We start from the raw sequence: 56,523 nt of genomic DNA, 5'->3' as shown, positions 1-56,523 counted from the left end.
CGACCGGCGCGGGCAAGTCATTTCTGGCAAGACGAATCCACGAACTCAAGCGCAGTCGGCATCAGGTTCAGGGGCGGTTTGTGGAAGTGAACTGCGCCACCCTGCGAGGCGACGGTGCCATGTCGGCGCTGTTCGGTCACGTCAAGGGAGCATTCACAGGCGCCCAGAACGCACGCGACGGCCTGCTCCGCTCCGCCGATGGCGGCATGCTGTTTCTGGATGAAATTGGTGAACTGGGGGCCGACGAGCAAGCCATGCTGCTCAAGGCCATCGAAGAAAAACGGTTTTTCCCCATGGGCTCGGACAAGGAAGTGGACAGCGACTTCGTGATCATCGCAGGCACCCACCGAGACTTGCGCGAACGCGTGCTGCAAGGTCTGTTTCGAGAAGACCTGTATGCGCGGATCAACCTCTGGACCTTCGAGCTTCCAGGCCTGGCGGGACGCCGCGAGGACATCGAGCCCAACATCGATTTCGAGCTGGAGCGTCATGCGCGGGAACTGGGCAGCATGGTCGGTTTCAATCAGCAGGCGCGCAGGCGCTATGTCACGTTCGCCTGCTCCGGCGAAGCGGTCTGGCTGGGCAACTTCCGTGAGCTGTCGGCCTCCATCACACGCATGGCCACACTGGCAGACAGCGGCCGCATCGATGAGGATCAGGTTGCAGAAGAAATCGACCGACTGCGCTATGCCTGGGGCCTGAACCAGCCGCACGAAACGACGACAGCATTGCTGGACGACAGCCTCGAACTGGACCTTTTCGACCGGCTGCAGCTCAATGCAGTGATTGAGGTCTGCAAAGGAGCGGACAGCCTGTCGAGCGCCGGACGCCAGTTGTTCGGGGTTTCGCGCCTGAGCAAGGCGAACCCCAATGATGCGGACCGGCTGCGCAAATACCTTGGCCGCTTCGGGATCGAATGGAAGCAGATACGCGAATCAGCGATGCGCCGCGAGCACTGAATACGCAGGCGCTGAACCCCAGGCTTCACGCTGGCCCAAACACCGCATGCCCGATCCCCAGCGCCTTCGTCAACGCGACCGCCGGATCCTCTGTATATAGCGCTTTCTGGCGGACCCAGCGTAAATCCGGATAAATTCTGCTCCACAGCGCCGACGACTTTGGCTAGACTCGGCTGACTGCTGAAACGTTTAATCCAGTCCAGCACGCCCATAATTCCAATAATTCACAAGGACAAATCGATCATGAAAACCCTTCCCCTGCTGGTGGGCCTCAGCGCCCTCGCCGCCGCTTCAAGCACTTTCGCCTGGGACTACGTTCTGCTTGACGCCGACAAGGCGGCGCAGAACCAGCAAATCACCAGCGCGCAACTGGGCGTCAAGACCGACAAACCGTTCACCATCACGATGCGCACGCTGCACGGTGGTCGCCAGGAAGGCGTGAGCATCATCGATATCGACAACGGCACCATGAAACTCTCGGTCGTACCGACACGCGGCATGAACGTGCTGCAGGCCTCGGTCGGCGATGTACGCATGGGCTGGGATTCACCGGTCAAGGATGTGGTCAACCCGGCGTTCATCGAGCTTAACGGCCGAGGGGGTCTGGGCTGGCTGGAAGGGTTCAATGAGCTGGTCACCCGCTGCGGGTATGAGTGGGTCGGGCATCCAGGCATGGACAATGGCGAACTGCTCACCCTGCACGGTCGCGCCGCCAACATCCCGGCCAGCAAGGTGACGCTGCATATCGATGAGAAGCCGCCTTACGCGATTCGCCTCAAAGGCGAGCTCAAGGAACAGGCGTTCAAGAAAGTCGACTTCTCGGTGCAGACCGAACTGGTCACCGAGCCAGGTAGCACAAGCTTCTCGCTGAACGACACACTGACCAATAACGGCGACTATCCGAAGGAATACCAGGCGCTGTATCACAGTAACTTCAGCACCCCGTTCCTCGAACAGGGCGCGCGCTTCGAAGCACCGGTCAAGCAAGTGTCGCCGTTCAACGAGAAGGCCAAGGGTGATCTGGGCGACTGGCAGACCTACCGCGGGCCGACCCCTGACTATGACGAAACGGTCTACAACGTCGTGCCGTACGGCGACGCCAAGGGCGACACCGTCACCGTGCTGCACAACAAAGCGGGCAGTCTGGGCGTGGCGGTGGGCTTCAACACCCAACAATTGCCGGTGTTCTCGCTGTGGAAAAATACCGACACCAAGGGCCAGGGCTATGTGACTGGTCTTGAGCCTGGCACCAGCTTCTCCTACAACCGCCGCTTCCAGCGTCCGTTGAAACTGGTACCGACCATCGCGCCGAAAGAACAGCGTCAGTTCCAGATCAGCTACAGCCTGTTGGCGGACAAAGGTGCCGTCGACAAGGTGTTGGGCCAGATCAAGACCATTCAGGCAGGCCGCGACACCGAAGTGCGCAAAGAACCGCTGGTGGACCTGACCAAAGAGTAATCGCACGCCTCTGACGAGGTTAGATCGCTGTTACACACCCGGGCCGGATTGGACGTACTGTCGTCGAATCCGGCCTTGTTTCATTCAACGCGCACAACACTTGACGCTTTCGCCTGTCTACACCCTCTCAATCCCTCAATGACGAGCGCGACGATGAAAATCCTGATGGTTCTGACTTCACACGACCAACTGGGCGATACCGGCAAGAAAACCGGTTTCTGGCTCGAAGAATTTGCAGCGCCCTACTACGTATTCAAAGACGCCGGTGCCGATGTCACGCTGGTCTCACCCGCAGGCGGACAACCACCACTGGATCCCAAGAGCGACGAGCCGGATGCACAGACCGCTGAAACCCAACGTTTTCGCGAAGACACCGCAGCACAGAAAGCGCTGGCTACCACTGGCCGTCTGGCTGACGTCAAGGCTGACGACTTCGACGCGGTGTTCTACCCAGGCGGCCATGGCCCGCTGTGGGACCTGGCCGAAGATCCGCAATCCATTGCCCTGATCGAAGCCTTCGCCAAGGCCGACAAGCCGCACGGACTGGTGTGCCACGCACCCGGCGTGCTGCGCAAAGTGCGTGGAAAAGATGGCGCGCCGCTGGTCAAGGGTCGCCGCGTCACCGGTTTCACCAACACCGAAGAGGAAGCGGTCGGCCTGACCAAGGTCGTGCCGTTTCTGGTCGAAGACATGCTCAAGGAACTGGGCGGCGATTACTCCAAAACCGATGACTGGGGCGTTCACGTGCTGACCGACGGCAAGCTGGTCACGGGGCAGAACCCTGCCAGCTCCGCCCAGGCGGCCAAGGACCTGATCACCTTACTGAGCTGACCACACCGACCCGGCGATGCACAGTGCAGCCGCCGGGTCGTCATGACGATAAATCGAATCTTGTTCGTCCCACGCTGACCAATACTCAGAGAGTTCATTAATCTGGAGACTGGTCATGCCCAAAGAATCAGAACGCGAAGACCTCGATCACAAGCCGGAAAACGCTGGCAAGGTGGGCGAGAAGCACAAGCGACTCAACGAAGAAGGCGAACAGCCAAGGGCTCCCGCCGAACCTGATCCGCAGAAAAACCCCTGATCAGAGCAGCCCCTGCTCGGCGCAGACCTTGACCACTTGCTCGCGGAACCAGCCGTTGGCTTCATCCTGATCGACCTGGGCGCTCCACACCATGTCCAGGGTAAAGCCAGGCAAATCCGGTGGCAGTTCAAACACCGCCACCCAGGGCTCGCTGCCCAGCAGGGTCTGAATGCGCCGTGGCAGCACCAGAATGAAATCCGTGCCTTCCAGCAACTGCAAGGCTGCGCGATAGCTATTGGCCCGTGCGACGATCTGGCGTTCAAGCCCCTGACGCTGCAGCCAGCCGTCGACCATATTGGTATCGGACGTCCACGGCGTCGGGTACACGTGGGGCCGCGTGGTAAAAGTCTCAAGGTCAATCAGCGCTGTGAGTGGCGCGCGCTGGCTGTCCATCACGCAGACCAGATCATCCTCAAGCAGTACATGGGAGATCAGACTGTCCGGCACGCCATGAAACCCGGGGCCGAAACACAGCGCCAGATCGATACGGCTATCGTTGAGCGGCTCGACCGGCAAATGTTTGTCGAGCTTTTGCACGTTGACCGCCACCGAAAAGCCTGACGCGATGAACCCGCGCAGCAGATGCGGCAGTACCAGCAATTCGAAGTATTCGGGGGCGCATACGCTGAAGGTGGTTTGTCCGTTGCTCGGGTCGAACAGGTTCAGCCCGTTATGACAGAGATTGACCTTGTGCAGGATCTGCTGCACATGACTGTGCATAGCGATGGCCTTGCGCGTGGGACGCATGCCGTTGCGGGTGCTGATGAACAGGTCATCCTCGAAATTGGCCCGCAGCTTCTTGAGGCAGTAGCTGACCGTGGACTGGCTGACGTGCAGCGCTTCCGACACCAGGGTCAGGTTGCGCTGCTCGAAGACCGATACAAAGACCATCAGGTCCTGCATGTCCAGCTTTCTAAGGGCATTACTGTTGAGCATCGAGCGATCTCGTAGGCACTGCGATCGGACCAGCGCGCACAAGATAACATCAAAACGCAATCAGGCCGTCTTCTCGTCAGCGATACAGGTGGGCGTCGCTGACCCGCGCAGATGCCCGGCGTAATGTCGCGGATTGAAGCGCACCACCATCAGCAGCATCACGGCAATCAGTCCGATCAACGACCACCAGGCACCCGAAAAGCTGCCCGTCACGTCACGGATCGCGCCTGCCAATAGAGGTGACAGGCCCGCGATCAGATAGCCCACGCCTTGCACGAACGCCGTCAGGCTGCCCGCCTGCTGAGGATCATCGTGGTGGTCCATGGAAACGATCAGGCTCATGGGGAAAAGACCCCCGATGCCCAGGCCCAGCAGTCCGATCCACAACAGGCTGAAATGGTGTGGCATCAGAATCAGGCCCATGAATCCGACCGCCATCAGGCTTAACAGCAGCGTCAATACCAGACGCTTGTCGCGGCTACGATTGGCCAGCGCTGGTGTCAGCAGGCCGGACACAACCTCCATCATCGTCAGGTAGCCCAGCAGCAAACCGGCGTCCTGCTCACTCCAGCCATTTTCCAGGCAGTACGGTGCCAGCCAGGCCAGCACGCACGTGTAGCACGCGGTGCCCAGGCCGAAAAAGACACCCAGAGTCCAGGCCCGTGGCAGGCGAGAAAATGAGGGTTTGCGCGATGGCCCGGAAGGCATGAGGTCTTTGAACGCAGTGCGTTGCGCCATCCAGAAACACAGCGCCAGCAACGCCAGCACAGCCCAGATCGCCAACCCGAAACGCCAGCTGCCACTGTGCGCAAGCATCATCGGGCTGAAGGACGCGGCAATGGCCGCGCCGCCCATGATTGCGGTGACGTACAGCCCCATGCACAGCGAGACATTGGCCGTGAAGCGCGACTTGATCAAACCGGGCATCAGCGCCTGAATCATCGCGATACCCAGCCCTGCAAGCACGGCACTGGCGATCAGTTCAGTGGCCGAATCGAGAAACAGCCGGGCCAGGGTGGCGACGCCGATCAGAGCCAGCGACAGCATCACAGTGCGATGCGAGCCCATACGCCGAGCGATCCCCATACCGACGAACATCGCCAGGCCCATGGTCATGACCGGCAGCATGGTCAGCAGCGAGGCGGCTGCAAAGCCCATTGCAACGTCCAGGCGGATGGCCGACAGCAGAGGACCAATCGCTGCCATTGAAGGGCGCAGGTTCAACGCCACCAGCACCACGCCGACCATCAACCAGACACCCTGAAACGTGGCACGTGGAACGGTGGAGTCGCGTACACCTTGCATATCACCTCCTGACTGAATCGAGGCGATGATTAGGCAGGCGCTGCGTGTGGGCGGCAACTCAAAATCTGGGCGCTGCTATCGAGAAATCAGGTCACGCTGTTGCAAAAACCCGCTTATGCATTCTGTCGACGACAAGTACAGGTGGGGCTATGGCGTTCATGCTCGATGTCCGGTGCGGTCATCTCATCCACACCCATCCACCAGGTCATCCCGCGGCAGGGATAATCCATGTAGAACGGCTGGCCCATCATGGGCGTGGTAATGGTCACGTTCTGCTCCCAGGCCAGCGCCAGAATCCGGTCGAAGGGCTCGTGCCAGGCGTGCATCGACAGGTCGAACGTGCCGTTGTGGATCGGCAGCAGCCAGCGCCCGCGCAGGTCGAGATGCGCCTGCAGCGTCTCTTCAGGCTGCATGTGCACCTGCGGCCACTCGACGTTGTAGGCACCGGTTTCCATCAGGGTCAGGTCGAAGGGACCGTACTGCTCACCAATGGTCTTGAAACCATCGAAATAGCCGCTGTCGCCGCTGAAGAAAATCCGTTGCTGATCATTGATCATCACCCAGGACGCCCACAGCGTCTGGTTGCTGTCGCGCAACGTGCGGCCAGAGAAATGCTGCGACGGTGTGGCGACGAACGTTATGCCTGCGACCTCAGTGGACTGCCACCAGTCCAGTTGACGCACTTTATGCGCGGGCACGCCCCACTCGATCAGCGTGTCACCTACCCCGAGCGGCGCGATGAAATGCTCGGTCCTGGCCATCAATGCCTTGATCGCCATGCGGTCCAGGTGGTCGTAATGGTTGTGCGAGAGGATCACCGCAGTAATGGGCGGCAGGTCGTCCAGGCTGATGGGCGGCTGATGAAAGCGTTGCGGCCCGGCCCACTGCACCGGCGACGCGCGCTCGGCAAACACTGGATCGGTCAGCCAGAAGCGGTTACGCAACTTCAGCAAAACCGTCGAGTGCCCAAGGCGATACACCGTGTTGTCAGGCGCGGCCAGCAGTTGCTGGCGCGACAGCGGCTGCACAGGCACCTCGCCAGCCGGACGCGTATCCTTGGGTTTGTTGAACGCCTGGTCCCAGAAGATACCCAGTGTTCGCACCAGACTGAACGGCTTCATGGGCGCATGATTACGATAACGCCCCTCGTGACGAGACAGGACGGGCAGTGAAGAAACATCCGTTTTCTGGTGTGTCGTGGCCATGGTTTGCTGACTCCCTGGGACAGGTTGAGGCTCAGCCGTGCACAATTCTTACGCGATCCCGTTGCGGGATGTTCGATGTCAACAACGTAGCATCAAATGTATCGCATCAAATGTGCAACAGTGTTTTACACTACACGGTGTAGTTTTAAGCTTGCATGATCGGCCGCGACAAGTAAACTGCCGAGTGTAATTTTTCTCTAAACGCACGTTTGAAGCGAACCTATGACAGCCCCCATGCGCCTCACCGATCAGAAACGCGAAGCCATCGTCCTGGCAGCCATTGCCGAGTTCGGTGACCGTGGATTCGAGGTCACCAGCATGGATCGCATCGCCGCACGCGCCGAAGTGTCCAAGCGCACGGTCTACAACCATTTCCCCAGCAAGGAAGAGCTCTTTGCCGAGATCCTCCAGCGCCTGTGGAACTGTTCTCCCCCTCAGTCAAACGTGGTGTATCACGCCGATATCAGCCTGCGTGAACAGTTACGGGATCTGCTGTGGGGCAAGATGCGCACGCTCAATGACAGCAGTTTTCTGGACCTTGCACGGGTTGTGGTCGGGGCAACCATCCACTCCCCCGAACGGGCCCAGGTCTGGCTGGCACGCATCAACGAGCGTGAAGAAACCTTCAGCGCCTGGATACGCGCCGCACAGAAGGACGGGCGCCTCAAGCCCGTCGATCCGGGCTTTGCCGCCACGCAGATGCACGCGCTGCTCAAGTCCTTCGCCTTCTGGCCGCAGGTGACGTTCAACGCCGAACTGCTCAGCGCCGAAAAACAGGACGAGGTCGTGGAGTCTGCACTGAACCTGTTCCTGGGCTGGTACGAAAAACCGACCGAGCCCTGATCGGCTCCGAACGCCCCGCTGGAGACCGACATGCTGTACGACCTGCTGATTCGCGACGCCTGGGTGATCGATGGCAGCGACACGCCGGGCTATCGCGCCGACGTGTTGATTCATGAGGGTCGCATCCAGCGAATAGGCGCACTGCATGACGTCGCTGCCAGGGAACGGGTCAACGCCAATGGACGGGTTCTGGCGCCAGGTTTCATTGACGTTCACACCCACGACGACACCGTGGTGATTCGCAAACCCGCCATGCTGCCCAAGATCAGTCAGGGCGTAACCACCGTCATCGTCGGCAATTGCGGGATCAGCGCCTCGCCCGTCAGCCTTGCCGGCGAGCCGCCCGACCCGATGAATCTGCTGGGTTCAGCCAGTGATTTTATCTATCCGCGTTTTGCCGATTATCGCGCCGCCGTCGAAACGGCAAGGCCTGCGGTCAATGTCGCAGCGCTGATCGGCCACACCGCCCTGCGCAGCAACCACATGGACAACCTGCTGCGTACCGCCAGCGCGAGCGAAATCCAGGCCATGCGTGAGCAACTGCAGGACAGTCTGGCGGACGGTGCGCTGGGGCTGTCCACCGGACTGGCGTATGCCTCGGCGTTCAATGCCGAGACGGACGAAGTCCTGCAACTGGCCGAAGAGCTGACAAGCGTCGGCGCGGTGTATGCCACGCATCTGCGCAGCGAGTTCGAGCCGGTGCTGGAAGCCATGGACGAAGCGTTTCGCATTGGTCTCCACGCCGGGGTGCCGGTGGTCATTTCACACCTCAAATGTGCAGGTGCAGGCAACTGGGGCCGCAGTCCGCAGTTGCTGGCGGCGCTGGAAAACGCTGCCGCGACCCACCCGGTGGGCTGTGACTGCTATCCCTACGCGGCCAGTTCTTCGACGCTGGATCTCAAACAGGTCACCGATGCGTTTCGCATCACCATCACCTGGTCCACGTCGCACCCTGATCAGAGTGGGCGCGACCTTGCAGACATCGCTGCTGACTGGAGCCTGTCCCTGCTGGAAACCGCACGTCGTCTGCAGCCTGCGGGCGCGGTGTATTACGGGATGGATGAAGCGGACGTGGAACGCATTCTCAGCCATCCGCTGACCATGATTGGCTCTGACGGGCTGCCGGAAGACCCCTTCCCCCATCCACGTCTATGGGGCGCGTTTCCACGGGTACTTGGGCATTTCAGTCGCGACCGGAAGCTGTTCGAGCTGCACACGGCCGTGCACAAGATGACCGGTCTTTCGGCTGCGCGTTTCGGGTTGTATCAGCGCGGTTTGATCCGTGAAGGCTATTGGGCGGATCTGGTGCTGTTCGACCCGCTGCGAATCAAGGACATTGCCGACTTCGACGACCCGCAGCGCGCCGCCGAGGGCATTGATTGCGTGTGGGTCAATGGCAGAGCGAGCTATGCAGACGGTCAGGCGAGCGCCGAGCGATGGGGGCAGTTTCTGCCCCGCTCGGGCTCTCTGGTTGACGGTTTTGCGCAGCGCTGAACAAGGGTGTCGCGCCGTCAGCCGATCACTGTGCCCCGGCACTCGCCAAAGCCGATGGACACCTGCCCGTCACGACGACAGCGCGCACGCAGAATCACCTCGTCGCCAGGCTCCAGGAAGCGTCGCTCCTGCCCATTGGGCAAGATTACCGCCTGCTTGCCGCCTTCGGTCATCTCCAGCAGGCTGCCGAGCTGACCGGCTTGCGGACCGGACAAGGTGCCAGTGCCCAACAGGTCGCCCGGCTGCAACTTGCAGCCGTTGACGCTGTGGTGCGCGACCATCTGCGCCACGGTCCAGTACATGTTCAGAGAATTGCTCAGGGCCAGCCTGTGCGGGCTGACCCCATCGGCCTTCATCTTTTCGGTCAGCAGCAGGACTTCCAGTTCGATGTCCAGCGCCCCGCTCTGCTGATCTGCAGGATCGAGCAGATACGGCAACGGCTGCGGATCACCTTCCGGACGTGCTGGCTGAGCACTGCGGAAAGGCTCCAGCGCTTCTGCGGTGACCACCCAGGCCGAAATCGTGGTCGCGAAACTCTTGGACAGGAATGGCCCCAACGGCTGGTATTCCCACGCCTGAATGTCGCGTGCCGACCAGTCATTGAGCAGGCAGAACCCGGCGATGTGCTGGCTGGCGTGTGCGATATCGATGGCGTCACCCTGGGCGTTGCCCGGCCCGATCCAGACACCCATTTCCAGCTCGTAGTCCAGCCGCTTGCAGGGGCCGAAGGTCGGAACGTCCTGGCCCGGCGCGAGGGTCTGACCCTTCGGACGCTTGATCGCGGTGCCGGAAACGCAGAGCGTAGAGGCGCGGCCGTGATAGGCGATGGGCACGTATTTGTAATTGGGTAACAACGGATTGTCGGGACGAAACAGCTTGCCGACGTTCAGCGCGTGATGAATCCCGACGTAGAAATCGGTGTAGTCGCCCACCCTGGCAGGCACGTGCATGCGGCAGTCCTTCATGGGCAGCAACACCTTATCGGCAGAGCCTTGCGCGAGCGGGTTAGCCTCATCCAGCAACTGCAGCAGTGCGGCACGCAGGGTTCGCCGCGCCGACGCGCCGAGGGCGAAGAAGTCATTGAGCTGATTGCGACTGGCAATATCGGCGACCTCCGCAGCCGTGCCGTCGAACAGACCGGCCTGCACGACGGCCTGCAGGTCCAGAATGCTATCGCCAATGGCCACGCCGCCACGCGGCCCGGAGTCTGCGTGGCTGAACACCCCCAGCGGCAGGTTCTGCAGAGGGAAATCAGCGTGACCGTTGGCAGACGTCACCCAGCTGCGGCGGTTCGAAGCGGTAGTCATCAGGGCAGTTCCTTGGTGAAAGTCTTGGCCATGCCGTTCCAGCAGGCGTCGTAATCGGTTTGCAATTGCGCACACTCCAGCGCGTAGCAACCGGGACGCAGCACCTTGCCGGTCTCGAACATGAACGCCATGGTGTTTTCGATCTTGTGCGGTTTGAGCTCGGCAGCCGTGGCTTTTTCGGCCGTGATGTTGTCGGGGCCGTGTGCGCTCATGCAGTTATGCAAAGAAGAGCCGCCGGGCATGAAGCCCTCGGCTTTGGCGTCGTAGGCACCGTCGATCAACCCCATGAATTCGTTCATCAGGTTGCGATGGAACCAGGGCGGCCGAAAGGTGTTTTCCGCCACCATCCAGCGCGGAGGAAAGATCACGAAGTCGACATTGGCCTGACCATGAACAGCGCCGGGCGAGGTCAGAACGGTGAAGATCGAAGGGTCGGGATGATCGAAACTGACGGTGCCCATGGTGTTGAAACGGCGCAGGTCGTATTTGTACGGCACATTGTTGCCATGCCAGCCGACCACGTCGAACGGCGAGTGATCCAGTGACGTGGCCCACAGTTCACCGAGGAATTTCTGCACCAGTTCTACAGGCTCGTCACGCTCCTCGAACCAGGCCACCGGCGTCATGAAATCTCGCGGGTTGGCCAGTCCATTACTGCCAATCGGCCCCAAATCAGGCAGGCGCAGGGCACAGCCGTGGTTCTCGCATACGTAACCACGCGCGTTGGCGTCGAGCAATTGCACGCTGAACTTCATGCCACGCGGTAGCACGGCAATTTCCTGCGGCTCGACGTCCAGCAAGCCCAGCTCGGTGATCAATCGCAGACGCCCTTGTTGCGGCACGATTAGCCATTCCCCGTCAGCATTGAAGAATGCCCGCTGCATCGACGTGTTGGCCGCGTACACATAGACGCTGACGCCCTCGGCCTGATCAGCCGCCGAGGTGCTTGCCAGCGAGATCAGGCCCTCAAGGAAGTCAGCGGGTTCTGCCGGAATATCGAAAGCATTCCAACGCAAGCGGTTGGGCGTGATCGGTCCCTGCCCGGTTCCAGTGATCTGCCGTGTCATGCGCTGATAGGCGGGATGCGCCGCCGAGGGCTTGATCCGGTAGAGCCAGCTGCGGCGCGCTTCGCTGCGCGCAACGGTAAACGCCGTGCCTGACAACTGTTCGGCGTACAGGCCCAAAGGATGTTGCTGCGGCGAGTTCTGACCGACCGGCAATGCACCGGGCAGCGCTTCACTGCTGAACTGATTGCCGAACCCCGTCTGATAGACCAGCGGCTCGTGAGGGAAGTGTGCAGGCATCTGGACCTCTTGTTCTTATCGGGTCACTCAACTGTGGATGTTTTGCTTTAATCGTAAATCAATTACGCATAACGTAATTTGAGTTTGCAGGCCGGTCAAGCTATAAAGCTGCCTTTCCAGACCGGCGCGCGATCCCATGACCCAAGAGACAGAACGTCCGGCTAACGGACGCCAACAGAAGGTCCAGGCCGCTGAAGTGGGCCTGAGCGTACTCAAGGCGCTCGCAGAACTGTCGCCTGCCACTTCGCTGTCGAAACTGGCCGAGCATCTGGGCATGCCTGCCGCCAAGGTTCATCGCTATTTGCAAGCGCTGGTCGCCAGTGGCTTCGCCGAACAGGACGCCGTGACCAGTCACTACGGTCTGGGCCGCGAGGCCTTGCAGGTCGGTCTGGCTTCGCTGGGCAAGCTGGACGTGCTGAAGGTCTCTGCACCTTGGCTGGCGAACCTGCGCGACGAGCTGAATCAGACCTGCTTTCTGGCGGTGTGGGGCAATAAGGGTCCGACCGTGGTGTACGTCGAGCCGTCGATGGGTGCGGTGACACTGGTCACGCAGATCGGCTCGGTGCTGCCGCTGCTCAGTTCATCCACGGGCATGGTGTTCGAGAGTTTCCTGAAAACGCCGGAAACCGCACCGCTGCGCGCGCAGGAAGCACCGCACCTGAATGCCGCTCAGTTGAAGGAAATCGACCTTCATCTAAAGCAAATCCGCACGATGGGTGTGCATCAGATTCAGGGGCTGCTGATGCCAGGCATCAACGCCGCATCGTGCCCGCTGTTTGCCATGGGCAACAAGCTGGTCGGCGTGATCACGGTTGTCGGTCCGGGCTCGATCCTGACTGATCAGGTGCAGAGCATCGCGGCCACACGCCTGCTGGAAACGGCGACCGCCATCAGCGAACGCATGGGCGGTGCGATGCCTGCCTGAAAATCGTACCCGGCGCCTGAAGCACCGGGCATTGATAATCCTCAGTCAGCGGTCAGTACACCGCGCTTGATCTGATCCCGCTCAATGGATTCGAACAGCGCCTTGAAGTTACCTTCACCGAAGCCATCATCACCTTTGCGCTGAATGAACTCGAAGAACACCGGGCCCATCAGGGTTTCGGAGAATATCTGCAACAGCAGACGTCGCTCGCCACCGTCGGAAGAACCGTCGAGCAGAATGCCTCGGGTTTTCAGCTCGTCTTCAGGCTCGCCATGATCGGGCAGACGGCCCTGGAGCATCTCGTAATAGGTCTCTGGTGGCGCGGTCATGAAGCGCATACCGATGGCTTTGAGCGCATCCCAGGTTTTGATCAGGTCGTCGGTGAAGAACGCCACGTGCTGGATGCCCTCGCCGTTGAACTGCATCAGAAACTCTTCGATCTGCCCTGCGCCCTTGGAGGACTCCTCGTTCAGCGGGATACGAATCATCCCGTCGGGCGCGGTCATGGCCTTGGAGGTCAGACCGGTGTATTCGCCCTTGATGTCGAAGTAGCGAATTTCGCGGAAGTTGAACAGCTTCTCGTAGAAGTTCGCCCAGTACGCCATACGACCGCGATAGACGTTGTGGGTCAGGTGATCGATGAACTTGAGGCCAGCGCCGACCGGATGCCGGTCCACGCCCTCAATGAAATTGAAGTCGATGTCGTAGATAGACGTGCCTTCGCCAAAACGGTCGATGAGGTACAGCGGCGCACCGCCAATACCCTTGATGGCCGGCAGACGCAGTTCCATAGGCCCGGTCGCGATTTCCAGTGGTTGTGCGCCCAGTTCAAGCACGCGGTTGTAGGCTTTTTGCGCGTCTTTGACGCGGAACGCCATACCGCATACCGACGGCCCGTGCTCTGCCGCAAAGTAAGACGCCAGGCTGTGCGGTTCGTTGTTGAGGATGATGTTGATCGCGCCCTGGCGATACAGGGTCACGTCCTTGGAGCGGTGGGTCGCCACCTTGGTGAAACCCATGATTTCGAACACAGGCTCAAGGGTATTGGGGGTTGGCGATGCGAATTCGATGAATTCAAAGCCCATCAGGCCCATCGGGTTTTCGTAGAGATCAGCCATGTCTGGCTCCTTGCAGGAAAGTGGGATAACGCAAAAAGTCGTCACAGTCCTGCGGGCGGCGCACACGGAATCCCTCGCACACTGCGGGCGAGGAAATCACCGAAAATCAGTTGCAGTCCAAGAATTCTCATAAAGGCAGCCTACTCCGGCTTGTCCGATTGTGCATCCGGGTGCGCCTGCAAAAAGGCTGGATGCTGCAAGGCTCGCTGTTCCACCCGCTCAATACGTGGCAGTGAGCCCAGATCAACATTGAAGCGGCGGGCCGCATACAGCTGGGGCAGCAGATAAACATCCGCGACACTGGGTGTGTCGCCGAAACAGAAACAGTCGCCGACGATCAGTTGCTCGACAGCATTGAGGCCCTCACTGATCCAGTAGCCAATCCAGCCTGAAACGGCCATTTCGTCATGCCCCATACTTCGCAACCGGTTGAGCACCGACACGTTGTGCAACGGATGAGTGTCACACGCCAGGGTCGCAGCGACCGCACGCTGGCGGGCACGCAGGACCAGTTCCGACGCCAGCAAGGGCGGATCGGGATAGCGCTCTTCAAGGTATTCAATAATGGCAGGCGACTGGGTGATGATCGTACCGTCGTCGAGCCTGAGCGCAGGCACTCTGCCCTGTGGGTTGACGCCGCGGTAGTCGGGCTTGTGCTGCTCGCCGCCGTCGCGAATCAGATTGACCGGGATCGCAGTGGGCTGCAGCCCTTTGAGCGCCAGCGCAATGCGTACGCGGTAACTGGACGTCGAGCGGTAGTAGGTGAATAGGTCCACGGAAGCTGCCTGCTGGAACGCGCATCGCGTTGCCTGTTGTTATTGTTTTAGTGTCGCTATCGGCGATTATCGTAATTGATTTACGTAATGCGTAAATTGCGGGATCGCTGCACGCCTGTCAACACACGTCTGCGCCCAGGAGTCAGGTCCAGCCCTCCAGCCGCAAAGTGGCGCGCACCAGGCGCTGCTCTTCGTTTTCGATCTCGCGCAGGTTCTCGCTGACGCTCTGAATGTGCGCCAGCGCAGCCTTGCGCGCCTGTTCCGGCAGACGACCGGTGACCGCGTTGTACAGACGGGCGTGCTGGCGGTCGATCTGACGTTTTTGCGGTTCACGGTGATACAGGTTATTGACCGAGGCAAAGACCGTGTTGAGCAACAGGTCGGTCAGTGAGCGCAGGGTCTGCACCAGTACCGGGTTGTGCGAGGCCTCGCAAATGGCCAGATGAAAGGCATGATCCAGGCGTGCATGCTCACTGGCCGACAATTCGCTGCCTTGTGCCGCAACCAGCGCATCGTAGCTGCGGGTGATCAGTACAAAATCGGCGGCGGTACCACGCAGCGCCGCCAGTCGCGCTGACTCGCCCTCCAGCAGGCTGCGCACTTCGAACAGATCGAAGAGCGTGCGCGGCTGCGAACCGAACAGGTGCATGAGCGGCGAGGTGTGCTGATCGGCATTCATCTGTGCAACAAACGAACCCTTGCCCTGCCGCGTCTCGATAATGCCCCGCGCCCGCAGCAGCTTCAGGCCCTCGCGCAATGCGGTACGCGACACACCGAGCTTTTCGGTCAGGCGTCGCTCGGACGGCAGCAACTGGCCGACCTTCAGCACACCGTCGACAATCAGCCGCTCGATCCGCTCGCAGACCACGTCTGCGACTTGCGGGGGTCTTGGGGTGGATTCGTTGTTCATGAGATCTCCGCTGGAGCGCTACTTTTTTCTTTGCAGGACAGGGCCGAAACAACATGGCCCCTCGACGAACACCGGGCCTACACTCATTTGTATTCAGTCAGTAAATTGCGTGTTGCCTGATGAAACGCGGACAACCGCACTGGTATGACCAGTAAAAGCTGGCTGTAAACAACCAGATCAAATGCATACCAACCTTTTGATTTTAAAAGATTAAAAAAACAGACTCTGAAAACAAACGCTCAAGAACTGGTTCGACCAGTCCTTTTCCTCATAGACACTACGACTCATACCCCCAATGATGCAAGGCAACCGCTAGCCCGATAAAAATAATCCTGGGTTGCCTGATGAATATTCTTTACGACGAACGCCTCGACGGCGTGCTGCCTGTTGTCGACAAGCAACAATTGCTGCACGACCTGGAACAGCAATTACCCGACCTGGACATCCTGCACCGCGCCGAAGAGCTGCGGCCTTACGAGTGTGACGGACTGTCCGCCTACCGCACCACGCCGTTGCTGGTGGTGCTGCCGCGCCATATCGAAGAGGTGCAGACGATCCTCAAGCTGTGCCATGAGCGGCGCGTGCCGGTAGTCGCGCGCGGCGCTGGCACCGGGTTATCGGGCGGCGCGCTGCCGCTGGAGCAAGGCGTGCTGCTGGTGATGGCGCGCTTCAACCGGATCCTGGAGATCAACCCCGCCGCCCGGCTGGCGCGTGTTCAGCCTGGCGTGCGTAACCTGGCCATTTCCCAGGCTGCGGCACCTCATGGGTTGTACTATGCGCCAGACCCTTCCTCGCAGATTGCCTGCTCCATTGGTGGCAACGTCGCTGAAAACGCGGGCGGCGTGCATTGCCTCAAGTACGGCCTGACCGTGCATAACCTGCTCAAGGTCGAGATCCTGACCGTCGAAGGCGAGTACATGACGCTGGGCAGCGATGCACTGGATTCGCCCGGTTTTGATCTGCTGGCGCTGTTTACCGGCTCCGAAGGCATGCTCGGCATCATTACCGAAGTGACGGTCAAGCTGCTGCCCAAACCGCAGGTCGCCAAAGTGCTGCTGGCGGCGTTCGATTCAGTGGAGAAAGCCGGGCGTGCGGTCGGCGATATCATCGCGGCGGGCATTATTCCCGGCGGTCTGGAAATGATGGACAACCTGGCGATCCGCGCCGCTGAAGACTTCATCCATGCGGGCTATCCGGTGGAGGCACAAGCGATTCTGTTGTGCGAACTGGATGGCGTCGAAGCCGACGTTCACGATGATTGCGAGCGCGTGCGCCAGGTGTTGACGCAGGCGGGCGCCACCGAAGTGCGTCAGGCAAAAGACGAAGCCGAACGCGTGCGCTTCTGGGCCGGTCGCAAGAATGCCTTTCCGGCGGTCGGCCGCCTGTCGCCGGACTATTACTGCATGGACGGCACTATTCCGCGCCGTGAGCTGCCCGGCGTGTTGCGGGGCATTACCGAGCTGTCCGAGCACTACGGCCTGCGCGTCGCCAATGTGTTTCACGCCGGTGACGGCAACATGCACCCATTGATTCTGTTCGATGCCAATCAGCCGGGCGAGCTGGAGCGCGCCGAGGAACTGGGCGGCAAGATTCTCGAATTGTGCGTCAAGGTTGGCGGCAGTATCACCGGGGAGCACGGCGTGGGCCGGGAAAAAATCAACCAGATGTGTGCGCAGTTCAACAGCGACGAACTGACCCTTTTTCATGCCATCAAGGCGGCATTCGACGCCAGCGGCCTGCTCAACCCTGGCAAGAACATCCCGACGCTGCACCGCTGTGCGGAGTTCGGCGGCATGCACGTGCATGCCGGGCAACTGCCCTTCCCCGACCTGGAGCGTTTCTGATGATTGCACAAGACACAGACGCCAGCGCCGCGCTCCTTGATCAGGTCAACCAGGCCTTGCACGACGCCACTGCGCTGCGCATTCAGGGCGGCAACAGCAAAGCCTTTCTCGGCCGTGAAGTGTCAGGTCAGGTGCTGGACACCCGCGGTCATTGCGGCATCGTCAGTTACGACCCGACCGAACTGGTCATCACCGCCCGCGCCGGCACCTCGCTGAGCGAGCTGATGCAGACCCTTGATGATGCGGGTCAGATGCTGCCTTGCGAGCCGCCAACCTTTGGCGATGCCACGCTGGGCGGCATGGTCGCGGCGGGTCTATCGGGACCACGACGTCCGTGGAGCGGGTCGGTGCGTGATTTTGTGCTGGGCACCCGGGTGATCACCGGTCACGGCAAGCACCTGAGGTTCGGTGGCGAAGTGATGAAGAACGTCGCCGGTTACGACGTCTCGCGTTTGATGGCGGGCAGCATGGGTTGCCTGGGTGTACTGACCGAAGTCTCGCTCAAAGTCCTGCCCAGACCACGCCTGTGCAGCAGTATTGCGCTGGAAATGGACAGCGCCCGTGCGCTGGCGTGCCTGACGCAATGGGGCCAGCAGCCCATTCCAATCAGCGCCGCCAGTCATGATGGACGGGTATTGCGTCTGCGCCTTGAAGGTGGCGAAGGTTCGGTGGCCGCTGCGCATGACCGGCTGGGCGGCGAAAAACTGGACCCGATGTACTGGCGGGCACTCAATGAACAAAGCCTGCCATTCTTCGCCGACCCGCGCCCACTCTGGCGTATCTGCGTACCGGCCGACACCAGCGTGCTGGACCTGCCAGGCGAACAACTCATCGACTGGGCCGGGGCCCAGCGCTGGCTGAAATCCGACGCCGACGGTGAAGCCATTCGCAGCCTGGCAACGGCGGTCGGCGGGCATGCAACCTGCTACACGCCAGGCCACCACGACAGCCCGTTCCAGCCACTGGTCGCGCCTTTGATGCGCTACCACCATCAACTCAAGACCCGGCTCGATCCGCAAGGAATCTTCAACCCCGGCCGACTGTACGCGGAGCTCTGACCATGCAGACCACCCTGAGCGAACAGGCCCGACAACTGCCCCGCGCTGAAGAAGCTGAACGCATTCTGCGCAGCTGCGTGCACTGCGGTTTCTGCAACGCCACCTGCCCGACCTACCAATTGCTGGGCGATGAACTGGACGGCCCACGGGGAAGGATCTACCTCATCAAGCAGGTACTGGAAGGCAATGAGGTCACCGAAAAAACCCAACTGCACCTGGACCGCTGCCTGAGCTGCCGCAACTGCGAGACCACGTGCCCTTCTGGAGTCGACTATCACAACCTGCTGGACATAGGCCGCGCTGTCGTCGATGCCGCCGTGCCTCGACCACTGGGCCAGCGACTGTTGCGCGAAGGCTTGCGCAACGTCGTGCCCAATACAAGCCTGTTCAAAACGCTGACCCGCTTGGGCACCACCTTCCGCCCACTGCTGCCGGACACGCTCAAAGACAAGCTGCCCTCCGCGATTCACAGCGCAGGCGTTCGACCGGACACGCGTCACGCTCGCCAAGTCTTGATGCTCGAAGGCTGCGTGCAACCGGCACTGTCGCCCAACACCAACGCGGCCACCGCTCGGGTGCTGGACCGGCTGGGCATCAGCGTCACCCCGATCAGCGAAGCAGGCTGTTGCGGCGCGGTGGACTATCACCTCAATGCACAGGACGCGGGACTGGATCGCGCCCGACGCAACATCGACGCCTGGTGGCCCGCCATCGAAGGCGGCGCGCAGAGCATTGTCCAGACGGCCAGTGGCTGTGGGGCGTTCGTCAAGGATTACGGTCATTTGCTGCGCCACGATCCGGCCTATGCCGACAAGGCCGCACAGGTCAGCGCCAAGGCCCGCGATCTGGTCGAGGTGCTGCGCGACGAACCTCTGGAAACGTTGGGCATCAAAACCGACACGCGGCTGGCGTTCCATTGCCCCTGCACATTGCAGCACGCGCAGAAGCTGGGTGGTGAAGTCGAAAAGGTGCTGGCTCGTTTAGGCTTCAACCTGACGGCTGTGCCGGATGGCCATTTATGCTGTGGCTCGGCAGGCACCTATTCAGTCACGCAACCGGTGCTGGCCCGCCAGTTGCGCGACAACCGGATGAATGCGTTAGAGAGCGGCAAACCGCAGGTCATCGCCACCGCGAACATCGGCTGCCAGACCCACCTGGCAAGCGCCCACCGAACACCGGTACGGCACTGGATCGAGCTGATCGACCAGGCGCTGAACGGTACGCACTGACTATTCTTACCCCACTTTTTCTCAGGAGCTCCCATGAAGATCAAAGCCGTATTGACCCAGAACGAAGTCAGCCAGATGCTCATCGCCGCCCGCAACGAGGCCCAGGCCAATGGCTGGGCCGTGGCAATTGCGATTGTCGATGACGGCGGCCACCTGCTGGCCTTCGAGCGCCTGGACGACACCTCAGCGATCAGCAGCTATATCTCCATCGAAAAAGCCCGCACCTCGGCGTTGGGCCGACGCGAATCCAAAGGCTACGAAGAGATGGTCAACGGTGGCCGCACGGCGTTTCTCAGCGCCCCGCTGCTGACCTCGCTGGAAGGCGGCGTGCCGGTAATCGTCGATGGCCAGGTGATCGGCGCAGTAGGCGTGTCCGGCGTCAAGGCCGATCAGGATGCCCAGGTCGCCAAGGCAGGTGTTGCCGTGCTGAACGCGGATTGAACAGACGTTATCAATCATTCCTGTGCGTGGGCGATTATCGTTACACGCGGGTCTGAAAGCGCAACATTGGGCGACGTGGGTGAGCGTGCTCACGAACCGGCCGGTACATCCGTTCAAGATTCTGTGCCCCGGACCTCGCTCCCGATTGGGCAAAACAGTTGTCCAGCAAGGCTCGGTGCCGACGCAGGGCAGTGGCACGAATAAAACCTTAACCAAGGACCTCTTTCCATGACCGACTTCATCAAATGCCAAGACCTCAAGGTGGCCGTCAATCTGCAACGCTTCGTCGATGAAGAAGTCCTGCCCGGCACCGGCCTGGACCCGGAAACGTTCTGGGGCAGCTTCGATGCCCTGGTGCATGAACTGGCCCCGCGCAACCGCGAGTTGTTGGCCGAACGCGAGCGCTTGCAGACAGAACTCGACACTTGGCATGAAGAGCATCCCGGGCCGATCAGCGACATGCCCGCCTATCGCGCGTTTCTGAAAACGATCGGCTATCTACGCACGGCCCCCGAGCACGTCAGCGCGACGACCTCCAATGTCGATCTGGAAATCAGTGAACAGGCCGGCCCGCAACTGGTGGTTCCCGCCAGCAACGCGCGTTACGCGCTCAATGCCGCCAATGCCCGCTGGGGTTCGCTGTACGACGCGCTCTACGGCACCGACGCCATCTCCACCGCCAATGGCGCCGAAATCAGCGCAGGCTACAACCCGCTGCGCGGTGCCAAGGTGATCGTCTTTGCCCGCGAACTGCTCGACACCAGTGCGCCGCTTGCCAAAGGCAGCCACATCGACGCCCGTCGCTATCACATCGAAGACAGCCAGTTGCACATCACACTGGCCGATGGCACCCGAACCGCCCTGCAACAGCCGGAAAAGTATGTGGGTTTTCAGGGTGAGCCCGATAAGCCTGAGGCCATTCTGCTGAAGAACAACGGCCTGCACATCGAAATCCAGATCGACCCGCGTCACCCGGTGGGCAGCAGCGACATGGCGGGGATCAAAGACCTGCTGCTGGAGTCGGCACTCTCGACCATCATCGATTGCGAAGACTCGGTTGCCGCCGTGGATGCCGACGACAAGGTGCTGGTGTATCGCAACTGGTTGGGGCTGATGAAAGGTGATCTGGTCGAGACCATCGACAAAGGCGGCAAGGCTGTCACCCGGCGTCTGAATCCCGACCGCACCTACACAGCGGCCAAGGGCGGTGAACTCAAGTTGCGCGGGCGGTCACTGCTGTTCATTCGCAATGTCGGCCACCTGATGACCAACCCTGCGATTGTCGACCGCGACGGGCATGAAATTCCCGAAGGAATCCTGGACGGCGTCATGACCAGCCTGATTGCCCTGCACGATTTGACCCGGCGCGGCAACTCACGGGCAGGCAGCATTTACATCGTCAAACCCAAGATGCACGGCCCGGACGAAGTGGCCTTTGCCGACCAGTTGCTCAGCAGAATAGAGGACATGCTCAAGCTTGAGCGCCACACGGTGAAGATGGGCATCATGGACGAGGAACGGCGCACCAGCGTCAACCTCAAGGCTTGCATCGAAGCGGCCTCGGCACGGGTGGCGTTCATCAATACCGGTTTTCTGGACCGCACCGGTGATGAAATTCACAGTGCCATGAAGGCAGGCGCGGTGCTGCGCAAGGGCGAGATGAAGAACACGCCCTGGATCAAGGCTTACGAGCGCAGCAACGTGCTGGTAGGACTGTCTTGCGGATTGCGCGGACGCGCACAGATCGGCAAGGGCATGTGGGCAATGCCGGACCGGATGGCCGACATGCTGGAGCAGAAAATCGGCCATCCGCAATCCGGCGCCACCACGGCCTGGGTGCCGTCACCAACAGCCGCCACCCTGCACGCCCTGCACTATCATCACGTCGATGTACGGGCCGTTCAGCAGACGCTTGAACAGGTCAGCCTGGCCGACGTGAGCGAACAGTTGCTCGACGATTTGCTGACCATCCCGGTGGTCGCTGCACCGCACTGGACCCCGGAGCAGATTCGCGAAGAACTGGAGAACAATGCGCAAGGCCTGCTCGGCTATGTGGTGCGCTGGGTCGAACAAGGCGTGGGTTGTTCCAAGGTGCCGGACATCCACAATGTCGGGCTGATGGAGGATCGCGCCACGCTGCGTATTTCCAGTCAGCACATGGCCAACTGGCTGCTGCACAAGGTGGTCGACAAGGAGTACGTGCAAAGCGTGCTGGAGCGTATGGCCAAAGTGGTGGACAAGCAGAACGCCGGGGACTCGCAGTACCGCCCCATGGCCACAGATTTCAAGCAATCGGTAGCTTTCAAGGCCGCCTGCGACCTGGTGTTCAAGGGCTGCGAACAGCCGGCTGGCTACACCGAGCCGCTGCTGCACGAATCGAGGCTGGCGTTCAAGAACCACGGTCAATAACCCGCACGGCAGAGCCGAATATTTCTCAGGCCCGTGCGCGGTGCCCTGAGAAACATTCGGCCTTTGTCTGAATGAAGAGGTTCGAAATGCTGGCGGCGGCGAGGTCAGTGCATATAACGCTACAGCTTGTAGATGGAGATCCAGTTCATGTCGGTATGCGTGCTGTAGAGATGGGTTCCAGATGCATTCAACACTGAGCCACCCAAGGATGGGAAGAAGGCTACGCAGGCGACCGTGCCCTTTAGGGTATCGATCCTGTACACGTCGAAATTACAGGTGCAAACCGCGTACACGTAGCGATCATCCGGCGTGATGCCGATGACCTTGACGGGGTAGCCCTGCGAGCCGATCTTTTCCCGATAGAACATTCTGCAAGTGGTCGCATCGACCACATACACCTCATCGATACCGCCCACATACAACCGAGTCCCGTCCGAGCTGACGGCCAGCGATTGCGGTTCGGTAAAACCCGGAATGTCGTGCTGGAGATAATCGACCGTACCAATGGCAGACACCGTGGAGGCATCAGTTCCTGTGACCAGAGCCGAGGCGTAGAAGCGATCGTTTTCAGGGCTGACGCCCAGCACCCACGAGGCATTGGATAACGTACCCAAATCGAAATCGTTAACAACGTTGTAGTCCTGCGTTTCGATCTGGCGAATCAGCCCGCCTGGCGCGTAATTGAACGACAGGAAGATGAAACGGCCACCCAGGCTGCAAACGATCCTGTTCACGTTACCTGAGGCGATGCCTCTGGTCACTTCGCAGGTCAGGGTGCTGATCACAAAGCATTTTTTGTTGCCGACGCTGTAGAGCCATTTGCCGTCGGGGCTCAGGGTGATCTCGCCCGGCCCCACCCCTTTGATGCAATTCACCACGCTCGCGGTCTCGACGTCGACCACGCTGATTTCTCTACCGTCTTTGTGAGGCACATAGAGCGTTTTTTCATCTGGGCTGATGGCGATTTCCCTGGGGACAAAGCCCAGCGGAATAATGCCTGTCAGCCATGCAATGTCCAGCGGCATTCCTGCGCCGTCCGGATCTGCCATATGGGTAAAAGCCCTTACGTCCTGAGATGCTTTTTTTTGCATGTCACTCACCTGAGAATAGGTCTCGCGAGACCGCCACGATGGGGGAAAGATAAGAAGGTATGGCCCCATCAACGAACGGTGTAGCAACGGCGCTTATGCCACCCGGATCCAAAAACCTGAGGTCATTGAATACTTACCGAGACGGGTTGGGTACTGACAGAAATGACAGTAAAAGAAGGGTGCAAGGTGGTGGCAAAAAAGCTCTCAGAGGTTGAGAGGCAAGGCAGTCGGGGGCTCGCGTCAGAGCGGCAGGGGCTTATGCAGGTTGCTCGCCATTGGTCAGCAACCTGCTCATGAGGGACTCATGAACTCTCGCGCACCACCAGCTCGAACCCCAGATCCACCCGCGATTGCTGAACGACGCCGTCCAGCAGCCCCAGCAACAGCTGGGCCGCACGTTGGCCGACTTCCTGTCGCGGGGTGCGGATAGACGTCAGGCGCGGCACCATGTGCGCCGAGCCCGGCAGATCGTTGAAACCGATCAGCGAGACCTGCCGGGGAATGGCAATCCCCAGGCGCAAGGCCTCAAGCGATGCGCCCTGCGCCAGGTCGTCGTTACAGAAGAAAATGCCATCGACATCAGGATGCTCGTCCAGCAGCTGTGCGAACAGCTCGCCGCCCAGGCCTATCGACGATGGCAAAGGCGTCGTGACCTGCAGTTCGGCGTCGAACAGACCAGCGTCTTCCAGCACCTGACGAAACCCTGCGCCACGCTGCAACACTCGAGTGTCGAGCTGAGCGGCCATGTAGGCCAGTCGCTTGCGACCTCTGCCCAACAAGTGCCGGGCCGCCTGCGCACCCGCCTGTTCCTGGGAAAATCCCACGCTGTAGGTGCCCGGGCGAGGGTCCAGCTCCATCATGTGCACACACGCAATCCCACTGGCTTCCAGCATCTGATGCGAAGCCTGTGTGCGGTCGGAACCGGTCAGCAGAATACCGCGCGGCCGGTTGACCAAATGGTTGCGCAGCAAGTTCTCCTCTTCCTCGGGCGAGTAGTGATAGTTGCCGATCACCACGTCCAGGCCGCGAGGACGCAAGACATCCTGAATGGCCTCCAGCGTTTCGATGAACAACTGGTTGGCGAGCGAAGGCACCAGCACCACGACCGTCTGGCTGCAGGACGACGCCAGGGCGCGAGCGGCAGGGTTGGCGACATAGCCCAGGCTCTGGGCTGCTGCGCGGACCTTTTCCACCAGTTCTGGCGCAACAGTCGCGACGCCCCGCAGCGCCCGTGACGCCGTAATAGGGGAAACGGCAGCCAGGCGAGCCACTTCATTAAGGGTCGGACGACCGGTGGAACGGGAACCAATGCGCATCATGCGTTGCCAACTAATATAGGGGTTGCCAAATGTGTCTAATGCCCCATAAGGTAGCGCTGTCTCACGGACCGTGACAATGCTTTATCGCTGGTTTCATATTTGCCACCCGCGCAGGGTCGCCACGGAGAACAGCCTCCGATGTTTATGTTGAACCCAAAACAACGACAAGAACTGGAACAGCTTGGGCTGAGGCTTATGTCCATCGGACAAAGACAGCGCTGTCTCCAGATGAGGTGCCTACTGTGACAACTGCGAATACTGCTATTTCAGCCCTTGTGGTGATGGGTGTCTCGGGCTGCGGCAAAAGTGCCGTGGGTGCCGAAATTGCACTCAAGAGCGGAGGTCGCCTCATCGAAGGCGATGCCTTCCACCCGCCGGCCAACATCGAGAAGATGAGTGCCGGGACCCCTCTCAACGACCAGGACCGCGCCGGCTGGCTGACCCGACTGGGTGAAGAGCTCGCCGCCGCCCTCGCCCGCGGCGAACACCCTGTTCTGACCTGCTCGGCCCTCAAGCTCATCTACCGCCAGCGACTGCGTGATGCTGTTCCGGGCCTGGGCTTCGTGTTTCTGGAACTGACCAAGGAGCTCGCCGTCGAACGCTGCTCGCACCGGCCCGGGCATTTCATGCCGGCAAGCCTGGTGGACAGTCAGTTTGCAACGCTCGAAGCGCCCTATGGCGAACCGCTGACTCTGGTGGTCGATGCAACTCAGTCCATCGAGCAGATTGGCACGCAAGCGGCAGCCTGGTGGAAAGACTCCCACGCCTGATAAAGGCGTGAGTGCAAAAGACAGCGCTGTCTTGCACACACGAAAGGGCGCTGTCGTTGTTGGCGGCACCTTAAAATAATAACCGGAGAGACACCCATGTTCGGTATGACCCATGAGACGTTCCTGCTCGTCGATGCGTTGGTGACCATCGTTGGCCTTGTGCTGCTGATCACCCAATTCAAGGTTCACCCTTTCGTCGCGCTGACACTGGCGGCTGGCTTCCTCGGCCTGACCTCCGGGATGCCGGTGGAAAAAGTCATGAAATCCTTCCAGGACGGCTTCGGCGGTGTGCTGGGCTTTGTCGGCATCATCCTCGGGCTGGGCACCATGCTCGGCAAGCTGATGGCCGATTCAGGCGGCGCGGATCAGATCGCGCAAACCCTGATCCGCACGTTCGGCAAGCAGAAAGTGCATTGGGCAATGATGTTCTCGGCGTTCCTGGTCGGCATCCCGCTGTTCTTCGAAATCGGCTTCGTGCTGCTCATCCCGCTGGTGTTCATCGTGGCGCGTCGCACCGGTGTGTCCATCGTCAAGATCGGCATCCCGCTGCTGGCAGGTCTGTCGGCCGTGCACGGTCTGGTTCCGCCGCATCCGGGTCCGCTTCTGGCCATCGGCATCTTTGGCGCTGATATCGGCAAAACCATTTTCTACGGCCTGATCATCGCGCTGCCGACCGCAATCATTGCAGGTCCGATCTACGGCAAATGGATTTCCAAATACATTCCTGGCACACCGTCGCAGGAACTGATGGACCAGATCGCCAAGGAATCGAGCACCGAAAACCTGCCCGGCTTCGGCATCACGCTGGTCACGATTCTGCTGCCGGTCTTCCTGATGCTGCTCAAGACATTTGCTGACGTTGCGTTGCCGGAAGGCAACCTGTTCCGCATCTGGATGGACCTGATCGGTCACCCGATCACCGCCCTGCTCGCGGCTCTGCTGCTGGCGTTCTACACCTTCGGTGCTGCGCGTGGCTTCGACCGCTCCAAGATCATGAAGCTGCTGGACCAGAGCCTGGCACCGGTTGCCGCGATTGTGCTGATCGTCGGTGCCGGCGGCGGCTTCAAGCAGATGCTGGTTGCCAGTGGTGTGGGTGATGTAATTGGTCACATGGCGGTACAGGCGCAGATCAATCCGATCATGCTGGCCTGGCTGGTGGCTGCGGTGATTCGTGTGGCCACCGGTTCGGCGACCGTGGCAACCATCACCGGTGCGGGCATCGTGGCCCCGGTGGTCGGCCTGATCCCGGGTGTGAATCGCGAGTTGCTGGTGCTGGCCACCGGTGCAGGTTCGCTGATTCTGTCGCACGTCAACGACGCAGGCTTCTGGCTGGTCAAGCAATACTTCAACATGACCGTTGCCGAAACCTTCAAGACCTGGACCGTGATGGAAACCATCCTCTCGGTTGTGGGCCTGATCTTCATCATGTTGCTGTCGATGGCGATCTGAATACACCGGTACTGAACCTTTGCGGGCGTCCTGCCCGTGAAGGTTCTGCTGCAAACCGTTGCGCATCCTCTCCTTCTTCCCGCCTCTTCCCGTTTGCACAGCACGCTCCTGACGAGCATCGTTTATCTGCAAAGCTGTCCAAATGCTGTTTCCTACGCCTATTTACATCTATTTCTGTTGAATTTTCAGAAAGCTCAGGCAATGTTTCGCAGCACTGCCTACGCTTAGAAACATTCTGAGATACACCCGCTTACGCTTCGTCAGAAGGGTAGGCCCTGCTCCGAATGTGCTCCTGATCACGTTACTTTTTAAGTCACGCCAGTAAATACGGGCATTTTCAGGTCAAAGCGGGCAGAATTGGCGCACTCGTCATATCCCGGATGCAAATCTGGATGACAAGAAAATGAACCGAGGGAATTAATTTCACCACCGCGACGTCTTAGGACGGATGCATTTGGATGCACTCGGCAACAATCACTACGCAAAGGCAAACGCCAGCCTCTTGAGAGAGGCATTTTCAAGAGGCCATCAAGGAAAAGATTATGTTGATACTCACTCGCAAAGTAGGCGAAAGCATAAACATCGGTGATGAGATCACTGTGACGATTCTTGGCGTTCAAGGGCTTCAAGTCCGGCTGGGCATCAATGCACCGAAAAACGTTTCCGTGCATCGCGAAGAAATCTACAAACGCATTCAGGCAGAACTGGCTCCTAACCAGGACCCACAATAACGAACACGCTGCACCCCCTCATTCAATGCTGATCCGCCCCTTTGGCGGATCAGCAGTTGTACGGCGCCCCTCGTGGCGCCGTTTTTTATGGGCGACGTTCCCCACCGCGTCCTGATTGACCACTCGGCGCAGCAGACCGATAACCTCGCAGAGAATGCACAAACGGCCCCATGGGGGCCGTCTGTCCTGTTTTCTGCGGGGCTGGAACAGCCCGTTGTACACGCTACGATTAGTGCGGCCTGGAAAGACGCTGGACAATCCGGTCTTTCACCAACAGGCGTTTTTCCTTGAGCTTTTTGAGCGCGTCATCGCCAATACCTCCTGCGGTTCCCTTTTCGGCATTCAGCACTTCGTCATCGGCGTTGTCGTACTCTTTGAGTAATAGACTCAACGTGGCATCGGCGCTGCTGCGCTCGACAATCTCTTCCCTGGTCAACTCCAAATCCGCGAACAAATCGTGTTTGACTGGCATGAGTAGCACCTCCAGATGACTACTTGAATGCAATGATCACCCGTCAACCCAAAGGGGTATCACGGGTGCTCTCGAACGCGACGCGCCTCGTAGGCCCTGACATGGGTGCAGGAGAACTCCAGCACCGACAGTTCGCCGCAAACCACGCCGAGGGCATTACGCCTGGCAAGCATATCGCCCAGAATCTGTTCGACCTCGGTAGGTGAACCCCGTTCGATGTCTCTGAGCATGGACGCCGTAAGCGTAGAACCCGTCTGAATCAGCATCTGCAGATGGCGCTGCCTGACCCTGGCATCCAGCGGATGGCCCGCTGCGAGCGCGATACTTGCGCACTCACCGTGCATTTTCATGATCAGACCTTCGCCGCCAGCGCTGAGAATATCGCACAAGGGTGCACGCATACTGGCGGTAACGGCCGCGAGCGTGGCGATAAAGCACCATTTGTCCCACATGCCTTGCACAATGTGCTGGCTCAGACTGGCTTCGAAACCGGCATCTGCCAGAGATTCGGCAACCCTCAGAATACGCGGCGTCAGCGCACCGCTCAGCTCGCCGAACGACAGCTGGTGGGTCTGGTTGAGGTGCAGGATGGCGCCGGCCGCGTCACGATCCACCGAAATCAGACATTGCCCGCCCAGCACGGCCTGAGCACCGAAACGCTCGCTCAGACGCTCCAGGTGCGCCATGCCGTTGAGCAGCGAAAGAATCAAAGTGTCAGGCCCGACGGCCGGGGCAAAAGCATCCATGCACGCCTTCAGATCGAAAGCCTTGCAACTGAGCAGGATCAAGTCGTACGGCTCGCCCAATACATTGGCCAACACATAAGGGGGAGCTGGGTACTGGAAATTACCTAGCGCACTGCGCACCACCAGTCCATCTCGATCAAGCGCTTGCGCCCTGCCCGGCCGGACCAGAAAGGTTACCTGACGTCCTGCCTCAAGCAGACGACCGCCAAAATAGCCACCAATGGCGCCTGCACCCACGATCAAGATACGCATGGCCTGGATCTCCTGTTGTGCTGTGAGCCGCCCTGCCGAGCCCGGCATACGCAGCCTCCGCTGTCAGGCCTGGAACCGCGTTTCCAGCTGCATGAAGCCCGTCAGGCATGAAGTGTCGACGGCAGAGGCCTTGTGATGCAATCGCGCAAGGACAGCTTGAATCACCGCCGTACTGGCATCGTGATGAAATTGCCAGACACCATAAATCCGTCCATCGAAGGAAGGCTCGCTACCCAGTTGCGGATCCGCGCCAAGTCCTGCACCGAGGCCGAACAGGTAAAGCCCTTTAAGACGACGGCCATTCTGATCGATCGGACATCCCGAGGCGTCCGAATCCAGACCGCCCTTGGCTTCACGCAAGGTAACAGGACTCCCGTCACCGTAACGCAGGACCGGTAATCGGGGCTGATAGCCCGAACACTGCACGACCACACAGGAGTCGGCGAGCGCACGCCCGGCCTGTTCGAAGTCTGCAGGCGGTCCCTCCTGCGTCTGCAGCATCCGCACGTGCACGCCGGTCTTGCCGATGCGCCCGGTCTTGAGCGCCTCGCGACCAATGTCCAACGCACGGTAACGCAGGCCTCCAGAGCGGTTGATACGACCGGAAACCGGACACACATCCAATTGGGCATTAAATGCGTAGCCCGCTTCACGGGCATGCTCAGGACTTTCATAAAACAGCCTGATGGGGCTGCGATGGATCAGGGTCAACTCACGGAGCCCTGCGAACTCCAGGGCATCAGCGAGGTTTTCCAGTGTGGAAAAAGCGCTGTGCGATCCCCCGACCACGGTAATCCGTCCCTCACTGGCCAACGCCAGCGCAAACGCTTCGCGCAATTGCACGGCGTTCATGCGTAACAGGCGGTCGGCACTCTGGATGTTCATTGCGCCGGACAGTGTGAGTCCTTGCAGGGCCAGACTGTTGATCAAGTGCTGCGGGTCCTGTCGACCGCCCAGGTTCATGACCAGCGTTTGACAACGAACACGTCTGGCGCAACCCTCGGTCTCTACATTCAGATAAAACTCATCATCTTCACTGACCACCTCGGTGATGGTCGTGCTGTGCCAGACCTTGACCCCGTAGTGCCGAGTGATGTGCTCCAGCACCAGCGTCGATGCTTCAGCCATCAAATGGCCGACGTCCGATAATTGCGGAGCCCCCTGAGCCTGGCCGCGGATACGCCAGTAGGCGGATGAATGCTCCAGAGGCTCGAAGATGTCGCGCAGAGCCGGGTCGCGCAGACAGTCGATAAAAACGTCCCCCACCGAGTTGGCAGTGATCCGGTACTCCCCCAGCGCGCCTGTGCCGGGTTTGTCGCTGGCATCAATGACGATCATGCCACTCGCGGCAAGGTCGGCCAGTGCGCCGCTCTTCAATGCGTTGAACAGAAAGCCCATACCCGCCAGCCCTGCGCCGGCCACAACGCAGCCGCAGACGGTTTCCAAAGGATCTTCAAACATGTTGATGCTCCATCGTCGTATCAATACGTTGGTGCACTCCAGAAGTTCTGGATGATCGATTGCCTGGCCAATACTGCGAACCAGCGTCCATGCACGATTTAAATACAAGGCAATAAAACAAACACCGCACGCGCAGCGCCATCGAAGCTGTTTAAAAGCGCCGTGAGTTTTATCAATAGAAATGAGCGGTTACCCGCACTGAGACAGACAGGCACCTCAACTTGAGTTCACTGTCAGAAAAACAACGCCATGCTACCGCCAGGCCGTAAGGTTCTTTTCAATGAAAAGAACCACCGAACCAAAAGTTCATCAAGGCCGATGAAGCGGAGAGATCAAGGGGATAGTTGCAAAGAAACCGTGAAGTGTCAAATAACGCAACAGAGACGCCAGCCGTATAAGCGAGCGATGCAAGTCACTGATTTTAATCGCCCTGCCGCTAGACAGGGACTCATACAGAGAATTTATCAGCGAAGAACAGGCAACAAACGGCTTTTTTATTTTTTCATCGAGCCCATTGAAACTTACAAAAACCCAGCGCCGACAAATTGACAACGCAAATAACGTCAATAGACACGCGAAAAAACGCGCACGACACAAAACAGAGCGCCTCTCGAGAGAGCGCTCTGAATGCAGTCAATAAACGCGTTGCCCGACTTAACCGTCAGTCGGTTACGGCGCAGCAGGATCGCCCCTGAGGCAGGGCTGAAACGGCTTCAGGCAGTCCGGTAGTACACCTGAGTAGCACCGGTGTGTTGCAGCTCATTGCGCAGTTCCGCGACCAGATCGGAAATATCACGACTGGTTTTCAATCGGTGCAACGAGATACCGGCGACCAGTAACTCGACCCGACCCGATGCTGGGTCGTCGACCTTGACGGTCATCGAGTAGTCAGGCGCTACGGTACACGTACAATGCAATGGCAGAAAAGAACCTTCAACGAGACTTCGAAGTTCCAGCGTGGACAGTCCACAGGCGATCATTGGTTATCTCCTTATCGTGTAAGCGCTGCCATGAACAGGCAGACCACTAGCTTCTTCGTGACGAACCAACATTAATCAACTGACGCCCGACAACGCTCGCCTGCCAATTAATTGTCGCCACTAATTTATTCCCTGCTCTTCTTTATACCCTCAAGCCCGACGAACAAGCAATACATGCAGAAGGCCTGAACGCGCCGGTCTAATTGTATTTATTTGTAACTTCAGCCAGAAGAAACGATTCACTTTATAGGTTCATGCGGCGAATAACATGATCAGCATCAATAAATCCGCAGAACGTGAATTTTCAGGCAAGTGCCGAATGACGAACGGTCATTAAACTTGAAAAAAGCATTCAGTTTTCGGACGCTTTGATCCCGTTCGTTTTTACTTCTCAGGACATGAAAACAGGTGTTCGCGACCACGGCCGTTGCAGCCTGTGGTCGCACACGTGGACTTACTCGTGGGATCGGGGGAGACGAAAATGGATGACCGCCACCCGTGCCCCCTGCTTGTCGCGTCGTTCTTCGATGGCATAAGGGCGAAAGCCCATGCGGGGGTAGAACAACAGACCCGGCACGTTGTGGTTGTAGCAGGAGGCGATGAGCTCAGTGCCTTCGTGTTTATCGAAGGCAATGTCCATCATACAACTGATCATGTAGCGCCCTACCCCTTTTGAACGGGCCTTGGGGGCGATGATCACGTTCCCCAACGCGCAGCGTCCGCGAAAATCACAGCGGGCGAAATTCGCATAACCCACCACTTCTCCGCTCATTTCGATAACGGTCGAGTCATAGCGTGTATCCAGCGCATCTCGGAGTTGCGAGGGTGTCAGTGGCCAGGTTGCTCGGGGAAACATGTAGAACAGCTCGTCAGCATTCTGAGGCAGCTCGCAGACGATAGGGATGTCTTTTTCTTCCAGGGGGCGATGTAGAAACATAGGCGGTAACCTCTTGAAGAAATTGAATAACCTGTAACTCAGGCTAGTCGTAAAATCAGGGGCTGGGCGCTGTTCAACGACAGAAATACGGCACCCAGGGGTCACAGCATAATCCGAGGCTATCAAAAAGGGCTAATTCAATAACCAACCGGACTAATGATCGGCCTTGAGGACGCCAGTCTTACACTGTTCGTCGCTCGTTTTTGGCGAGCAGCAGGTTACCGATCAGGCTTGGCCCAGGCATCTGATGATCAAGCGCGCCATGCCCGAGAGGCCATCGAGTGGTGTTCACTGTTGTGGATGCCTGGCATCCCTGCCCCGGTCATCATTCTGATCAAGTCGTTCATGCTCCAGGATGATTGCCAGCCCGCTCCCCGTATGACCCGGCTTTTCAATTGCCCCGCAAATGCAGGCTATGCGCAATATCCTGTAACCGACATTTTCTCCAGCAGACTTGCAACGTCCGCGAGGAAACGGCTTTATTTCATTTTGTTTACCGGAACACCTCCCCCATGCCCTCTTTCTCTCTGGACCGTCTCAAGGCCCGCCCTGTCAGATGGTTATGCATGGCCGCGATCATTATCGGTTTGCCGGTGGGCTGCGCGGTGCTTGAACACAAAGAGCGTGAGCTGGTGTTTCGCATCGAGCCAGGCACCGCCAGCTGGTACAGCGGCTTGCCGTCCGATGTTCAGGAGTTTGAACTCAAGGCGCCCAGCTTCGGCACATCGCAGAACATCCATGCCTGGTGGTGGCCTGCCTCGCGCAAGGATGCCCCTGCCGTACTCTACCTGCACGGTTCGCGCTGGAACCTGACCGGCCAGTTGTTCCGTATCGAGCAACTCCGGGCGCTGGGCTTCTCGATACTGGCCATCGACTACCGCGGCTTCGGTCAAAGCATGGGCCAATTGCCCTCTGAAAAGACCGTTTACGAAGATGCACGCATCGCCTGGGAGCGCTTCGAGCAACTGCAACCGGATCCTCAAAAGAGGTTGATCTATGGCCATTCGCTGGGCGGTGCTGTAGCCGTCGACCTGGCAGCGGAACTGGGCCGCGATGCCGAAAAGGACAACACAGCCCCAGCCGCACGCGGCCTGATCATCGAGTCCACCTTTACCAGTCTGGGGGATGTGGCAACCGCAATTGCCAACACGTCACTGCCGGTGCGTTGGTTGCTGTCGCAGAAATTCGACTCGGTGGACAAGATCGCTGACATCCACATGCCCGTGTTGATCGTACACGGCACTGATGATCGCTATGTTCCGGCGCGCTTCAGCAAGGAGCTGTTCGAGGCCGCCAGAGAGCCCAAGAACCTGCTGCTGGTGCCCGGTGGCACGCACAACAACAGTATGCGTCTGGGACGACAGGCCTACAGCCAGGCGATACAGACACTGCTCAAAACCCCATCAACGCTGCCGCAAGTGACCCGCAAGGACGTGAAGGGCAATCAGGCGGGCTAATGCGCTTTCCCGAATCAGGACGGCCTGCTTCGGGCATGTCCTTCGATACTGTCGGACCTCGTGAGCGTCACCCATGACCGGGGCTGCTATCACGCCCGCTATAGCGATGCGCAACTCGACGTAGCCGATCAATAGACAGTGTCACACTCACGTATTAGCGTTGGCGGACCCCATCGAAGGTCGCCCCATGCACGCCGTTATCCACTACTCAGACCCACACCATCGCTCGGCTGTCATTGAACTCTGGAAGACCGTGTTCAACGACAGCGCCCCCCATAACCGACCCGATCTGTCGATCGACATGAAGCTGGCCGTCGCCGATCAATTGTTCTTCGTGGCCATTGTCGATGGCAAGGTTGCCGGGACAGTCCTGGCGGGCTATGACGGCCATCGCGGCTGGCTCTACTCCGTAGCAGTGGATCCACAATACCGCGGCCAGGGCCTGGGTACCCTGTTGGTTCGGCATGCCGAGCAGGCGCTGGTTGACCGAGGCTGCATCAAAATCAATCTGCAGATCCGCACCAGCAACAAAGGCGTGCAGGCCTTTTACGAATCACTTGGCTATTTCCAGGAGCCCCTGATCAGCATGGGCAAACGGATCGCATTTACACCAGCCCTTCAGGCGTAAGAATCCGGCGGGAAACGCGTCAGATAATTCATTCGTTTACATGAGAATTAATATCAAATTACAATTATTGCTATTAACATTCCGATAGAGCATCTCCCTTGAACGCCTCCCAACGCCTTCGCTACTCCGGCCCCTTTCTGCTCTCTGCACTGTCGCTGGCCATGCTCCCCGATGGTGCAGTTCACGCAGCACAGATCGCCACCCTGCCTGCAACCGAGGTGTCTGCCGCAGCTTCGACAGTCGAAGACGGCTACAGCGCCAAAAGCGCCAGCACTGCCAGCAAGAGTGATGTGCCGCTCAAGGAAGAAGCGCAGTCCGTCAACGTCGTGACCCCGCAGACCATCGCCGATTACAACGTGCGCTCGCTGGACGATGCCATGAAGTTTGTCAGCGGGGTCAGCCAGGGCAACACACTGGGCAACACCAAGGACTCGCTGGTCAAGCGCGGCTTCGGTACCAACGATGATGGCTCGATCTTGCGTGACGGTGTGCGCTCGGTGGTCTCGAAGAACTTCAGCGCCACCACCGACCGGGTCGAGGTGCTCAAGGGGCCAGCCTCACTGTTGTACGGCGCAATGGAACCGGGCGGCGTGATCAACGTGATCAGCAAGCAGCCGCAATATGTGCAAAGCACGACGCTCAGTGGTTCAGCGTTTAGTGAGGGCGGCGGCAGCTTTGGCGTGGACACCACAGGCCCCTTGGGCGACAGCGGCCTGGCCTACCGCCTGGTCGCCGAGCGCCAGAGTGAGGATTACTGGCGTAACTATGGCGTCGATCAACACACCCTGATAGCGCCCTCCTTGTCCTGGACGGGTGAACGCGCAAGTCTGACGCTGGCTTACGAGTACAACGATTACGTCAGCCCGTTCGACCGTGGCACCGTGTTCACGGGCGGCCACCCGAGCGACATCAGCTACAACAAACGTCTGGACGAGAAATGGGCGAACACCGTCGGCATCAGCGAAACGGCCACAGCACGCTTCGAGTATCAGCTCAGTGATGACTGGAAAACCCGTCTGACCTACGGCTGGAACAACGACCGCTACAGCCTTTCCATCGCACAGCCCAGCACCCTTTCGAGCACCGGCGTGTTGCGTCGCCAGGCCAATGGCGGGCATTACGACTATGAAACGCGTTACGCCAGCTGGGATTTCATCGGCAAGCAGCAATTCCTGGGACAGGAGCACGACCTGTTGATCGGGGCCGAGCAGGAAGACTCGGACAAGTTTCGCGGCAAGACCTACCGCAATACCGCGCAGAACGGCTTCAACATCTTCAACCCGGTGTATGGCAGCCTGGCTGAGCCCAGCGTGGTCAGTCCGACCACCAGCAATCTTAGCAATCAATTGACCTCGTCCTCACTCTACGTGAAGGACAACTGGCACCTGAACGATCGCTGGATTCTGGTGCTCGGCGGTCGCTACCAGCATTACGACCAGTACATCGCACAGGGCCTGGGCGCTAACCGGGTCAAGAACCTGGACACGAACGATGACGTATTCCTGCCCATGGCCGGGTTGGTGTTCAAGGTTACTGAAGACCTTTCCCTGTACGGCAATTACAGCCGTTCGTTCGTGCCTAACGAAGACGTGAACGACGACGGCACCACCTTTGATCCAGAGGAAGGCCGCAGTTACGAAGTCGGCGCCAAATACGCACTCGCGCCAGGCCTGGACTTCAACATGGCAGTCTTTGACATCGAGAAGAAAAACGTCGTCACCCCTACTGGCGTGACAGGTGTGAGCGAAGCGGCTGGCAAGGTTGGCTCGAGAGGCGTCGAGCTGGACGTCACCGGGCGCATCGCCGAGCGCTGGGACATGATCGGCACCTACGCCTATACCCACACTGAAGTGCTGGACGATCCAAGCAACGAAGGCAATCGCCTGAGTCAGGCGCCCAAGCACACCGCCAGCCTTTACCTCTCCCACCATTTGCAGGTGCCGTCAGGTCTCGGCGAATGGCATGCCGGTGCTGGCGCACGTTACGTGGGTGAACGCGCCGGTGACGACGCCAACTCGTTTTACATGAGCAGCTACACCGTGGCCGATGCATTCCTGCGATGGGATGTGCCAATGGCCGGGTACAAGACCCGCCTGCAACTGAACGTGGACAACCTGTTTGACAAGCAGTACTACCCGTCCAGCACCGGCAGCTCGCTGCAAGTCAATGTCGGGGAGCCGCGCACCGCTCGCCTGAGCGCTAGCGTCACGTTCTGATGCGTGCATGGCTGGAGCAGCCCAACGGCGTGCTCCAGCCAGGCGTCGCCCTCAAATCAAGCCTTTACCTGCCGCCTCTTCAAGCGCACTGCGCGCCAGTTCCCGGATCAGCCGGTCACTGGAATCGTTGAAAGGCACAGCGAAGACGAGCACCAGATGCCTCCAGGTGGTCAGCTTTTCCTGTTTGCTCACCTGACCCAGTTTCTTGCCATCCACGTCACGGAACGTCAGGTCGAGCGACACGGTGTTGTCTGACTTGCTGGGAATCAGAAAAAACGTGAAGCCCGTCACGAAGGCCAGACCAAGACTGCCCTCTTCGTGATTGCGTAAGGTGGCCGTCACGTAAGCATCGCTGGCTTGCTGTTGGCACGGTCTTCATTCGTTGACACGCAACTCGGCGGCCAGGTCGTAGGTGTCGACGTAAACCGGCCCATTCACCCAGATCCAGATCGTCAACGTCAGTAATGCGCCGGGAAAATACGCCGGATGCGGCGTGCACTTGCCTTTGAGGGACGTGAAGTTGAACGCGAGTTCGACATCTTTCTCGCCAAGTCTTGCCGGAAATACGACCAGCTTCTGGAAGTATTCGCCACGCTCGATATGTGCACCGATCTGCGCGGTGAGCTGCGAAATGATGGCATGCCGCCAGTCTACGCCGGTCCATGGCATGCAAGAACTGACACCGCGCCAGCTCGGCGGCGATTGTAACGAATTTGTTTCAGGTGCGCCTATTTGCCTGAACGCTGGGTTATCAGGCAACTAACAGACCGAGAGAACACGAGTGAAACATCGACACTAAGGAGGGACTCATAGCCACGCTGGGTATTTAAGTCAGTCGCAGCATAAGGCCATCACTCAAGACTTTATCCGGTAGAAGTTGATCACAAGTTCATGGGCGTGCAGGTAGTCAACCTTGCCAATGAACGCGCTCTTCTCCAGCCAGTCATTAGGGCCGAGTGACACCTGGAACTTCGGCGTGCAGGTGCATTGGTAATGGCCTTCAGCAATGGGCCACACACCGTTCTGGAGCTGATCCTGACCCACCTCATCCATCAGCAGGGTCCCTTGGTTTTCCACGTTGATCAACTCGCCCAACTGTGTTCGCAAGGTGAACCGTGCATTGAAGAAGGCAAGTTCGCTGGACAATTCCACGAATGAATCACTGCCGCCAGGCAATACGCAACCACGAACGCCCTCCCCGTGAAATTCGCCCCCCAGAATTGAGCGATTGCTGCGCAACCCATCACTGCAGATGCCCATCAATGTGGGCACGTCGGTTCTCAGCACCACCGTTAGCACTTTTTCCAGCAACGGAGCCTTGCTTACTCTCGCCTCACGCACCGACGGGCGACGCGGCTTCTTGAAATCAATGATGTTCATGGGTCTGCTCACTCCCCGGTTCGATAAAACGCAGCGCTGAGGTGGCAAAAAGCAATGCACCTGACGACCTGCTCGACTATGCGTCCATGCAGCGACGTTTATTTGAAGCCTGGTTTCCAGTAAGCTCCACAGAGACGAAAGAAATCGTACCGAACGGTTTAGTTTTCGTCCATGTTATTTTTGCTTTCCAGCTGCAGATGCTGATCACTGAAGGATTGAGAATTCAAATGAAGGTGCGTACCGAAGCTCGTCGCGAAGCCATTATCGACGCGGCGGCAAGCGTTTTCCTTGAGATGGGCTACGAGCGGACTTCAATGAATGAAGTCACCAAGCGGATGGGCGGCTCCAAGGCAACGATCTACAGCTACTTTCCTTCCAAAGAAGAACTTTTCATCGCCGTGGTCAACAGGCACGCCACGGCCCACCTGGCGGACGCCGTCTCGGAACTCGCCTCACCCTGCGCTCTGGAAGTCGATCTCAGGGAGATCCTGATCCGCTTCGGTGAGCGCATGCTGATGGTGCTGGTCAACGACAACAGTGCGCTGGCCGTCTACCGCATGGTCGTCGCCGAGTCAGGCCGCTCGGACATCGGCATGCTGTTTTATGAGTCAGGACCTCGCGAATGCCTGCAGACCATTTCCACCTTGCTGGAGTCGGGCATGCAGCGTGGAGAACTGCGCAACACCGACCCGCATGTTGCGGCCTTGCAACTGACTTCGCTTCTGACCGCCGAGACAGAGATTCGGCTGTATCAGGAGCATCCGCTGCCGCTCAGCCTGGAGCGTATCCACGAGATGGTCGGACGAGCCGTTGATACGTTCCTGCTCGGCATGGGGCAGCGCTGATCTACCAGGCCTGAGCACGTTCTTTTCTGGCGCAATAGTGCATTTCCGACACATGGTGCGACTCATTCTCCCGATCCGGTCAAGAAACGTCCGAGACAGGCGATAGGGATTAGGTCGCCCTCGGAGAACGCTCATGATCCTGCGCAAACTTAACCTCGCCCCACGCTCGGCCCTCTGCTTCGGTTTATTTTGTCTGATGATCGTAGCGCTGGGCCTGTTATCACTTCGGCAAGCCCAGATCCTCAACGAAGCCGAAAAATTCATCGAAACCAATGTGCTGCCCAGCGTCAAGCTGCTCGGGTCGCTGGACCGCGAGTTCGTCGGGATACGCGGTAATAACGCCCGCTTGCGTAATCCCCTCGAACCTCAGGATCGCAAAACCAAGGCGTTGGCTGATATTCAGCAGTCACGCGCATTGATCAGCGATTACTCGACTGCGCTGGGCAAATTGATCGTGACGCCTCAAGGGCGTCAGGCATTCGATGAGCTGAGCAAGGCAAACGCTGACTACCAGACGACTCAGAACGGCTACCTGGCCGCGGTCTCTGCCGGAAATCTCGAGAATGCGGTGGCCATTTCCAACAACGAAATGAAGAGCGCTGCCGACCAGGTCGAAGCCTCGCTCAAGAAACTGATCGGTATTAACGAAATCAAGGCACAGAAAGCCGGAGACACTGCCGAAGCTGCGTACGACCAAACGATCTGGCTGGTCGGTATCTTCATTGTCGTGGGTGTGTTCACGACGCTGTTTCTTGCCTTGTTCTATACCCGCAGCCTGACCGTGCCTATGGGTGAGTCCCTGGAGATTGCGGAGCGCATCGCTGCCAATAACCTGAGCAAGGACATCAAGGTCGAAGGCAGCGACGAAGCGGCCAAACTGATCACCGCACTGGCCATGATGCAGACCAACCTGCGCAATGCATTGACGCTGATCGCAGACTCCTCGACGCAACTGGCCGCCACGTCCGAAGAGATGCACGCGGTCACCGAAGACGCCTCACGCACCATCCTGCGTCAGAGCAACGAGATCGAAATGGCCGCCACGGCGGTCAATCAGATGAGCGCTGCGGTCGAGGAAGTGGCCAGCAACGCCGCCTCTGCCTCGCAAGTGACGTCCCAGTCCAGCACCGCGGCCATGGCCGGACGTGCGCAGGTCGACGAGACGGTCACGGCAATCAACCTGATGGTGTCCAAGGTGCAGATCACCTCGACCGAAGTACAGGGACTTGCCGTCATGGCCACGGACATCAGCAAAGTGCTGGACGTGATCCGGGCAATCGCCGAGCAGACCAACCTGCTGGCACTCAATGCCGCCATTGAGGCCGCACGCGCTGGCGAAGCCGGTCGCGGTTTTGCCGTGGTGGCTGATGAGGTGCGAGCACTTGCCCACCGCACCCAACAGTCGACCCGGGAAATTGAAACGATGGTCAGCTCGATCCAGTCCGGGACCGGCAATGCGGTCACTGCCATGGAGCAGACCAGCGTTCAGGCGCATAAAACACTCGAAATGGCCAATGGCGCGGGCAAAGCATTGCTCGACATCACCGACTCCATCAGCCAGATCAACGAGCGCAACCTGATGATCGCCACAGCGGCCGAAGAGCAGGCGCAGGTTGCGCGAGAAGTAGACCGCAGCCTGGTCAGCATTCGCGACCTGTCCAGCCAGACCTCGGAAGGCTCCAACCAGACAGCCATCGCCACAGCAGAACTGTCGACGCTGGCTACCGACCTCAACCGTTTGACCCGTCAATTCAAGATGTCCTGAACGAACGGCTGCCGGAACATCGGGTTTCGGCAGCCTGTTTCACACCCAAAGCGCCTTTGTCCTGCAATCCCCTTGTCACAGCCAAGACCCTGAACTAAGTTGTACGACGACAGATAAGGATACCGCTCTGTCGCGCTTCGCTCACGCCAGACAACGACAAGAAAAAGGACCGAACATGAGAACGCTCAAACTGTTGGTGGGATTTGTGTGCCTGTTTACCGGCTACGTGGTGGCCGCGCCCTCCGATGAGACGGATGTCGCCCAAGCGGTGGACAAACTGACACAGGCCATGTGGCACAAGGATATCGCGCAGCTTCAGGCGCTGACGGCCGACAACCTCACCTACGGGCACTCCAGCGGCACTATTCAGGACAAGCAAGCGTTCATCGCCGATATCGAAACCGGCAAGAGCGCCTTCAATGACCTGAAAATGCTTAACCAGAAAATCACGATGTCCGGCGACGTCGCCCTGGTGCGCAACCACTTCTCGGCACAGGCCGTGAACAGCGGCAAAGTGGTGCCCACCGAAATCGAGAACTTCCAGATCTGGCAAAAGCAGAAAGGTCAGTGGCTGTTGATCGGCCGCCAGGCATTCCGCTTCTGACATGCGTCAGCCGGTACGCAGTCAGCGAAGCCCTTCACTGCTGCGTACCGAACATCGCGGTCCAGTAAATGCCTGCATCGCTCTTGGGATCGGTTGCGTAAGCCGCCCCCAACTCTCTAAAACCGGCATTCATGAGGTTGGCGCAATGCCCCGGGCTTGCCAGCCAGCCGTCCACGACCTTACGTGCCGTGTCCTGACCCGCCGCGATGTTCTCGCCCACCTGCTGACCAACATAACCGGCCAGCTCGGCACGATCACCGGGCGTGCGCCCTTCCCGGTCCTTGTGATCGAAAAAGCCAGTGTTGGCCATCGCTTGGGAATGGCCTTGGGCGGCCGTACCTAGCATAGCGTTCCAGGTCAGTGGCGTGGTTGCGGCGAAGGACTGAGCACCGCACTGCCGCGCCGTGCCGCGGGCAACGTTGATCATCTCCAGCACTTTCTGCCCTTCAGCCTGCCAGTCACCCAGACGCGCCGCCAACAGCGAACGCGCCAGCACGATGCGCCAGTCACGCCCTTCCCGGCTCACACCGATATCGATGAACTGCGGATCCAGCACCACGTGACAGAACGTTTCCTGTACGGCCTTCAAGGCCGAGGCCGCATCGCGCGGCCCGGACAGGGTGATGGCCTGCACGGTGACCATCGGATAGGCCGTGCGGGACAACGCCTGTTGCAGATTCAGATTGCCACTGGCAGGCAGGATCAGACGGGTGTCGCTCACCAGCGGCGGCAGCTCCATGGACACCTGATCACCGCAGCGCTGCACCTGACCTCGCCAGGTATTGAGCGAATCGATCAGCTGCGTCTCATCGGAGGCCAGAGCCGACTGGGCCATAAAGACCCCCAACGACAACGTCGCTATGCGCAAGATGGACGTGGTGAAACGCATGAAAACCTCCGGCGAATTGAGTGCGCCTATCATGCGCGACCTCACCCGGTGGGTTGCAACTGCTTTTTGCGACGGTTACCGCGTTTACTGCCCAGTGACTTCCGGACTCTGCGCTGTTTCAAAGCACAAACCCGACGGTGGGAGGCGGCTTGCCGGCGATACGGTCTTTCAAACGGTCCGCTCACTCGCTGAACAGATGCCATCGCCGGCAGTAGCGTTTAGCCAACAGATCATGCGTTACCTGCCGACGAAAGCGCAGCGCCTCTGCGCTTACAACCTGAACTGCGCCACCAGTGCATTGAAGGATGTGGCCAGACGCGACAGCTCCTGGCTCGACGCGCTGGTCTGGTCGGCACCCGCTGCGCTCTGGGTCGAGAGGTCCTGAATGTTCAGCAGGTTTCGGTCCACTTCGCGGGCCACCTGGGCCTGTTCTTCAGAGGCAGAAGCAATGACCAGGTTACGCTCGTTGATCGTCGCAACCCCCTGAGTGATCTTCTCCAGCGCAGAGCCTGCACGCAGAGCCAGCTCTTGCGTATCGGTGGCCAGCGACAGGCTCTTGCCCATGGCCGCCACAGCGCCGTCGGCACCTGACTGCACGGTACTGATCATGCCTTCGATTTCCACGGTAGAGGCCTGGGTGCGATGAGCCAGTGCACGCACTTCGTCAGCAACCACCGCAAAACCGCGACCCTGTTCACCAGCGCGTGCTGCCTCGATGGCCGCATTCAGGGCCAACAGGTTGGTCTGTTCGGCAATGCTGCGAATCACGTCCAGCACCTTGCTGATTTCACGTACATGGCCAGCGAGTTCGGAAACGGCCTGCGTGGACCCGGTGATTTCATGCACCATGGTCGTGATGCCTTTAACCGTGTGATCCACTTGCCCACGTCCATCGACAGCATCTTCAGTCGCGGTCTTCGATGCCTCGGAGGTAGACACCGCATTACGCGCCACCTCTTCCACCGCAGCCGTCATCTGGTTCACCGCAGTCGCGGCCTGCTGAATTTCGTCATTCTGGCGGGTCAATCCACGCGTGCTCTCGTCGGTCACGGCGCTCAATTCTTCGGCCGCCGATGCCAACTGATCGGAAGCACTGGCGATTTGCTGAATAGTGTTTTTCAAACCGGTCTGCATATCCGACAGCGCATCAAGCAACTGCCCGGCTTCATCGCCACTGGTGGACACGATCGGCTGAGTCAGGTCACCACCCGCGATGCGTTGAGCGCTGACGACGGCCACCGCCAGCGGCCGAGTGATCATGCGAGTGATAAAGATCCCCAACAGAATGGCCACGACAAAAGCAATCACGACGCCGACTTCCAGCATCAGCACTGCGGTGTTTCTCAGATCGGCGGCGGCAACGGCGCCTTCCTTGATCTGACGATTGTTGGAGTCGATCATGGTGCGCAGATAACTGCGAACCTTGACGAAGCCCTCAGTAGACAGCGTATTGAGGCGGACGCGGGCGTTATCGAGGTCGCCAGCCCGGATCAGCTCGACCACCTGCTGGGAACCTGCAATGTACGAGGGCAGCAATTGCTCCAGTTGGTCGCCGGCAACCCGCTCGTCATCTTCCAATGGCGTTTCGCGGTAGATGGAGAACACTTTCTGAGCACGGGCCAGGTCATCAGCCAGGGCCTGCCTGACGCGCTCTTTGTCGGTTTCCGAAACGCCGCCGTCCTGCGCATCCAGCAGGCGGTAAAGACCACGGTTATGCGCCGTCAGGCTGGTCAGCGTTTCGTTGGTGTTGCTGACCGACACCAGGTTATTGGAAAACGTCAGCTCCAGCGCATGGCCAAGACGGGTCACACCCGTCATGCCCAACCCGCCCACTGCCAATGTAATAAGCGCACAGATGATGAACGCAGAGAGAAGCTTGGTCGAAAACTTTGACTGGCGCAGGATATTCATAGGGTGGGCCGTTGCTTAATGAGGAATGACGACTAAGCTGAAAGGGTTTACCCGCCCAGCAATGATGTCATAGTGACTTCACCGATTAAGCAAACGTTCCGAACGGTACAAAATTAGTTAGAGATCAGCAGAATCTGCTGCAAGGCACTCGTTTGAGCCCCTGTAATACATGGGGCTGATTATCAGTGAAGCAGCTTCGGCCGATGTGTCTCATCCCGGGCCGGGCGCTGCTGCACGAAGGCCTTAGCCTCTCGCGTCATCCGGTCAAGACGGCGATCACGCTCCTTCTCGGCCTCGGCCATCGCCCTTTCTCCATGCTGTTTGAGCAGATAGGCGTGGATTTGCCGCACTTCCACCGAGCTATAGATCGGCGCAATGTCCATCACCGCCAGCAGTCCTTCAGTGCCGTGATCACGGGTATTCATGATCACGTGCGGCCCGCGTGCACCCAGCACCTGAAATCCCAGCGACTCGAAATACGGCACCTTGTCGACCACGCAGTACAACTCGGCATGTGGATAGCGACTGATCATCTTGTCGAGCATCGCGCGTGCAATACCCTGACCCCGATGACTCTCCCGAACCGCCAGATAGGTAACGGCACAGGCGCTCGGATCGTTCTGCACGGGCAGATAAAGCAGGAAACCCAGCACGGTTTCAGGGTCATCGTCATCCAGTGCCACGATCAGTTCGACCGCCATGCTGCCGGAGCCGTCCATTGCATTGAGGTACAGATGCACCTCGTAACCAACGCCGTACTGATAGAGGTTGTACAGCGGGTTGCTCGGCACGATGGCCACCAGGCTGATGTCGGTGACGTAATCGACCACCATCTGCTGGATCTGGCTACGAATGAATTCGGGTGGCGGGCTTTGCAACAGCATGACAGTAGACATTGAACGTCTGGCTCCAAGGGGTAAGGCGTGCCTGAGGCGGGTAACGCGCCATGATACCGCGTCAGGGTGTGGAGAGCAGATCGCAGTCAAAACAGGCCAGAAGAGGATTGTCGTAATGTGTTGTCCATGACGGTCTTGTTTCCTACTGTGCTGTCACCCACCGTCATGTGAACTTAATTCGCACCTCTAAAACAATATCAACACGCCACCAGCCAAAGAATAAAGCCTGCCTTAAACTGGTACGCCCGTACTGAAACTTACAAGACCAGTATCAAAAAGCCAGCTATTATTTGCCAGTAATAATTAAGGTTACGCCACCCTGGTAACGCTAATAAATGGATGTGGCGATAGCACCTGGCTAAAATTAAATCTCTTTATATTCATTGACTTAAAGAATTACGAACATACTACAAAGCGCAAGACATCATGTGGAGATTTCCGCATCCCTGCTTTAAACGACGTTGGTTACTCCCTCTAAGCTGCGTCATCGCGCGGTTCCCGCTTCCTCTCAGTATTTATCTCAATCACCCCGATTGATTTTTATAATCATCAACTTCCCTCCCGCGCGCCTAACATTGCCCGGCCTACTAAAAAAATATGAGGGAATCAAAATGCCGTTATTAAACTGGTCCAGAAACATGGTTCGTTTAACTGCAGTCGGTCTTATCAGTATCCCGACTGCCTACGCAGCCGACACCCTGACCCGCGACAATGGCGCGGCAGTGGGGGATAACCAGAACTCGCAGACAGCGGGTGCCCAGGGCCCGGTTCTGCTGCAGGACGTGCAGTTGCTGCAAAAACTGCAGCGCTTCGACCGCGAACGTATCCCTGAGCGTGTGGTGCATGCTCGTGGTACGGGCGTGAAAGGCGAATTTACCGCATCGGCGGATATCAGCGACCTGAGCAAGGCGACCGTTTTCAAGCCCGGTGAAAAAACCCCGGTCTTCGTGCGTTTCTCCTCCGTGGTGCATGGCAATCACTCGCCTGAAACCCTGCGTGACCCTCACGGTTTCGCGACCAAGTTCTATACGGCAGACGGCAACTGGGACCTGGTAGGCAACAACTTCCCGACGTTCTTCATCCGCGACGCCATCAAGTTCCCGGACATGGTCCACGCCTTCAAACCAGACCCGCGCACCAACCTGGACAACGACTCGCGTCGCTTTGACTTCTTTTCCCATGTACCGGAAGCCACACGCACCCTGACCCTGCTGTACTCCAACGAAGGCACGCCAGCCGGTTATCGCTTCATGGACGGCAACGGCGTACACGCTTACAAACTGGTCAACGCCAAAGGCGAGGTCCACTACGTCAAGTTCCACTGGAAAACCCTGCAGGGCATCAAGAACCTTGATCCCGCCGAAGTGGCCAAGGTCCAGTCCAAGGACTACAGCCACCTGACTAACGACTTGGTCGGCGCGATCAAGAAAGGCGACTTCCCGAAATGGGACCTCTATGTTCAGGTGCTCAAGCCTGAAGACCTGGCAAAATTCGACTTCGACCCGCTGGACGCCACCAAAATCTGGCCTGACGTTCCCGAGAAGAAAATCGGCCAGATGGTCCTGAACAAGAACGTCGACAACTTCTTCCAGGAAACCGAGCAGGTCGCCATGGCGCCCGCCAACCTGGTGCCAGGCATCGAGCCGTCCGAAGACCGCCTGCTGCAGGGCCGTGTGTTCTCCTACGCCGACACCCAAATGTATCGCTTGGGCGCCAATGGCCTGAGCCTGCCGGTCAACCAGCCTAAAGTGGCCGTTAACAATGGCAATCAGGATGGCGCACTGAACACCGGCCACACCACCAGCGGCGTCAATTATGAGCCGAGCCGTCTGGAACCGCGTCCTGCCGAAGACAGTGCGCGTTACAGTCAGCTGCCGGTCAGCGGCACCACCCAGCAAGCCCGGATCACTCGCGAGCAGAACTTCAAGCAAGCTGGTGATCTGTACCGCTCTTACAGCCCGAAAGAGCAGACCGATCTGGTTCAGAGCTTCGGCGAGTCACTGGCTGACACCGATACCGAAAGCAAAAACATCATGCTGTCGTTCCTGTACAAGGCCGATCCAACCTACGGCACCCGGGTGACCGAAGTGGCCAAAGGCGATCTGAGCAAAGTCAAATCGCTGGCTGCCAGCCTTAAAGACTGATGACCTGATGTCCCGCCCCTGCGCAATCCGTGCAGGGGTGGTTCAGACCCGGAGAACGCCAGTGAGAAACCTTCTATACGGGCTGCTGCTGTTGACCGCCGTTGCTCAGGCAGAACAGCCCACCACGAACCCGCCGCTTGATGCGCAACAGACCGCACGCCAGTTGCGTACGCTGTTCTTCGATGCCTCGCGCGAAGGCAACAACCCGATGCTGGATACCTTCATCGAAGCGCATTACGACCTCAACGTTCGAGACGAACAAGGCTACACCGGCCTGATTCTCGCGGCCTATCATGGTCATGAAGATTCTGTTGTGCGCCTGATCGACGCTGGAGCCGACCCTTGCGCCAAGGACAATCGCGGCAATACCGCGCTGATGGGGGCGATCTTCAAAGGTGAGCTGAGCATCGCCAAACGCCTGGTTCAGGCGGACTGCGGAGCGAACCTGACCAACAATGCCGGCCAGACTGCCGCCATGTACGCTGCGCTGTTCAAGCGTACCGAAGTGCTCAAGCAACTGACTGACAAAGGCGCCGACCTGAGCCTGCGCGACAGCATGGGCAACGATGTGCAGGGATTATCAAAAGGCGAGTTCCAGGCGCTGCCGACACGCTGAAGAACAGAGCCGGCGTCAGAAATGACTCAAGCAAGGAAAAAACACGATCAGTCCTCGCGCTCGATCATTTCGTAGATGCGGCTGGCAAAGGCTTCCATGGTGAAGGGCTTGGTCAGCACCCACATGCCCGGATCAAGGTGGCCGTTACCGATGATCGCGTTTTCAGCGTAACCGGTAATGAACAACACTTTCAGGTCAGGCCGGACTACGCGTGCGGCATCAGCCAGTTGTCGGCCGTTCATCCCCCCTGGCAGCCCGACATCGGTGACCAGCAAGTCGATACGGGTATCGGTTTCCAGCACTTTTAACGCCGATGCGCCCTCGCCCGCTTCAATGGCGATATAGCCCTCATCCTCAAGCACTTCAGCCACCAGCATGCGAATGGTCGGCTCGTCATCGACGATCATCACGGTAGGTAAACTCTGGGTACGCGCGGCACCGGACGCTTCCACCGATTCGACCTCTTCAGGCGCGCCCAGGTAGTGACGCGGCAGGTAGAGGCACATCGTGGTGCCTTGATCGGGTTCCGAATAGATGCGCACCTGCCCGCCAGACTGACGCACGAAGCCGTAGACCATCGACAAGCCCAACCCCGTGCCTTGCCCCAACGGTTTGGTCGTGAAGAAAGGATCGAAAGCGCGGTTCATCACCTCGGAAGTCATGCCCGTGCCGGTGTCGCTGACACACAGCGACAGGTATTGCCCCGGCGAAAGATCGCGGCTCTGAGAGCCGCGCTCATCGATCCATTTGTTGGCCGTCTCGATGGTGATCCGCCCGCCTCGTGGCATGGCGTCACGGGCATTGATGCACAGGTTGAGCAGTGCGTTTTCCAGTTGCGGCGCGTCAATAAAGGTTGACCACAGCCCGACCGATGTCACCACTTCCACCGTGATGTGCGGCCCCACGGTACGGCGGATCAGTTCTTCCATGCCCACCACCAGTCGATTGATATCGACCGGTTTGGGGTCCAGCGTCTGTCGCCTGGAAAACGCCAACAGGCGATGGGTCAACGATGCAGCGCGCTTGGACGCGTCCTGGGCAGCGGCCACATACCGATCGATCTCGGTAAAGCGACCCTGGCTCAGGCGGCTCTTGAGCAGTTCCAGAGAACCGGTGATGCCGGTTAGCAGGTTGTTGAAATCGTGGGCGATACCACCCGTCAACTGGCCGACGGCCTCCATCTTCTGGGATTGACGCAGGGCTTCTTCGGCCTGAGTCAGTCGATCCTGCTCGCGCCTTCTCTCGCTGACATCGTAGGCAAACAGGTAGGCGCCGATGGGCTGACCATCGGGGTTGCGCAAGGTGCTGTAGCGCATTTCGAAATGGCTGGCGGGGTCCGTTGAGTCGGGAAAATTCACGCTTTCCACAAACTCCTCGCCTGACAGTGCTCGCGCCCAGCGCTGACGCATCTCCGCCCTGCTCTCGGGCATGTCATCAAGCCACTCAAGCATGTTGTCGCCCACCTTTGGCCGCACGCCAAACAGACGCTCGAACTCACGCACTGCCGAGCCGTTGATGGCCAACCAGCGGTAGTTCAAGTCAATCACATGAATGAAGGCATTGGTGCCGTTCACCACATGGGCCAGCACGTTACGCTCGGCCACAGCCTCTACAACGCGGGCTTCAAGGGTTTCATTGAGTTGCTGCAAAGCACGCTCGGCACGTTTGCGTTCGGTGATGTCCTGAAACAGCACGGCCACCTGCTTGCGACTGGCAGGTTCAATGCGAAACGCCGTCAGCGCCAGAAAGCGTCCGGTCGCCTCAAGCTCACGTTCGAAACGAATAGGTTCACCGGTGGCCAGCACCTTGCCGTAGAACCGCACCCAGTCGTCAGCCTCTTCGCGCACCATCTCGCGCAGCTTCTTGCCGACCACGTTGGGAATGCCCGCGTGGTACTCGTAAGCCGGGTTCGCTTCGACATGAATGTAGTCACTGAGCGGGCCGTGCGGACCGTCAAAAAATTCAATGACGCAAAAGCCTTCGTCCATGGCGTCGAACAGAAAGCGGTAGCGTTCCTGAGACAATGCCAATGCATGCTCGGCGTTGCGACCATCGACACTCAGTCGTTCTTTGAGCAGGGTATTTTCATCTTCCAGCGCCTTTAATCGGTTCTGGATATCTTGCAATTCAGTCGGGGTCAAAGCAGCGGCACCTGGGGAATGATCGTCGCCGTTTTCCCATTCAACAGGCCGGCATGAGCACGCTACGAGAAAAACGCCCCGCTGGCAAAAATAATGGCAATTTGCGGCCTAAAAAGCTGTGCGGGGCGATGATCGGTGCCCAGATTTCACACGCAACATCTCGACTGGATGTACCGGCCTCCTAGCGGGCATGCGGACCATCGCGTCGCGCATCGCAGATGGCATAGAGTGCGGATTCAGTGAGCCGAGTGCCTGGCTCAGGTCACCTTTGCGCCCTTACGGCACCTACTTTGAGGGACCAAATCAGGCAAAGTCCCAAGCTCCGGTTCCGGCTTCGCCGGGGTTCCCACTGTCGCGTAAAAAAGCGTGTCCTCACCTGAGCACGTCTGACTGGATCACGATGAAATCTCGTGGGAGCGAGCTTGCTCGCGAAAGCCATGTTTCACACGCCACACCTCGACTGGATGTACCAGCCTCAACGCGGGCAGGCCGATCATGACGCTGCGCGTCATCTTTATGAGTGCACACAGGTTCATCAATGTGCCATCGCATGTCTGCGCAGCCACTCATCCACCACCTGCCCCATGCTTTTGGGTGTGCCGTCGATAATCCACGCCATGAAGGGTCTGTCGAACCTGAACTGCGAACCGCACTGCTCGGTCATGAAACGCCGCACGTTCTGAGTGTTTCGATAGTGCGCATCTACAGCGGTGTCACGGGTAATCAGATCGCTATGCCAGTCGAATGCCATGTCCGATTCGTCCATAAAGGAAACGCAATCCGTTATAGCGCGATTCTGACGTAACCACGAGTCAGGCTCTGTTCACATGAGAGCAAAAGCCCTTCGCGGTAGGTAATTCGTCAGTTCATTTCAGGCCCTTGAATGGACATTTCTCTTTCTCTTGAATGAAATTCCCGAGAAAATCCTGCCCCCTTGCGTCAACCCGCCACGCCCTCTCGCCACCCTCGAACAATCCATGAACTACGCCGCCGAACTGCTCTGCTAAGCCGCTGCCACAGCTTACGAAAGCGGCGACCGTCCGAGCGGAACCGACCGCCAGTTGGCGTTCGCGGTCACGCATCTGGTCGAACTGGCCAAGACCTTGATCGACCGCTCGCTGAGTGGGGTCGAGATCGAGATCAGCGCGTAAGATGAGGTCGTGGCCCGTGAGCGCGCATGCGTTTGCGGGCCAGCGACAAAGATCTCCATGACAAAACCGGGCACACCTGCAAATACAATCCGCCTGCGCTAAATATCGCTCCCAAGGCAAGGGTACAGCCGGTCCACATCCGTGCCACCTGCAGGCGATGTATCAACTCGACCATCAGCTTTCAGATAGATATGCGTCTCGGGCCACTTGGGATCGATTCGAACACAGTCGCTGATATTCCCGTTGTCCCACCAATAGACCTCCATAAAGAAGTCCTCGCCCTCATAAATCGCTCCGTAATCACCCGTCGTTTCGCCCGGAAGCAAACGGCGTTTGAATGTACGATGATGGGTATTCCAGATATAACTCAACTCGCTAGTTGCGTTTTCAGAGTAATGAAGCGTCACACTTGGCGTAGAGACTTGCCACACCGCGAAAGGTGAAAGCAGCATCAGGAGCTTGAACCTGGCGTCCATCAGCGTGTGTGGTTCGAATTGTTGCAATCATGAAACCTAATGCCTTCGCCCCAGGCTTCGGGGCGTACCGACATGACGCTTTTCATCACCTGTGGATTATTTGCACTTCCTACCTTGGAATACCAAGGTAACTCCATCCACTTCCGCGTTTCCTCTGCAACGTCATAATCAAGCAGTTTCCTCATATTCAACACGACGGCATGGCACCGATTGCGGTTGATTTCTCCAGCGATATAACAAGACAAATCATTCAGCTCATCAGGATGAATACAAGTCACCGCCACATATCTGCGTCCTGATGCTTGTCGGAGTCAACCACGGCACCAGCCGCCTGCGCCTTAAGAAGCAACTCCGGATCGCTCACCAGTTCATTCAAACGCGACTCATCCAAAGTGCCGTCGTCACGCAACATCCCAAGCTGCGAAAAATTCACCACGCGGCCCCCACCGTTACCACCCGCGTTAAAACCACCCACCACATCCGGGCTGCCGTTGACGATCATTCCGCCATGGCTGGTGGGGCTGCCCAGATGGGCCATCGGGCGGCCGTTGACCAGTATCGCCGGGAAGCCTGCGACGATAACAGCGCCGCAGGCACAGACGTCGCCGACCCGCGCGACGTTCATGACGTTGGCGAGTACATCGCCGGATGCGCTGACGATGGGTGTTGGAATGTGCCCGGGAATGGGGCAGACGTGCAGGTCGCCCTGGCGTGCGGAAGGAATCATGCGGGGTCCTTTGCTTCATCGCCTGCGGAATGCAGGGGTGACGACGCTAAAGGACACGCTCGAAGTTATATGTCAGACGCTTCCGAAGCTGATGCACGAAGTCTCACTATTGAGGCCTGTTCATTCCCCGGCAAAGGGCACCAGCGAATCCAGCAGCCACGAACCTGCTGGCCCCAGACTACGTTGAAACGACCAGATCACGTCCACTGCCGAACGGCGCGGCCAGCCGGAAACGTTGAGTTCCTTGAGCAACCCGCCTGAATAACGCGACACCAGCCAGCGCGGTAATGCCGACCAGCCGAAGCCAAACGCGGCCATGTCCATCAGCAACAGGTAATTGGGCGCTGACCAGTGCCGATGGCCACTGGTCGGCAAGTCGTCGGTAGGAATGCTTTGCTCAACCAGTGTGTTGAGGCGTAGCGCCCGGTAGCGTGCCAGTTGCTGATAATCCACCCGCTCCAGCGCGGCCAGCGGATGGTTATGCGAGACGAACAGACCGAAGTCGGCGCTCTCGTCGATGGTCGCATGGCCGATTTCAGGCGGATAACTGGCCTGTGCCGAAAGCAGTCCCAACGACGCCCTGCCCGACTGCACCAGACTGATCGCATCGCCGTGCTCGGCGAACACGCACTCCATCTCAAGTTCGGGAAAGCGCTGATCCAGTTCGGTCATCAGGCGTTCGAAATCGGCAAACTGGTTGGCATCCGACAGCACCAGGGTCAACCGCGGTTCGACGCCTGCGACCAGTCGGCCAGCCGCCCGGCGCAACCGGTCGGCCGCGCACAGCACATCGTCAACCCGCCCCAGCATCACCTTGCCTGCCTCGGTCAACACCGGCTGGCGCGAGGAGCGATCAAACAGCTCAAGGCCAAGATCGATTTCCAGCCGGGAAATCGCTTCGCTGATGGTCGACTGGCTCTTGCCCAGACGACGCGCAGCGGCACTGAACGAGCCCAATGCCGCGATCTGCGCGAACGCTTCCAGTGCTTCAGGTGAGTAACTCATGGTCGCCTCTATCGGTTTTACCGATGGTAATTATTTTCAGCTTAACGCAATGACCGATGATAATGCGGCCACGAATGAGCATAAAGGACAGACGCGTCATGAGTCGCACCGTCAAAACCACCCGGGACCAGACTGAAGTACCGAGCAAATCCATCAAGGAGCGCGCGCTGCACGCCACCCTGTTCGAAGTGGGCGGCGTCATTCTGGTCGCGCCACTGCTCGCCTGGCTGATGAACCACTCGCTGGCAATGATGGGCGCGATGACGGTCATGATTTCCACGGTCGCCATGCTCTGGAACATGGTTTACAACGCTTTTTTCGACCGCCTGCGAGCCAGGTTCGGCTTCGCCATGACCCTGCTGACCCGCGCATTGCATGCTCTGGGCTTCGAGACCGGATTGATTCTGGTGGTCGTGCCGCTGGCCGCCTGGTGGCTGTCGATCAGCCTGTTCGAGGCGTTCCTGCTGGATATCGGTCTGCTGCTGATGTTCCTGCCCTACACCATGTTGTTCAATTGGGCCTACGACAAAGTGCGCGAGCGGGCCTCGCAGCGCCGCCCTGCGAAATGCGAAGCGCTTTGAGGACGAGTCGTCCATCAATCCCGCAGATGCGCTGCATCAAAACGTCTGGCTGGATTATCGGCTCGCCACTCAAGCACACTGTCAGCCCATGACCACGGCAAAGGACCCGCAATAATGGCGACTGACATACTCAAACTGGCTGCGTTCAGCGACGGAGATCAGGGTGGTAATCCGGCTGGCGTGTGGATTGGCGAAGCGCTACCCGAAGAGCAGGTCATGCAGCAGATCGCCGCTGAGGTCGGATTTTCCGAGACGGCATTTGCAGCACCTGTCGACGATGGCTGGCGGGTGCGTTACTTCTCGCCGCTGGCGGAAGTGCCGTTCTGTGGCCACGCGACCATCGCGCTGGGTGCAGCACTGGCGGCTCGGCAAGGCGACGGCGTGTTCAGCCTGACACTCAATCACGCGCAGATTACCGTCGAAGGCCACGCGCAGGGCTTGCTGACCTCGGCGGCGCTGCAATCACCTGCAACCCACAGCAAGCCGGTCAGCGCGCAGGTGCTGGACGAAGCGCTGGCGCTGTTCGATTACACCCATGACGATCTGGATCAGCGCATCCCGCCTGCCCATATCAATGGCGGTGCCGGGCACCTGATTCTGGCATTGAACAGCCGGGCCGGTCTCAAGGCCATGCACTACGATCAGCAAACCGGGCATAAGCTGATGGTTCGTGAAGGCTGGGCCACGATTCTTCTGGCCTATGCCGAGCGCGAACAACTTTTTCATACCCGTAATCCGTTTGCCTTTGGCGGCGTGTACGAAGACCCGGCGACCGGCGCAGCGACCGCAGCACTGGGCGGTTATCTGCGCGACATTGGCTGGCCGCATGGTGGAATGATCGACGTCCTGCAAGGCGAGGACATGGGCAGCCGCTCGCGCCTGCGTGCCGAGATACCGGAACAGATCGGCAGTTCGATCCGCGTATCCGGCATGGCGCGCAGGCTTTGAGGTTCAGGTCCGCAACTTGCTGCCGCCCACCGCCACGCCCAGCAGCATGACTGCGACGATCATGAAGGCGATTTCAAGGCTGCTGACATGGGCGATGAAGCCGATGGCCGCAGGCCCGATCAGAATCCCGGCGTAACCCACCGTGGTGATTGCCGGGATTGCCACGCTTTGCGGCATGGTTTTCTGTCGGCCGACGGCGCTGTAACACACCGGCACGATGTTCGAGCCGCCCGCCCCGACCAGCGCATACCCCAGTAACGCGGCTTCCCACGCCGGAATCAGTGTGGCCACAGCCAGGCCGGCCGCCGCGCACAGCCCGCCGAGAATGATGACCCGATTGGAGCCCACCCGTCGCACGATGGCGTCACCAAACAGTCGCCCCAACGTCATGGTCACCGCGAATACTGCATAGCCCAGACCTGCGTAGGACGCTTCGACGCCGCGCAGCGAGGTCAGGAACACCGCGCTCCAGTCCAGCATCGCGCCCTCGGCCAAAAACACCGTGAAGCACAACAGCCCGATAAAGAGCACCACGCCATGCGGGATTGCGAACGCAGGTCCTTCGGAGCGGCTGCCGTACGAGAGCAGATTGGGGGCGGCCTTGGCCAGCGCCACTAGCGTGAGCGCCACCACCACCAGCATCGAGACAAACGGCGAAATGCCCAGACTGAGCAACCCGCTGACCCCGGCAGCGCCGACAATACCGCCCAGACTGAACAGGCCGTGAAAGCCTGACATCATGGTCTTGCCGCTGGCCCGCTCGACGATCACCGCCTGTACGTTAGCCGTACAGTCCACACCGCCCATGCTCGCACCGAACAGAAACAGCACAGCGATCAGCAGCGGCAGGCTCGACACCGTTGCCAGCAGCGGCAGGCAAAGGCAGATCAGCAGCGTCGAGCAGACCAGCAGACGCCGACAACCAAAACGCGCCGCCAGCGCCCCGGCCAGCGGCATGGCAATGATCGATCCCACACCCAGGCACAGCAATAACAAGCCCAACGTACCTTCGTCGAGCCCCATCCGCTGCTTGGCGTAAGGCACCAGCGGCGCCCACGACGCCACACTGAAACCGGCAATGAAAAATGCAATGCGCGTCGAGGACTGTTCGGCCCGAGCCTTGGCATCCTGGGCTACGGTGCTGAAAGAGGTCATGCAAGCTCCTTGTGGAAACGATTTGAAGGCCATGTTCAAAAGAGCTGGCCAGCGCGACAGCCTAACAAAGCCGATGGATTAACCAAATGCCTGACGCCCTCGAATGAGGCACGTTCCTCAGACGCTGCCTGAGCCATGGCAAAAAATGAGAGGCTGGTCTAGATTCCCACCT

52 protein-coding genes and 2 pseudogenes (1 of these 54 only partly in view) are annotated in these 56,523 nt (G+C 59.0%); 26 read left to right on the top strand and 28 right to left on the bottom strand.

The window, feature by feature from the left end; genetic code table 11:
* The 4 genes from rtcR to H8S56_RS13245 form a co-directional block, all read left to right on the top strand.
* Nucleotides 1–959: the 3' portion of an RNA repair transcriptional activator RtcR gene (rtcR, locus tag H8S56_RS13260; protein ID WP_187518892.1), read on the top strand. 661 nt of this gene lie to the left of the window's left edge; 959 of the gene's 1,620 nt are visible here — the last part of the coding sequence; its start codon lies beyond the left edge, outside the window; the stop codon is at nt 957–959.
* Between the two features lie 243 nt (nt 960–1,202).
* Complete coding sequence (locus tag H8S56_RS13255; RefSeq protein ID WP_024695576.1) at nt 1,203–2,417, top strand: aldose 1-epimerase family protein; 1,215 nt, start codon at nt 1,203–1,205, stop codon at nt 2,415–2,417.
* 153 nt (nt 2,418–2,570) lie between these two features.
* On the top strand, nt 2,571–3,248 hold the full coding sequence (locus H8S56_RS13250) for a type 1 glutamine amidotransferase domain-containing protein (RefSeq protein ID WP_024695575.1): 678 nt from the start codon (nt 2,571–2,573) through the stop codon (nt 3,246–3,248).
* Between the two features lie 115 nt (nt 3,249–3,363).
* Nucleotides 3,364–3,504: a hypothetical protein gene (locus tag H8S56_RS13245; RefSeq protein WP_187518891.1), complete on the top strand. Its 141-nt coding sequence runs from the start codon at nt 3,364–3,366 to the stop codon at nt 3,502–3,504.
* Here the strand turns inward: H8S56_RS13245 and H8S56_RS13240 are convergent, their stop codons facing one another.
* From H8S56_RS13240 to H8S56_RS13230, 3 genes are all read right to left on the bottom strand, one after another.
* On the bottom strand, nt 3,505–4,440 hold the full coding sequence (locus tag H8S56_RS13240; RefSeq protein ID WP_024688336.1) for a LysR family transcriptional regulator: 936 nt from the start codon (nt 4,438–4,440) through the stop codon (nt 3,505–3,507).
* Between the two features lie 60 nt (nt 4,441–4,500).
* Nucleotides 4,501–5,745, bottom strand: a complete 1,245-nt coding sequence (locus tag H8S56_RS13235; protein ID WP_187518890.1) for a cyanate transporter — start codon at nt 5,743–5,745, stop codon at nt 4,501–4,503.
* 113 nt (nt 5,746–5,858) lie between these two features.
* Nucleotides 5,859–6,950, bottom strand: coding sequence for an MBL fold metallo-hydrolase (locus H8S56_RS13230; RefSeq protein ID WP_187518889.1), 1,092 nt, complete (start codon nt 6,948–6,950; stop codon nt 5,859–5,861).
* Between the two features lie 222 nt (nt 6,951–7,172).
* Here H8S56_RS13230 and H8S56_RS13225 point away from each other — a divergent pair, with 222 nt between their 5' ends.
* Nucleotides 7,173–7,793, top strand: a complete 621-nt coding sequence (locus H8S56_RS13225) for a TetR/AcrR family transcriptional regulator (RefSeq protein WP_024688339.1) — start codon at nt 7,173–7,175, stop codon at nt 7,791–7,793.
* A 30-nt stretch (nt 7,794–7,823) separates the two neighbouring features.
* Nucleotides 7,824–9,287, top strand: coding sequence for an N-acyl-D-amino-acid deacylase family protein (locus H8S56_RS13220; protein ID WP_187518888.1), 1,464 nt, complete (start codon nt 7,824–7,826; stop codon nt 9,285–9,287).
* A gap of 17 nt (nt 9,288–9,304) precedes the next feature.
* Here the strand turns inward: H8S56_RS13220 and fahA are convergent, their stop codons facing one another.
* Nucleotides 9,305–10,594 (bottom strand): fumarylacetoacetase, encoded by a 1,290-nt coding sequence (gene fahA / locus H8S56_RS13215; RefSeq protein WP_024688341.1) that lies wholly within the window; start codon nt 10,592–10,594, stop codon nt 9,305–9,307.
* Nucleotides 10,594–11,898: a homogentisate 1,2-dioxygenase gene (gene hmgA / locus H8S56_RS13210; RefSeq protein ID WP_187518887.1), complete on the bottom strand. Its 1,305-nt coding sequence runs from the start codon at nt 11,896–11,898 to the stop codon at nt 10,594–10,596. The genes fahA and hmgA overlap by 1 nt, the downstream gene beginning before the upstream one ends.
* A gap of 136 nt (nt 11,899–12,034) precedes the next feature.
* Here hmgA and H8S56_RS13205 point away from each other — a divergent pair, with 136 nt between their 5' ends.
* Nucleotides 12,035–12,823 (top strand): IclR family transcriptional regulator, encoded by a 789-nt coding sequence (locus H8S56_RS13205; RefSeq protein ID WP_187518886.1) that lies wholly within the window; start codon nt 12,035–12,037, stop codon nt 12,821–12,823.
* Between the two features lie 41 nt (nt 12,824–12,864).
* On the opposite strand, the gene hppD is transcribed toward H8S56_RS13205, so the two are convergent.
* The 3 genes from hppD to glcC form a co-directional block, all read right to left on the bottom strand.
* Entirely contained in the window at nt 12,865–13,941 is a 1,077-nt protein-coding gene (gene hppD, locus H8S56_RS13200) for a 4-hydroxyphenylpyruvate dioxygenase (protein ID WP_187518885.1), read from the bottom strand.
* 140 nt (nt 13,942–14,081) lie between these two features.
* Nucleotides 14,082–14,717, bottom strand: coding sequence for a maleylacetoacetate isomerase (gene maiA / locus H8S56_RS13195; RefSeq protein WP_187518884.1), 636 nt, complete (start codon nt 14,715–14,717; stop codon nt 14,082–14,084).
* A gap of 142 nt (nt 14,718–14,859) precedes the next feature.
* A complete protein-coding gene (gene glcC, locus H8S56_RS13190) occupies nt 14,860–15,627 on the bottom strand; it encodes a transcriptional regulator GlcC (protein WP_024688346.1) in 768 nt (255 codons plus the stop codon).
* A gap of 344 nt (nt 15,628–15,971) precedes the next feature.
* On the opposite strand from glcC, the gene glcD reads away from it, so the two are divergent.
* From glcD to H8S56_RS13165, 5 genes are all read left to right on the top strand, one after another.
* Nucleotides 15,972–17,471 (top strand): glycolate oxidase subunit GlcD, encoded by a 1,500-nt coding sequence (glcD, locus tag H8S56_RS13185; protein ID WP_024688347.1) that lies wholly within the window; start codon nt 15,972–15,974, stop codon nt 17,469–17,471.
* A complete protein-coding gene (gene glcE, locus H8S56_RS13180) occupies nt 17,471–18,529 on the top strand; it encodes a glycolate oxidase subunit GlcE (protein WP_187518883.1) in 1,059 nt (352 codons plus the stop codon). Before glcD ends, glcE begins: the two co-directional genes overlap by 1 nt.
* A gap of 2 nt (nt 18,530–18,531) precedes the next feature.
* Nucleotides 18,532–19,758 carry a glycolate oxidase subunit GlcF gene (gene glcF / locus H8S56_RS13175; protein WP_187518882.1) on the top strand — a complete coding sequence of 409 codons (1,227 nt, stop codon included), beginning with the start codon at nt 18,532–18,534 and terminating at the stop codon, nt 19,756–19,758.
* A 33-nt stretch (nt 19,759–19,791) separates the two neighbouring features.
* Nucleotides 19,792–20,199: a heme-binding protein gene (locus tag H8S56_RS13170; RefSeq protein WP_024688350.1), complete on the top strand. Its 408-nt coding sequence runs from the start codon at nt 19,792–19,794 to the stop codon at nt 20,197–20,199.
* Nucleotides 20,200–20,427: 228 nt separating this feature from the next.
* The gene (locus H8S56_RS13165) at nt 20,428–22,608 is read left to right on the top strand and encodes a malate synthase G (RefSeq protein WP_187518881.1); all 2,181 of its coding nucleotides are present in this window, start codon (nt 20,428–20,430) and stop codon (nt 22,606–22,608) included.
* A gap of 119 nt (nt 22,609–22,727) precedes the next feature.
* Here H8S56_RS13165 and H8S56_RS13160 read toward each other — a convergent pair whose 3' ends face one another.
* Entirely contained in the window at nt 22,728–23,657 is a 930-nt protein-coding gene (locus H8S56_RS13160; RefSeq protein WP_187518954.1) for a beta-propeller fold lactonase family protein, read from the bottom strand.
* Nucleotides 23,658–24,001: 344 nt separating this feature from the next.
* A complete protein-coding gene (gene gntR / locus H8S56_RS13155) occupies nt 24,002–25,018 on the bottom strand; it encodes an HTH-type transcriptional regulator GntR (protein ID WP_024688353.1) in 1,017 nt (338 codons plus the stop codon).
* 281 nt (nt 25,019–25,299) lie between these two features.
* Here gntR and H8S56_RS13150 point away from each other — a divergent pair, with 281 nt between their 5' ends.
* The 3 genes from H8S56_RS13150 to csrA all read left to right on the top strand — a co-directional run bounded on the left by H8S56_RS13150 (nt 25,300) and on the right by csrA (nt 27,968).
* A complete protein-coding gene (locus H8S56_RS13150; RefSeq protein ID WP_024688354.1) occupies nt 25,300–25,788 on the top strand; it encodes a gluconokinase in 489 nt (162 codons plus the stop codon).
* Between the two features lie 96 nt (nt 25,789–25,884).
* The gene (locus H8S56_RS13145; protein ID WP_024688355.1) at nt 25,885–27,237 is read left to right on the top strand and encodes a GntP family permease; all 1,353 of its coding nucleotides are present in this window, start codon (nt 25,885–25,887) and stop codon (nt 27,235–27,237) included.
* Nucleotides 27,238–27,779: 542 nt separating this feature from the next.
* A complete protein-coding gene (csrA, locus tag H8S56_RS13140; protein ID WP_002554157.1) occupies nt 27,780–27,968 on the top strand; it encodes a carbon storage regulator CsrA in 189 nt (62 codons plus the stop codon).
* Nucleotides 27,969–28,197: 229 nt separating this feature from the next.
* On the opposite strand, the gene H8S56_RS13135 is transcribed toward csrA, so the two are convergent.
* The 5 genes from H8S56_RS13135 to H8S56_RS13115 all read right to left on the bottom strand — a co-directional run bounded on the left by H8S56_RS13135 (nt 28,198) and on the right by H8S56_RS13115 (nt 32,816).
* Nucleotides 28,198–28,440, bottom strand: coding sequence for a DUF465 domain-containing protein (locus H8S56_RS13135; RefSeq protein ID WP_187518880.1), 243 nt, complete (start codon nt 28,438–28,440; stop codon nt 28,198–28,200).
* 59 nt (nt 28,441–28,499) lie between these two features.
* Entirely contained in the window at nt 28,500–29,438 is a 939-nt protein-coding gene (locus tag H8S56_RS13130; protein WP_187518879.1) for a ketopantoate reductase family protein, read from the bottom strand.
* A 63-nt stretch (nt 29,439–29,501) separates the two neighbouring features.
* Nucleotides 29,502–30,899, bottom strand: coding sequence for a hypothetical protein (locus H8S56_RS13125; RefSeq protein ID WP_024695562.1), 1,398 nt, complete (start codon nt 30,897–30,899; stop codon nt 29,502–29,504).
* 713 nt (nt 30,900–31,612) lie between these two features.
* Nucleotides 31,613–31,879, bottom strand: a complete 267-nt coding sequence (locus tag H8S56_RS13120) for a DUF1652 domain-containing protein (RefSeq protein ID WP_024688359.1) — start codon at nt 31,877–31,879, stop codon at nt 31,613–31,615.
* A 454-nt stretch (nt 31,880–32,333) separates the two neighbouring features.
* The gene (locus H8S56_RS13115; protein ID WP_024688360.1) at nt 32,334–32,816 is read right to left on the bottom strand and encodes a GNAT family N-acetyltransferase; all 483 of its coding nucleotides are present in this window, start codon (nt 32,814–32,816) and stop codon (nt 32,334–32,336) included.
* Between the two features lie 512 nt (nt 32,817–33,328).
* On the opposite strand from H8S56_RS13115, the gene H8S56_RS13110 reads away from it, so the two are divergent.
* From H8S56_RS13110 to H8S56_RS13100, 3 genes are all read left to right on the top strand, one after another.
* Nucleotides 33,329–34,273, top strand: coding sequence for an alpha/beta hydrolase (locus H8S56_RS13110; protein WP_187518878.1), 945 nt, complete (start codon nt 33,329–33,331; stop codon nt 34,271–34,273).
* A gap of 187 nt (nt 34,274–34,460) precedes the next feature.
* Nucleotides 34,461–34,901, top strand: coding sequence for a GNAT family acetyltransferase (locus tag H8S56_RS13105; protein ID WP_187518877.1), 441 nt, complete (start codon nt 34,461–34,463; stop codon nt 34,899–34,901).
* A 161-nt stretch (nt 34,902–35,062) separates the two neighbouring features.
* Nucleotides 35,063–37,117 carry a TonB-dependent siderophore receptor gene (locus H8S56_RS13100; protein WP_187518953.1) on the top strand — a complete coding sequence of 685 codons (2,055 nt, stop codon included), beginning with the start codon at nt 35,063–35,065 and terminating at the stop codon, nt 37,115–37,117.
* Nucleotides 37,118–37,168: 51 nt separating this feature from the next.
* Here the strand turns inward: H8S56_RS13100 and H8S56_RS13095 are convergent, their stop codons facing one another.
* From H8S56_RS13095 to H8S56_RS13085, 3 genes are all read right to left on the bottom strand, one after another.
* Nucleotides 37,169–37,459 carry a hypothetical protein gene (locus H8S56_RS13095; RefSeq protein WP_187518876.1) on the bottom strand — a complete coding sequence of 97 codons (291 nt, stop codon included), beginning with the start codon at nt 37,457–37,459 and terminating at the stop codon, nt 37,169–37,171.
* A gap of 33 nt (nt 37,460–37,492) precedes the next feature.
* Nucleotides 37,493–37,786, bottom strand: coding sequence for a hypothetical protein (locus H8S56_RS13090; RefSeq protein WP_235986788.1), 294 nt, complete (start codon nt 37,784–37,786; stop codon nt 37,493–37,495).
* A gap of 186 nt (nt 37,787–37,972) precedes the next feature.
* Entirely contained in the window at nt 37,973–38,497 is a 525-nt protein-coding gene (locus H8S56_RS13085; protein ID WP_187518875.1) for a DUF3237 domain-containing protein, read from the bottom strand.
* Nucleotides 38,498–38,724: 227 nt separating this feature from the next.
* Between H8S56_RS13085 and H8S56_RS13080 the strand changes: the two genes are divergently transcribed.
* From H8S56_RS13080 to H8S56_RS13070, 3 genes are all read left to right on the top strand, one after another.
* Nucleotides 38,725–39,342: a TetR/AcrR family transcriptional regulator gene (locus H8S56_RS13080; RefSeq protein WP_187518952.1), complete on the top strand. Its 618-nt coding sequence runs from the start codon at nt 38,725–38,727 to the stop codon at nt 39,340–39,342.
* A 133-nt stretch (nt 39,343–39,475) separates the two neighbouring features.
* Nucleotides 39,476–41,107 (top strand): methyl-accepting chemotaxis protein, encoded by a 1,632-nt coding sequence (locus tag H8S56_RS13075; RefSeq protein WP_187518874.1) that lies wholly within the window; start codon nt 39,476–39,478, stop codon nt 41,105–41,107.
* 175 nt (nt 41,108–41,282) lie between these two features.
* On the top strand, nt 41,283–41,711 hold the full coding sequence (locus tag H8S56_RS13070; RefSeq protein WP_024688370.1) for a nuclear transport factor 2 family protein: 429 nt from the start codon (nt 41,283–41,285) through the stop codon (nt 41,709–41,711).
* 34 nt (nt 41,712–41,745) lie between these two features.
* Here the strand turns inward: H8S56_RS13070 and H8S56_RS13065 are convergent, their stop codons facing one another.
* The 4 genes and pseudogenes from H8S56_RS13065 to H8S56_RS13055 all read right to left on the bottom strand — a co-directional run bounded on the left by H8S56_RS13065 (nt 41,746) and on the right by H8S56_RS13055 (nt 45,407).
* On the bottom strand, nt 41,746–42,600 hold the full coding sequence (locus H8S56_RS13065; RefSeq protein ID WP_187518873.1) for a CAP domain-containing protein: 855 nt from the start codon (nt 42,598–42,600) through the stop codon (nt 41,746–41,748).
* Between the two features lie 270 nt (nt 42,601–42,870).
* Nucleotides 42,871–43,734, bottom strand: a complete 864-nt coding sequence (locus tag H8S56_RS24900; RefSeq protein ID WP_408003815.1) for a methyl-accepting chemotaxis protein — start codon at nt 43,732–43,734, stop codon at nt 42,871–42,873.
* Nucleotides 43,729–44,511 (bottom strand): annotated as a pseudogene (locus tag H8S56_RS24895) (MCP four helix bundle domain-containing protein); the annotation flags it as partial. The pseudogene H8S56_RS24895 and the gene H8S56_RS24900, both read right to left, overlap by 6 nt.
* A gap of 182 nt (nt 44,512–44,693) precedes the next feature.
* Nucleotides 44,694–45,407, bottom strand: a complete 714-nt coding sequence (locus H8S56_RS13055; protein ID WP_024695559.1) for a GNAT family N-acetyltransferase — start codon at nt 45,405–45,407, stop codon at nt 44,694–44,696.
* A 638-nt stretch (nt 45,408–46,045) separates the two neighbouring features.
* Here H8S56_RS13055 and katB point away from each other — a divergent pair.
* Both katB and H8S56_RS13045 read left to right on the top strand, forming a co-directional pair.
* Entirely contained in the window at nt 46,046–47,551 is a 1,506-nt protein-coding gene (katB, locus tag H8S56_RS13050) for a catalase KatB (protein ID WP_024688374.1), read from the top strand.
* Between the two features lie 61 nt (nt 47,552–47,612).
* Nucleotides 47,613–48,167 (top strand): ankyrin repeat domain-containing protein, encoded by a 555-nt coding sequence (locus H8S56_RS13045; protein WP_024695557.1) that lies wholly within the window; start codon nt 47,613–47,615, stop codon nt 48,165–48,167.
* Between the two features lie 47 nt (nt 48,168–48,214).
* Here the strand turns inward: H8S56_RS13045 and H8S56_RS13040 are convergent, their stop codons facing one another.
* Both H8S56_RS13040 and H8S56_RS13035 read right to left on the bottom strand, forming a co-directional pair.
* The gene (locus H8S56_RS13040) at nt 48,215–50,308 is read right to left on the bottom strand and encodes a hybrid sensor histidine kinase/response regulator (RefSeq protein WP_187518871.1); all 2,094 of its coding nucleotides are present in this window, start codon (nt 50,306–50,308) and stop codon (nt 48,215–48,217) included.
* Nucleotides 50,309–50,843: 535 nt separating this feature from the next.
* Nucleotides 50,844–51,059 carry a DUF6434 domain-containing protein gene (locus H8S56_RS13035; RefSeq protein WP_187518870.1) on the bottom strand — a complete coding sequence of 72 codons (216 nt, stop codon included), beginning with the start codon at nt 51,057–51,059 and terminating at the stop codon, nt 50,844–50,846.
* Between the two features lie 160 nt (nt 51,060–51,219).
* Between H8S56_RS13035 and H8S56_RS24890 the strand changes: the two are divergent.
* A pseudogene (locus tag H8S56_RS24890) lies at nt 51,220–51,459 on the top strand (DUF6124 family protein).
* A gap of 98 nt (nt 51,460–51,557) precedes the next feature.
* Here the strand turns inward: H8S56_RS24890 and H8S56_RS13025 are convergent.
* From H8S56_RS13025 to H8S56_RS13015, 3 genes are all read right to left on the bottom strand, one after another.
* Nucleotides 51,558–51,962: a hypothetical protein gene (locus H8S56_RS13025; RefSeq protein ID WP_235986787.1), complete on the bottom strand. Its 405-nt coding sequence runs from the start codon at nt 51,960–51,962 to the stop codon at nt 51,558–51,560.
* Between the two features lie 247 nt (nt 51,963–52,209).
* Entirely contained in the window at nt 52,210–52,662 is a 453-nt protein-coding gene (locus H8S56_RS24495; RefSeq protein WP_235986786.1) for a PAAR domain-containing protein, read from the bottom strand.
* A 120-nt stretch (nt 52,663–52,782) separates the two neighbouring features.
* The gene (locus H8S56_RS13015) at nt 52,783–53,667 is read right to left on the bottom strand and encodes a LysR family transcriptional regulator (RefSeq protein ID WP_187518869.1); all 885 of its coding nucleotides are present in this window, start codon (nt 53,665–53,667) and stop codon (nt 52,783–52,785) included.
* A gap of 98 nt (nt 53,668–53,765) precedes the next feature.
* On the opposite strand from H8S56_RS13015, the gene H8S56_RS13010 reads away from it, so the two are divergent.
* Nucleotides 53,766–54,248 (top strand): multidrug/biocide efflux PACE transporter, encoded by a 483-nt coding sequence (locus tag H8S56_RS13010; RefSeq protein WP_187518868.1) that lies wholly within the window; start codon nt 53,766–53,768, stop codon nt 54,246–54,248.
* Between the two features lie 114 nt (nt 54,249–54,362).
* Complete coding sequence (locus tag H8S56_RS13005; RefSeq protein WP_187518867.1) at nt 54,363–55,196, top strand: PhzF family phenazine biosynthesis protein; 834 nt, start codon at nt 54,363–54,365, stop codon at nt 55,194–55,196.
* A gap of 3 nt (nt 55,197–55,199) precedes the next feature.
* Here H8S56_RS13005 and H8S56_RS13000 read toward each other — a convergent pair whose 3' ends face one another.
* Nucleotides 55,200–56,351, bottom strand: coding sequence for an MFS transporter (locus H8S56_RS13000; RefSeq protein ID WP_187518866.1), 1,152 nt, complete (start codon nt 56,349–56,351; stop codon nt 55,200–55,202).
* Between the last annotated feature and the right edge of the window lie 172 nt (nt 56,352–56,523).

The sequence above is a fragment of the Pseudomonas triticifolii genome (assembly GCF_014358015.1).
Classification (GTDB): Bacteria; Pseudomonadota; Gammaproteobacteria; order Pseudomonadales; family Pseudomonadaceae; genus Aquipseudomonas; species Aquipseudomonas triticifolii.
This window is presented reverse-complemented; position numbering and strand designations above follow the sequence as displayed.

What these genes read in the sequence shown, in the direction of transcription:
- hmgA (WP_187518887.1), bottom strand. Translation starts at nt 11,898, where the DNA reads ATGCCTGCACACTTCCCTCACGAGCCGCTGGTCTATCAGACGGGGTTC.
- H8S56_RS13005 (WP_187518867.1), top strand. Translation starts at nt 54,363, where the DNA reads ATGGCGACTGACATACTCAAACTGGCTGCGTTCAGCGACGGAGATCAG.
- H8S56_RS13135 (WP_187518880.1), bottom strand. Translation starts at nt 28,440, where the DNA reads ATGCCAGTCAAACACGATTTGTTCGCGGATTTGGAGTTGACCAGGGAA.
- H8S56_RS13085 (WP_187518875.1), bottom strand. Translation starts at nt 38,497, where the DNA reads ATGAACATCATTGATTTCAAGAAGCCGCGTCGCCCGTCGGTGCGTGAG.
- H8S56_RS13160 (WP_187518954.1), bottom strand. Translation starts at nt 23,657, where the DNA reads ATGGCAGATCCGGACGGCGCAGGAATGCCGCTGGACATTGCATGGCTG.
- H8S56_RS13130 (WP_187518879.1), bottom strand. Translation starts at nt 29,438, where the DNA reads ATGCGTATCTTGATCGTGGGTGCAGGCGCCATTGGTGGCTATTTTGGC.
- H8S56_RS13115 (WP_024688360.1), bottom strand. Translation starts at nt 32,816, where the DNA reads ATGTTTCTACATCGCCCCCTGGAAGAAAAAGACATCCCTATCGTCTGC.
- H8S56_RS13220 (WP_187518888.1), top strand. Translation starts at nt 7,824, where the DNA reads ATGCTGTACGACCTGCTGATTCGCGACGCCTGGGTGATCGATGGCAGC.
- katB (WP_024688374.1), top strand. Translation starts at nt 46,046, where the DNA reads ATGGTTCGTTTAACTGCAGTCGGTCTTATCAGTATCCCGACTGCCTAC.
- H8S56_RS13065 (WP_187518873.1), bottom strand. Translation starts at nt 42,600, where the DNA reads ATGCGTTTCACCACGTCCATCTTGCGCATAGCGACGTTGTCGTTGGGG.
- gntR (WP_024688353.1), bottom strand. Translation starts at nt 25,018, where the DNA reads ATGATGCGCATTGGTTCCCGTTCCACCGGTCGTCCGACCCTTAATGAA.
- H8S56_RS13090 (WP_235986788.1), bottom strand. Translation starts at nt 37,786, where the DNA reads ATGCCATGGACCGGCGTAGACTGGCGGCATGCCATCATTTCGCAGCTC.
- H8S56_RS13150 (WP_024688354.1), top strand. Translation starts at nt 25,300, where the DNA reads ATGGGTGTCTCGGGCTGCGGCAAAAGTGCCGTGGGTGCCGAAATTGCA.
- H8S56_RS13145 (WP_024688355.1), top strand. Translation starts at nt 25,885, where the DNA reads ATGTTCGGTATGACCCATGAGACGTTCCTGCTCGTCGATGCGTTGGTG.
- H8S56_RS24900 (WP_408003815.1), bottom strand. Translation starts at nt 43,734, where the DNA reads ATGCAGACCGGTTTGAAAAACACTATTCAGCAAATCGCCAGTGCTTCC.
- H8S56_RS13165 (WP_187518881.1), top strand. Translation starts at nt 20,428, where the DNA reads ATGACCGACTTCATCAAATGCCAAGACCTCAAGGTGGCCGTCAATCTG.
- H8S56_RS13205 (WP_187518886.1), top strand. Translation starts at nt 12,035, where the DNA reads ATGACCCAAGAGACAGAACGTCCGGCTAACGGACGCCAACAGAAGGTC.
- glcC (WP_024688346.1), bottom strand. Translation starts at nt 15,627, where the DNA reads ATGAACAACGAATCCACCCCAAGACCCCCGCAAGTCGCAGACGTGGTC.
- H8S56_RS13250 (WP_024695575.1), top strand. Translation starts at nt 2,571, where the DNA reads ATGAAAATCCTGATGGTTCTGACTTCACACGACCAACTGGGCGATACC.
- H8S56_RS13255 (WP_024695576.1), top strand. Translation starts at nt 1,203, where the DNA reads ATGAAAACCCTTCCCCTGCTGGTGGGCCTCAGCGCCCTCGCCGCCGCT.
- H8S56_RS13100 (WP_187518953.1), top strand. Translation starts at nt 35,063, where the DNA reads ATGCTCCCCGATGGTGCAGTTCACGCAGCACAGATCGCCACCCTGCCT.
- fahA (WP_024688341.1), bottom strand. Translation starts at nt 10,594, where the DNA reads ATGACTACCGCTTCGAACCGCCGCAGCTGGGTGACGTCTGCCAACGGT.
- glcE (WP_187518883.1), top strand. Translation starts at nt 17,471, where the DNA reads ATGATTGCACAAGACACAGACGCCAGCGCCGCGCTCCTTGATCAGGTC.
- H8S56_RS13120 (WP_024688359.1), bottom strand. Translation starts at nt 31,879, where the DNA reads ATGATCGCCTGTGGACTGTCCACGCTGGAACTTCGAAGTCTCGTTGAA.
- hppD (WP_187518885.1), bottom strand. Translation starts at nt 13,941, where the DNA reads ATGGCTGATCTCTACGAAAACCCGATGGGCCTGATGGGCTTTGAATTC.
- H8S56_RS13075 (WP_187518874.1), top strand. Translation starts at nt 39,476, where the DNA reads ATGATCCTGCGCAAACTTAACCTCGCCCCACGCTCGGCCCTCTGCTTC.
- H8S56_RS13010 (WP_187518868.1), top strand. Translation starts at nt 53,766, where the DNA reads ATGAGTCGCACCGTCAAAACCACCCGGGACCAGACTGAAGTACCGAGC.
- H8S56_RS13070 (WP_024688370.1), top strand. Translation starts at nt 41,283, where the DNA reads ATGAGAACGCTCAAACTGTTGGTGGGATTTGTGTGCCTGTTTACCGGC.
- H8S56_RS13125 (WP_024695562.1), bottom strand. Translation starts at nt 30,899, where the DNA reads ATGTTTGAAGATCCTTTGGAAACCGTCTGCGGCTGCGTTGTGGCCGGC.
- H8S56_RS13170 (WP_024688350.1), top strand. Translation starts at nt 19,792, where the DNA reads ATGAAGATCAAAGCCGTATTGACCCAGAACGAAGTCAGCCAGATGCTC.
- H8S56_RS13245 (WP_187518891.1), top strand. Translation starts at nt 3,364, where the DNA reads ATGCCCAAAGAATCAGAACGCGAAGACCTCGATCACAAGCCGGAAAAC.
- csrA (WP_002554157.1), top strand. Translation starts at nt 27,780, where the DNA reads ATGTTGATACTCACTCGCAAAGTAGGCGAAAGCATAAACATCGGTGAT.
- H8S56_RS13015 (WP_187518869.1), bottom strand. Translation starts at nt 53,667, where the DNA reads ATGAGTTACTCACCTGAAGCACTGGAAGCGTTCGCGCAGATCGCGGCA.
- H8S56_RS13035 (WP_187518870.1), bottom strand. Translation starts at nt 51,059, where the DNA reads ATGGCATTCGACTGGCATAGCGATCTGATTACCCGTGACACCGCTGTA.
- H8S56_RS24495 (WP_235986786.1), bottom strand. Translation starts at nt 52,662, where the DNA reads ATGATTCCTTCCGCACGCCAGGGCGACCTGCACGTCTGCCCCATTCCC.
- H8S56_RS13225 (WP_024688339.1), top strand. Translation starts at nt 7,173, where the DNA reads ATGACAGCCCCCATGCGCCTCACCGATCAGAAACGCGAAGCCATCGTC.
- H8S56_RS13105 (WP_187518877.1), top strand. Translation starts at nt 34,461, where the DNA reads ATGCACGCCGTTATCCACTACTCAGACCCACACCATCGCTCGGCTGTC.
- H8S56_RS13055 (WP_024695559.1), bottom strand. Translation starts at nt 45,407, where the DNA reads ATGTCTACTGTCATGCTGTTGCAAAGCCCGCCACCCGAATTCATTCGT.
- H8S56_RS13110 (WP_187518878.1), top strand. Translation starts at nt 33,329, where the DNA reads ATGCCCTCTTTCTCTCTGGACCGTCTCAAGGCCCGCCCTGTCAGATGG.
- H8S56_RS13000 (WP_187518866.1), bottom strand. Translation starts at nt 56,351, where the DNA reads ATGACCTCTTTCAGCACCGTAGCCCAGGATGCCAAGGCTCGGGCCGAA.
- H8S56_RS13230 (WP_187518889.1), bottom strand. Translation starts at nt 6,950, where the DNA reads ATGGCCACGACACACCAGAAAACGGATGTTTCTTCACTGCCCGTCCTG.
- H8S56_RS13240 (WP_024688336.1), bottom strand. Translation starts at nt 4,440, where the DNA reads ATGCTCAACAGTAATGCCCTTAGAAAGCTGGACATGCAGGACCTGATG.
- H8S56_RS13080 (WP_187518952.1), top strand. Translation starts at nt 38,725, where the DNA reads ATGAAGGTGCGTACCGAAGCTCGTCGCGAAGCCATTATCGACGCGGCG.
- H8S56_RS13235 (WP_187518890.1), bottom strand. Translation starts at nt 5,745, where the DNA reads ATGCAAGGTGTACGCGACTCCACCGTTCCACGTGCCACGTTTCAGGGT.
- glcD (WP_024688347.1), top strand. Translation starts at nt 15,972, where the DNA reads ATGAATATTCTTTACGACGAACGCCTCGACGGCGTGCTGCCTGTTGTC.
- glcF (WP_187518882.1), top strand. Translation starts at nt 18,532, where the DNA reads ATGCAGACCACCCTGAGCGAACAGGCCCGACAACTGCCCCGCGCTGAA.